A 57671-nucleotide genomic window follows, 5' to 3' on the forward strand; every position below is an offset into this window, starting at 1 on the left:
CCGTCCAGGTCGAGGAAGAGCACCGCTACGCCCTCGGCGGCGGGCATCCGGTTCAGCGCCGTCCTGCCGCGGTTCAGGAACAGCGCCCGGTTGGGCAGGTCGGTGAGCGCGTCGTGGAACGCGTTGTGCTCCAACTGCGCCTGCAGGCGCACCCGTTCGGAGACGTCCCGGCAGTTGAAGATCAGGCCGTCGCGGTAGCGGTTCACCGTGGACTCGACGTCCAGCCACTCCCCCGCGCCGGAGCGCACCCGGCACTCGATCCTGGCGGTCGGCTCCTGGGCGGGACTCTGCGCCAGGTAGCGCTGCACCTCCCAGAGGACGTGCCCGAGGTCGTCCGGGTGGACCATCTCCGGCAGCCGGGTGCCCACCAGTTCCTCGGCCGGGCGGCCGTAGACGCCGGTGGCGGCGGGGCTGACGTAGCGCAGCACGCCGTCCGGGTCGGCGATCATGATGACGTCGCTGGAGCCCTGGACCAGCGAGCGGAAGTGGTTCTCCTGGTGCGACAGCTTCTGCGCCAGCGACAGGTTGTCCAGCAGCATGATGCCCTGGCGCAGGATCAGCGCGAACACCACGGTGCAGGCGACGATCAGTACGAAGCGGTCCAACTGGCGCTGTGCGAAGGCGTTGTAGATCAGGCCGGCGGTGCAGACCGCGGCGGCGGCGTAGGGGGTCAGCGCACTGAAGGTGGAGGCGACCCTGGTCCGCCCGCCGCCGGGGGCGGCGGCCCCGCCGTTGCCGCTGGGCCTGGCCCAGGGGGCCCAGGCGAGCAGCATGCTGCCGGTGAACCAGCCGGCGTCCAGCAACTGGCCGGAGTGGTAGGCGTCCCGGAGCGCCTGGCTGGTGAACAGGGCGTCGCAGAGCACGGTGAGCGCCAGCGCCACCATCGCCGTGTGCACGGCCGCCCGGTTGCTGTCGCGGCTCCGGAAGCGCAGCCCCAGCACCATGCTGACCAGCAGGATGTCCAGCACCGGGTAGGCCAGCGCCATCGACAGCCGCAGCGGGCTGCCGGAGTCGCCGTGGGCGGTGCGCGCCAGCGCGAGGCTCCAGCTCAGCGTGAGCAGGGAGCCGGCGATCAGCCAGCCGTCCAGGGCGAGACAGAGCCAACCGGCCGCGTTGCGCGGGCGTTTGGCCAGCAGCAGCAGGCCGAGGATGGCCGGCGGGGCGAACATCAGGAAGGCGTAGTCGGCGATGGAGGGGGTCGGGATCGGCACCCGGAGCACCACCTCGTACCAGCCCCAGACGCCGTTGCCGACGGCGACCATCAGTGAGGACAGGCCGAAGCAGAGCCAGGCCGGACGGTGCCGGCCGGCGGCGGTGCAGCTGTAGCCCAGACAGGACAGGGACGCGGTGAGCGCGGCACCGGAGAGGCCGAAGTCCCCCATGAAGTCGGCCAGGCCCGGGGAGCCCCAGCCGGAGGCCGAACCGATCAGATAGCCGAGGCACAGCAGCAGGATGAGCAGCCTGGGCAGCCGGGAGGCCGGACCCGGCTGCGGCGCCTCCTCGCGCGGCTCCTCCGCCTCGTACGCGGAGAGGCTGCCCGACAGCAGCCCCGGCGGGTCGAGGTCGGAGACGGACGCGACGGGGTCCTGCACGCTGAATCTCGGCACGGAATGCTCCTCGGCCCAGGGTGGGCCGGGCAGCACGGTCTTGGTACTCATACCGGTAACTCCCCCTCCGGCCCCGGTCGCGGGCGGAGCAGCGATGCGGATCGCTCCGTACCGGCTCTCCCGGTCGGGACCTTACACCACTCTCGTCACTCTACGACATCCATACTCAACTCAGAGTAACGGAACGCGCTGGGAAGGCTCTGCGGGATCGGTGGGGACGGCCCGGAACCAGCCGAATGGCCAGGCGCGTGGGGGTGTTGGGGGCGCAAGGGGGGCGCGGAGCGAGGCATGTGCCGCGACGCCTGCCACCGTAGCTGGTTCTCGCGCGCGCCTTTCGTCAAGCAGAGCCTCGCGCCCCCGAAGGCCTAACGGCCGAAGGCGGCGAGTTGGGCGTTCAGGAGGCGGAGGGCGCGGGGGAGGAAGGCGGTGCTGGGGCCGCCGACGTGAGGGGTGATCAGGGTGTTGGGGGCGTGCCGGAGCGGGTGGTCGGCGGGCAGCGGCTCGGGGTCGGTGACGTCCAGGGCTGCGCCGATCCGGCCGGTGTCCAGCTCGGCGAGCAGGGCCTTGGTGTCGACGACGGCGCCGCGCGCGACATTGACCAGCAGCGCGCCGTCCTTCATCCGGGCCAGGAACGCGGCGTCGGCGAGGTGCCGGGTCTGCTCGGTCAGCGGCACCAGCAGCACCACCACGTCCGCCGTCGGCAGCAGCGCCGGAAGCCCGTCCAGGGCGTGCACCGGGCCGAGCGGCTCGGAACGCGCACTGCGCGCCACCCGGACGATGTCGCACTCAAACGGCAGCAGCCGTGCCTCCAGGGCCGCGCCGATGGAGCCGTAGCCGACGATCAGGACCGTGCGGTCGGCCAGCGCGGGGCGGAAGTGCTGGTTCCAGACCCCGTCGGCCTGGTCCCTGACGAACTGCGGGATGCCGCGCAGCGAGGCCAGGATCAGCGTGACCGCGAGTTCGGCGGTGCTGGCGTCGTGCAGGCCGCGGGCGTTCTGCAGGGTCACCCCGGCCGGCAGCCGCGGCAGCACGTCGTCGACGCCGGCGGTGAGCGTCTGCACGGTGCGCAGTGCGGGCAGCCGCGGGAACAGGGCGGTGGCGGCCGCATGGTGCATGTAGGGGAGGCAGTAGAACTCGACGCCGTCGAGCACCCGCTGCTCCGGTGGCGGTCCCGCTCCGTCCCAGACGGCGATCTCGTCGGCGCGGACCCCGGCGGGCAGCGTGCCGAGCTGCTCGGGCGGATAGGGCAGGAGGTAGCGGGCCATGACCGCGAGGCTATCGCGGGCCGACCAGTCGGAGCCGGTGGGCCAGGGCGGCGGCCTCGCCGCGCCCGGTCACCTCCAGCTTGGCCAGGATGTTGGAGACGTGAACGCTCGCCGTCTTCGGCGAGATGTACAGCTCCTCGGCGATCTGACGGTTGCTCCGCCCCAGCGCAACCAGCCGCAGCACGCCCAGCTCACGCGGCGTCAGATGGAAGGCGGCGGGACCCGGCTCGGGCTGCTCCGGCTCCGCGGCGGCCCGCTCGGTGCGCAGCCCGGCCCGTTCCAGCAGCAGCCGTACGGACTGCTGCAGCCCGTGCTCCCCCTGGCGCTCGGCCAGCTCCAGCGCCTCGTCGGCGGCCGCGGCCGCCGGGCCGCGCTGCCCCTCGACGGCCAGCCGTTCCGCCGCCCGGTACAGCGCCATGGCGCGCGCTCCCCGGGATTCCAGCCCGGCCACCGCTTCCGCCGCGGCCAGCCACATCGTCGCGGTGTCGCTCCGTTCGGCGCGGGCCAGTTCGGCCGCCAGCATCGATCCCCAGGGGGCCGCGAGCGGATGCTGCCTGCTCAGCCCGGCGGCCGCGGCCCGGATCCGCTGCAGCGTCTCGGGCCGGCCCTGGGCCGACCCCGGCAGTTCGTAGCCGTCGGCCTCGGCCGCCGCGGCGTGGAACAGCAACGGATAGGCGTGCCGCTCGTAGCCCCGGTCCAGGCCCTTGTCCAGCACCGCGGACAGCTCGGACCTGGCATCGCCGAAGCGGCCCTGCCGGCAGGCGATCCGCACCGCCAGCAGCGCCGTCGGCAGGTACTTCTGCGGCTGCCAGTCGGCCTCCAGGGCGCGGGCGGCCTCCAACTGCTCGGCGGCGTGCGCGGTGTCCCCGCGCATCAGCGCCAGATCGCCGCGCAACCGTTCCAGGAAGTCGCGGTGCGCCTCCCGCCCGGAGCCGAACGGCTCCTCGGCGAGCAGCCTCCCGGCCTCGTCCAGCCGCCCCAGCGACAGCAGTGCCTCGGCCAGGTTGCCCAGCATGATGGTGCCGCTGTAGGCCGCCATCCCGTTCAACCTGATCAGTTCCAGACCGGCGCGGGCGGCCTCGGCCGCCCGGGCGGACCGGCCCTCGGCCTCGTAGTGGTGCGAGAGGTTGATGTACACCCGGGACTGGAGCTCCATGTCACCGGTGGCGGCGGCGTCCTCGATCAGGTCGGCGAAGGCGGCGTCGGCCTGCTCGTGGTCGTCGAAGATCCGGTGCAGGCTGCCCAGGGTGAGCCGGGCGTGCAGTTCGGTGGTGCGGGCGCCGACCGCGCGGGCCACCTCGACGGCCCGTCGGGCCGTCTCCAGGTCCTCCCTGCGGGCGTCGTCCAGGGTGCCCTCGACGGCCAGCCGGTTGAGCAGGTCGGCGAGGACGGCGGTGGGCGGTCCTTCGCCGACCAGTGCCAGGGCGCGGTCGATGTCCTCCCGGGCGGTCCCGCCGGAGCGGTAGCGGACGGCACGGCCGCGCTGCATCAGGAACCAGGCGGCCCGCTGCGGGTCCTCGGTCTCGTCCACGATCCGCAGCGCCTTCTTGATGAAGCGCAGGCCCCGGTCGTGCTCGCCGCTGTACATGGCCGCGACGGCGGCCTGGGCCAGCAGGTCGGTCGTCCGCAGCCGGCCGCACGCGTGCCCGGCGCCGGGCGGGCAGGTGCAGCGGGGGTAGGTCGAGTCGGTCGACTCGACACCGGTCAGACCCGCGAGGACCTGCTCCGGCACGTCGTCCCACAGGTCCAGGGCCCGCACCAGCATGCGCAGCTGCTCGGCGAAGGCGTTGCGGCGGCGCGCGTGCAGACCCGCCTCCAGGGCGGCCGGCAGCGCCAGCGCCGCGTCGCGGGCGTGGTACCAGTAGTCGGCGAGCCGGGCGGCCCGCTGGTCGGCGGCGACCAGCTCCGGGCGCTCGGCCAGCACGCCGGCGTAGCGGCGGTTGATCCGGCTGCGCTCCCCCGGCATCAGGTCGTCCGAGACCGCCTCGCGCACCAGGGCGTGGCGGTAGCAGTAGCCGTCCAGGTCGGCGCTGGGCTGGATGATGTTGGCGCCCACGGCGGTGCGCAGGATCTCGGTGAGTTCGTCCTCGGGATGTCCGGCGACCGCGGCCAGCAGCCGGTGCTCGACCGCCGAACCGCCCTCGGCCAGGATCCGCAGGATGCCCTGGGTCTCCTCCGGCATCGCCTCGACCCGTACCAGCAGCAGGTCGCGCAGCGAGTCGGTGAGGCAGCGGCCGGCGCCCTGCTGCTCGGAGGCGGCGAGCTCCTCGACGAAGAAGGGGTTGCCCTCGGAGCGGTCGTAGACCCACTGGACCAGGTCCTCGCCGGGCACCCGGGGGTGCAGGATGCCGGCCAGCTGGCGGGCCACCTCGGCCCGGCCCAGCCTGGGCAGTTCGAACCGCTGGACGGTGCGGAGCCGCTCCAGCTCGGCCAGGTAGGGCCGGACCGGGTGGCGCCGGTGCAGGTCGTCGCTGCGGTAGGTGGCCAGGACCACCACCCTGGCCCCCTGCAGGGTGCGGACCAGGTAGGCGAGCAGTTCCCGGGTGGAGCGGTCGGACCAGTGCAGGTCCTCGACGGCCAGCACCAGGGTGCGGTCCACCGTCAGCCGTTCGAAGAGCCGCGCGGTGTGCTCGAACAGCCGGGCCCGGGCGAAGGCGTCGTGCGCCTCGGGCGGGGCCTCGCCGAAGTCCGGCAGCAGCCGGGCCAGGCTGCTCTCGTAGCCCTCGGCGGCCCGGTCCAGCTCGACGCCGAGCTCCCGGTGCAGGCGGCGCAGGATGCTGGCGAACGGCGCGTAGGGCAGGCCCTCGGCGCCGACCTCCAGGCAGCCGCCGACCGAGACCAGGGCGCCGCCGGACAGCGCCGCCCGCTGGAACTCCTCCAGCAGCCGGGTCTTGCCGACCCCGGCCTCGCCGCCGATCAGCACGGCCTGCGGCAGCCCCGCCCCGGCCCGGCGCAGCGTGTCGTCCAGCGCCGCGAGTTCGGAACTGCGGCCGACGAACCGGGGGCTTACCGATATCCGCTCCACGGCCCCGAGCATCGCACATGCCTCCGACAGCGCCGCCTGATTTTCCCCGTGCACCCGGTACCGATGGGCCGATCAGGCGCCGACCGGCACCAGGCGCAGCCGGTGCGCCAGGGCGGCGGCCTCGCCGCGCCCGGTCACCTCCAGCTTGGCCAGGATGTTGGACACATGGACGCTCGCCGTCTTCGGCGAGATGTACAGCTCCTCGGCGATCTGACGGTTGCTCCGCCCCAGCGCCACCAGCCGCAGCACCGCCAGCTCACGCGGCGTCAGATGGAAGGCGGCCGGCTCCACCGACGGCTCCGGCTCCGCGGCCTCCGCCGCCCGCAGTCCGGCACGGTCGGCGAGCTGCCGCGCCGCCGCCTGCATCCGTACGTCGCCGTGCCGGGCCGCCTGCGCCTCGGCCCGCCGCAGCAGCGCCGCCGCCTCGGACCGCCGCCCCTGCAGCGCCTCGGCCTCGGCGGCCCGCAGCAGCGCCAGGTCCAGCGGGTACGGGAGTCCGAGCGGCTCCAGCACGGCCGCCGCGCGGAGATACGGCTCGGCCTGGAAATCGCCCTCGGCGCGGGCGAGTTCGGCGTCCAGCAGCAGGGCGAACCCGTCCGCCAGCGGCCAGCCGCGGAGCAGCTGCGAGGCGGCCGCGCGCACCTGCTCCAGCACCGCGGGCCGGTCGGCGTCCAGGGCCGGCAGCCCGCGCGAGTCGGCTTCGGCGGCGGTGGCGTGCAGCAGCAGCGGCCAGACGTAGCGAGACTTCCCGGAGGGGAAGCCCTCGCCGACGGCGGCCAGCAGCTCGGACCTGACCCCGTCGAAACGGCCCTCGGCGGCGGCCAGCCGGATCGCCAGCTCGGACACCGGCAGCCAGCTCTGCGCACGGCCGCCGACCAGCTCGGCCCTGGCGTTCAGCAGCTGCGCGGTCGCGGCCGGAAGGTCGTCGCGCAGCAGCGCGATCAGACCGCGGAGCCGGTTCAGGAAGCCGCTCTCGGTCGGGGTGCCCAGTTCGTGCGAGACGGCGTCGAGCAGCCGCTGGGCCTCGTCCAGCCGCCCGAGGGAGATCAGCGGCTCGACCCAGTTGCCCTGCAGGATCGAACCCGAGGCCCCGAGCAGGCCGTTGGCCCTGGCCATCTCGCAGCCCTCGCGGGCCGTCGCCTCGGCCTGCTCCGAGCGGCCGAGGCCCTCGTAGACGTCCGAGAGGTTGACGTAGGCACGGGACATCAGGTCCGGTTCGTGCAGCTCGACCGCGCGGCTCAGCACGTGCTGCAGCTCGGCCAGGCCCTCGGCCTCGCGTCCCAGGATGACCTGGAGCGTGCCCAGGGTGACCCGGGCGTGCAGTTCCACCGGCTCGTCGCTGATCTGGCGGGCGATCCCGATGGCCCGCTCGGCCAGGGCGATGTCCTCCGGTTCGGGCCAGTCGACCATGTCGCAGGCGGCGTACCGGGCGAAGACCTCCGCCTGCACCGCGTTCGGCGGACCGTTCTCGACCAGCGCGCGGGCCTTGGCCAGATCGGCGCGGCCGTTGTCGCCGGCGTCGAAGAGGAACTGGACCCGGGAGCGCTGGCCCCAGAACCAGGCGGCCCGGGACGGGTCGGTGGTCTCATCGATATGACGCAGCGCCAGCTTGCAGAGGTTGAGGCAGCGTTCGCGCTCCCCGCAGAGCCGGGCGGCGACGGCGGCCTCGGCGATGACGTCGACGTAGCGCAGCCGCTCGCAGCACTCCCCGTTCGGGTCCTCGTCGCAGCTGCAGGCCGGGTAGGACTCGGCGTAGTCGGCCGGGCGCAGATCGGCCAGCACCTCCTCCGGGACCCGGTCCCACAGCTCCAGCGCGCGCTCCAGCATCTGCAGCTGCTCGGCGAAGGCGTTGCGCCGCCGGGCCTCGCGGCTCGCGTCCAGGGCGGCCGGCAGGGCGCGGGCCGGATCGCCGGCGCTGTACCAGTAGTTGGCCAGCCGGGTGGTCCGCTCCACGGCGGGCACCAGCTGCGGCTGCTCGCTGAGGACCGTCGCGTAGCGCCGGGTGATCCGGCCGCCCTCGCCGGGCAGCAGGTCGTCGGCGACGGCCTCGCGGACCAGGGCGTGCCGGAAGCGGTAGCCGTCGCCGTCCGGGGTGGGGCGCAGGATGTTGGCGTCCACCGCCGCGCGCAGGGCGCCGATCAGCTCGTCCTCGGGCAGCGGCAGCACCGCCCGGAGCAGCCCGTACTCCACCGCCGAGCCGCCGAGCGCGAGAGCCCGCAGCACGGACTGCACCGCCTCGGGCAGCGCTTCGACCCGGACCAGCAGCAGATCGCGCAGCGACTCGGTGAGCCCGGTGGAGCAGCCGCCCTGGTAGCTGGCGGCCAGCTCCTCCACGAAGAAGGGGATCCCCTCGGAGCGGAGGAAGATCCTGGACACCAGCGCCGGGTCGGGGGTGTCCGCCAGGATGCCCAGCAACTGGTCGGCGACCTCGGCGCGGCCCAGCCGCGGCAGGTCCAGCCGCTGCACCGTGCGCAGCCGCTCCAGCTCGGCCAGGAAGGGCCGCAGCGGGTGACGGCGGTGCAGGTCGTCGCTGCGGTAGGTGGCGACGATGACCAGCCGCGAGCCGCGCAGCGAGCGCAGCAGGTAGACCAGCAGTTCCCGGGTGGACCGGTCGGACCAGTGCAGGTCCTCCAGGGCCAGCACCACGGTGCGGTCCGCGGTGAGCCGCTCGAAGAGCTGGGCGGTGTGCTCGAACAGCCGGGCCCGGCCGAACTCGTCGTGGGCCTCCGGCACCGCGTGGCCCAGCTCCGGCAGCAGTTGCGCCAGCCGGCCCTCGCTGCCCGCCGCCGCCTGCTCCATCTCGACGCCCAGCTCGTGGTGGAGCGCGCGCAGCGCGGCGGCGATCGGCGCGTACGGCAGGCCGTCCGCACCGATCTCCACGCAACCGCCGACGGCGGCTACGGCCCCCCGCGCCGTAGCCGCACAGACGAACTCCTCCAGCAGCCGGGTCTTGCCGACCCCGGCGTCCCCCGCGATGAGCAGCGCCTGTGGCTGCCCCTCCCCCGCCCGCTGCAGCGCCGTCGAGAGCTCCGCCATTTCGGCGGAGCGGCCGACGAACACGGGACTCACCGATATGCGCTCCACATCACTGAGCATCGCACACGCCTCCGACAGTCCGGGGGCGTCGGTCAGCAGGCACTGGGCGCGGAGGCCCGCCGCGAGCGGCGGGCGCCCCGGAAGTGGAACTGCGATCCCCCTCCCTTCCGGTCCTGGGCCCCGTCACTCTCCGCCGCCGCCCGGGCGTGCTGCTCGGCCTCGACCACCATGCGGTGCTGCTCGGCCGCGCGACGCAGCTCGGACTCGCGGATCTTGAAGGACTGGAAGTAGAACTCGCTGCTGGACATCTGCTGCTCCCCTGTGAAGGTCTTTCGCTCTTCCCTGCTGACCTCAAGATTCCTCTCCCAGGGGGGTGCCGGGCATCGGGAGCCTGCCCGATCTTCCAGCTCAGAGGGGCCTTAGACAGCACTGAGGCCGTCCTACCCGGAGGGGTGGGACGGCCTCAGTGGAGTGTCCTACGGCCTTAGGCGCCTTAGGACCTTAGAACCTCAGGCGAGCCGTTCGAGGATGAGCTCCTTGACCCTGGCCGCGTCGGCCTGGCCGCGGGTGGCCTTCATGACCGCGCCGACCAGTGCCCCGGCCGCGGCGACCTTGCCGTCGCGGATCTTGGCGGCGACATCGGGGTTGGCCGCGATGGCCTCGTCCACGGCCGCGCCCAGCGCCGAGTCGTCGGAGACCACGGCCAGGCCGCGCTTAGCGACGACCTCGTCCGGGCCGCCCTCGCCGGCCAGCACCGCCTCGATCACCTGGCGGGCCAGCTTGTCGTTCAGCGAACCGGCCGCCACCAGCTCGGACACCCTGGCGACCTGCGCCGGGGTGATCGGCAGCGCGCCGAGCTCGGCGCCCGACTCGTTGGCGTGCCGGGCCAGCTCGCCCATCCACCACTTGCGGGCCTGGTCCGCGGGCGCGCCCGCGGCGATGGTCTCCAGGATCGGCTCGATCGCACCGGCGTTGAGCACCGACTGCATCTCCAGGTCGGAGATGCCCCACTCGCCCTGCAGCCGCTCCCGACGCACCCGGGGCATCTCGGGCAGCGCGGCACGCAGTTCCTCGACCCACTCGCGGGGCGGGGCGACCGGCACCAGGTCGGGCTCGGGGAAGTAGCGGTAGTCCTCGGCATTGTCCTTGATCCGCCCGGCGGTGGTGCTGCCGTCCTCCTCGTGGAAGTGGCGGGTCTCCTGGACGATGCTGCCGCCCTCGTTGAGCACGGCGGCGTGCCGCTGGATCTCGAACCGGGCGGCCCGCTCCACGCTGCGCAGCGAGTTGACGTTCTTGGTCTCCGAGCGGGTGCCGAACTCCTCGCGCCCGTGCGGCCGCAGCGACAGGTTGACGTCGCAGCGCATCTGGCCCTTGTCCATCCGGGCCTCGGACACGCCCAGCGCCTTGATGACCTCGCGCAGCTCGGCCACGTACGCCTTGGCGACCTCGGGTGCGCGGCTGCCGGCGCCCTCGATCGGCTTGGTGACGATCTCGATCAGCGGGATGCCGGCCCGGTTGTAGTCCAGCAGCGAGTGCGAGGCGCCGTGGATGCGGCCGGTGGCACCGCCGATGTGGGAGGACTTGCCGGTGTCCTCCTCCATGTGGGCGCGCTCGATCTGCACCCGGAAGACCTCGCCGTCCTCCAGCGTGACGTCCAGGTAGCCGTTGAAGGCGATCGGCTCGTCGTACTGCGAGGTCTGGAAGTTCTTCGGCATGTCCGGGTAGAAGTAGTTCTTCCGGGCGAAACGGCACCACTCGGCGATCTCGCAGTTCAGCGCGAGGCCGATCTTGACGGCCGACTCCACGCCGATCTCGTTCACCACCGGCAGCGCGCCGGGCAGACCCAGGCAGGTGGGGCAGGTCTGCGAGTTGGGCTCGGCGCCCAGCTCGGTGGAGCAGCCGCAGAACATCTTGGTGGCGGTGCCCAGCTCGACGTGGACCTCAAGGCCCATCACCGGGTCGTACGCCGCCAGCGCCTCGTCGTAGGGCACCAGGTCGATGACGCTCACTGATGCGTCCCCTCTTCGTCACATGTGTTCATGGATGCTCAGCCGAGCAGGATGTCGTCGTCGCCGAGCCTGCGCAGCTCGCGGACCAGCAGCGCGGTGCTGGTGACCAGGGCCAGGGCGGCGACGGCGGCGTTGACCAGCTTGAGGGTGTCGCCCTCCTCGCGGGCCTTGCGGACGTCCTTGACGATGCCGAAGGCGCCGAAGGCGCTGCCGCCGATGCCGAACAGGATGCCGGGCTTGGAGTGCTTGAAGCCCTTCAGCTGCTTGGCCTTGCTGCCGGTGCCGATGGTGGTGGCGGTGTCGATCTTCGCGACGGTCTTGTTGCTCACAGCGCCGGTGCCTCCTCGAGCAGGGGGTGTCCCCACTGGTTGTTGAGTGCCGCCTCGACCGCCGCACCAACCCGGTACAGCCGGTCGTCGGCCATGGCGGGGGCGATGATCTGCAGGCCGACCGGGAGATTGTCCTCCGGGGCGAGCCCGCAGGGCACCGACATGGCCGAGTTGCCGGCCAGGTTCGACGGAATGGTGCACAGGTCCGCCAGGTACATCGCCATCGGGTCGTCGGCGCGCTCGCCGATCGGGAAGGCGGTGGTCGGCGTGGTCGGCGAGACCAGCACGTCCACGTCGGCGAAGGAGCGGGCGAAGTCCTGGGTGATCAGGGTCCGCACCTTCTGCGCCGAGCCGTAGTAGGCGTCGTAGTAGCCGGAGGAGAGGGCGTAGGTGCCCAGGATGATCCGGCGCTTGACCTCGGGGCCGAAGCCGGCCTCGCGGGTCAGCGCGGTGACGTCCTCGGCCGAACGGGTGCCGTCGTCGCCGACCCGCAGGCCGTAGCGCATGGCGTCGAAGCGGGCCAGGTTGGAGCTGGCCTCGGACGGCGCGATCAGGTAGTACGCGGGCAGCGCGTAGCTGAAGGACGGGCAGGACAGCTCGACCACGGTGGCGCCGAGACCGCGCAGGATCTCCACCGACTCGTTGAAGCGCTGCATCACGCCGGCCTGGTAGCCCTCGCCGGCGAACTCCTTGACCACGCCGACCCGGACGCCGGTGAGGTCGCCGCCGGCACCCTGGCGCGCGGCCGCCACCAGCGGCAGCACCGGGGCGTCGATCGAGGTGGAGTCCAGCGGGTCGTGCCCGGCGATGGCCTCGTGCAGCAGGGCCGCGTCCAGCACGGTACGGGCGCAGGGACCGCCCTGGTCCAGCGAGGAGGAGAAGGCGATCAGGCCGTAGCGGGAGACCGTGCCGTAGGTCGGCTTGACGCCGACGGTGCCGGTGACCGCGCCGGGCTGGCGGATCGAGCCGCCGGTGTCGGTGCCGATGGCCAGCGGGGCCTCGTAGGCGGCCAGCGCGGCGGCGGAACCGCCGCCGGAGCCGCCGGGGATCCGGGAGAGGTCCCAGGGGTTGCCGGTGGGGCCGTAGGCGCTGTTCTCGGTGGAGGACCCCATGGCGAACTCGTCCATGTTGGTCTTGCCGAGGATCACCACACCGGCGTCCTTGAGCCGGCGGGTCAGCGTCGCGTCGTACGGCGGCACCCAGCCCTCGAGGATCTTCGACCCGGCGGTGGTGGGGACGCCCTTGGTGGTGAACACGTCCTTGAGCGCCAGCGGGACGCCGGCCAGCGGGCCCAGCTCCTCGCCTGCGGCGCGCTTGGCGTCCACGGCGCGGGCGGCGCTGAGCGCGCCCTCGGTGTCGACGTGCAGGAAGGCGTGCACCTTCTCGTCGACGGCGCCGATGCGGTCCAGGTGCGCCTGGGCCACCTCGACGGCGGAGACCTCGCCTGCGGCGATGGCCGCGGCGGTCTCGGCTGCGGTGTTGCGGATCAGGTCGGTCATGGGTTGGTCAGTCCTCCCCGAGGATCTGCGGCACGCGGAAGCGCTGCTCCTCCGCGGCGGGCGCACCGGCGAGGGCCTCGGCGGGCGTGAGGGACGGGCGGACCACATCCGGGCGCATGACATTGGTCAGCGGCAGCGGGTGCGAGGTCGGCGGTACGTCTTCGGCGGCGATCTCGCTGACGCGGGCGACCGCGTCGACGATGTCGTTGAGCTGCTCGGCGAAGTGGTCCAGCTCTTCGGCCTTGAGCTCCAGCCGCGACAGCCGGGCGAGGTGGGCGACCTCCTCGCGCGTAATGCCAGGCATGCAGCAGTCCCCTTCGGGGTGGGATCAGGTTTTCCGGGCCCCAGTCTATTGACACCGGGGAGGACCCCATCCTACGGACGCCCGGGGCATCCATGCGCTGACGTTTTTGTCTCTAGGGGCGCGGGGAACTGCGCTGCCAACCATCTACGGAGGTGCATGGCTGGCAGCGCAGTTCCCCGCGCCCCTCAAGACGTCGGTTCGACGGGCTGCGGCGAAGCCGCGTTGCGGATCCGGAGCCACGCCGTCGCCTGGTCGGCGGGGAGCGCTGCGGAGACCAGCCAGCCCTGGACCGCGTCGCAGCCCATGGCGTGCAGCCGCTCCCAGGTCTCGTCGTCCTCGACGCCCTCCGCGACCACGGTCAGCCCCAGCGAGTGGGCGAGCTGCACCGAGCAGCGGACCACGGCCGCGTCGTGGTGGTCCGCCACCATCCTGCTGACGAAGGAGCGGTCGATCTTCAGCTCGCCCACCGGCAGCTTCCGCAGCCGCACCAGCGAGGAGTACCCGGTGCCGAAGTCGTCGAGGGACATGCCGACCCCGTGGCCGCGCAGCTCCTCCAAGGTGTCGGCGGCCAGCTGCCCGTCCTCCAGCAGCAGCCGTTCGGTGATCTCCAGCTGCAGCGCCCCGGCCGGCACCCCGTGCCGGGCCAGCCGGTCCGCGATGGACTGGGCGAACCCGGGCCGCAGCACGTCGCGGGGCGAGACGTTGACCGCGACCTGGACGGTCATCCCCTCGGCGCGCCAGGCGGCCAGCTGGGTGACCGCCGCCTCCAGCACGTAGTCGGTGAGCTTGGGCATCAGCCCGCTGGACTCGGCGAGGCCGACGAACTCGTCCGGGCTGACCGGGCCGTGCCCGGCCCGGTCCCAGCGGACCAGCGCCTCCAGGCCGACCACATGGCCGTCGAAGGCGACCTTGGGCTGGTAGTGGATCTGCACGTCCCTGGTGTCCAGCGCCCGGCGCAGGTCGCCGAGCAGGCCGAGCCGCTGGGGCGTGTCGGCGTCCTGCTCCGGGTGGTAGCGCTCGACGCCGCTGCGGCTGCGCTGGGCGTGGGCCATCGCCACATCGGCCCGTCGAAGCAGGGATTCGGCGTCGTCGGCGTCGTCGGGCGTGACGGCCACACCCGCGCTGGACTCCAGCACCAGCTGCAGGCCGTCCAGGTGCACCGGCACCGCGAGGGCCGCGACCAGTTCGCGGGCGGAACGCAGCGGGTCGTCGCCGACGTCCGGCAGCAGCACCGCGAACTCGTCCCCGCTGAGCCTGGCGACCAGGCCGGCGTCGGGGACGGAGCGTCGCAGCCGGTGGCCGACCTGGGCCAGCAGCCGGTCGCCGGCGGAGTGGCCCAGGGTGTCGTTGAGGGACCGGAACCGGTCCAGGTCGAGCAGCACCAGCGCGAGCTTCCGGTCCCCGTCGGCGCGGGCGATGGCCTCGCGGGCGGCGCGCAGCAGGGCGTCGCGGTTGGCCAGGCCGGTGAGCGGGTCGGTGGCCTGGTCGTGCAGCCGCTCGCCGGCGATCCGCCAGGCCACGTAGAGCACGGCCAGCGGGACCGCGAACAGCGGGAGCAGTTGCGGTGCGTGGTGGGAGGTGATCAGCGCCAAGGGCAGCAGCGGTGCCGCACCCACCGCCAGCGTTCCGACAAAAACCGCAAGTCTGACCGGAAGCCCGGCGCGGCCGAGCCTCGACGTGCGCTCCATAGATGTTCCTCTGGATTCCCCGTTCGCCCGCTGAGGGAGCGGGTTGTGTTCAAGGGTAAAGCCGGGACTCATGGAGGGGCAGGGAATTGGACAGGCCGTGACCGACTGGTGTCGTTACCAGCCGGTCGGCTCTACGATATGCGCCGCCTGACCGAAATGCCTTTGCGTTAAGTTACTTGACGAGGCATTAGTCCGCATCCGAGGGTGCGTCAACCGCTACGGGGAGTGCACGCTCGCGCGCCGCGTCCGGCCCCTCGGCGAGCAGCACCGCGAAGCCGTCGTCGTCCAGGACGGCCAGCTTCAGCTGCATCGCCTTGTCGAACTTGGAGCCGGGGTTGTCGCCGACCACCACGAAGTCGGTCTTCTTGGAGACCGATCCGGTGACCTTCGCCCCGAGCCGTTGCAGCGCGTCCTTGGCGCCGTCCCGGGTGTGCGAGGCAAGCGTTCCGGTGACCACCACGGTCAAACCCTCCAGCGGACGCGGCCCCTCGTCCTCCCCGCCGCCCTCCTCCACGAACCGGACACCGGCGGCCCGCCACTTCTCGATGATCTCGCGGTGCCAGTCCTCGGCGAACCACTGGGTGATCGCGGCGGCGATGGTCGGACCGACGCCCTCGGTGGCCGCCAGCTCCTCCTCGCTCGCGGCGGCGATCCGGTCCAGGTCGCGGAACTCCCGGGCCAGCGCCTGGGCGGCGACCGGGCCGACATGACGGATCGACAGGCCCGCCAGGATCCTGGCCAGCGGCTGCTGCTTGGCCGCTTCCAGGTTCTCCAGCAGCGCGGTCGCGGTCTTCTTGGGCTCGCCCTTCAGATTGGCGAAAAAGGTGACGACCTTCTCCTCGCCGGTCTTGGCGTCCCGTTTGGGCAGTCCGGTGTCCTGGTCGCGGACGACGACCTTGATGGGCAGCAACTGTTCGATCGTCAGATCGAAGAGGTCGCCCTCGTTGAGCAGCGGCGGCTCGGACGGCTCCAGCGGCTGGGTGAGCGCGGTGGCGGCGACGTAGCCCAGCGCCTCGACGTCCAGGCACTTGCGCCCGGCCAGGTAGAAGAGGCGCTCGCGCAGTTGGGCCGGGCAGGTGCGGGCGTTGGGGCAGCGCAGGTCGATGTCGCCCTCGGCCATCGGCCGCAGTTCGGTGCCGCAGTCGGGGCAGTTGGTCGGCATGACGAACTCGCGCTCGCTGCCGTCCCTCAGCTCCACCACCGGGCCCAGCACCTCGGGGATGATCTCACCGGCCTTGCGCAGCACCACGGTGTCGCCGATGAGCACGCCCTTGGCCTTGACCACGTCCTGGTTGTGCAGGGTGGCGTACTCGACCACCGAGCCGGCGACCTGCACCGGCTCCATCACCGCGTAGGGGGTGCAGCGACCGGTGCGGCCGACGTTCACCCGGATGTCCAGGAGCTTGGTGTTGACCTCCTCCGGCGGGTACTTCCAGGCGATGGCCCAGCGGGGCGCACGCGAGGTCGCGCCGAGGCGGCCCTGCAGCGGGATCTCGTCCACCTTGACCACGACGCCGTCGATCTCGTGCTCGACCGAGTGCCGCTGGTCGCCGTAGCGGGCGATGAACTCCTTGACCTCCGCGAGCGAACCGACCACCGCGTTGTGCTTGGCGGTCGGCAGCCCCCAGGCCCGCAGCAGGTCGTAGGCGTGCGACTGGCAGTCGATGTCGAAGCCGCGGCGCGCCCCGATGCCGTGCACGATCATGTGCAGCGGCCGGGAGGCGGTGATCCTGGGGTCCTTCTGGCGCAGCGACCCGGAGGCGGAGTTGCGGGGGTTGGCGTACGGGGCCTCGCCGGCCGCCACCCGGGCGGCGTTGAGCTCGGCGAACGCCTCGATCGGGAAGTAGATCTCACCGCGGATCTCCACCAGTTCGGGCACCTGGTGCTCGCCGTCGTCCCGCAGCTGGTGCGGGATCTCGGCGATGGTGCGGACGTTGGCGGTGATGTCCTCACCGGTGCGGCCGTCGCCCCGGGTCGCGGCCCGGACCAGCCGGCCGTTCTCGTAGGTGAGGTTGACGGCCAGGCCGTCGATCTTCAGCTCGCAGAGGAAGTGGTAGCTCTGCCCGGCCAGCTCCTTCTCGACCCGGTCGCCCCAGGAGTCCAGCTCTTCCTCGGTGAAGGCGTTGTCCAGGCTGAGCAGGCGTTCGAGGTGCTCCACCGAGGCGAAGTCGTTGGAGTAGGCGCCGCCGACTTTCTGGGTCGGCGAGTCCGGGGTGCGCAGCTCCGGGTGGCGCTCCTCCAGCGCCTCCAACTCCCGCATCAGCACGTCGAACTCGGCGTCGCTGACGGTGGGGGCGTCCTGCAGGTAGTAGCGGAAGCGGTGCTCCTCGATCTCCTGCGAGAGCTCCGCGTGCCGCGACCGCTCCTCGGCCGAAGCCTCTTCTGCCGGCACCGTCTGCTCCTCCATCGACGTCCCCCTTCAAGCACCTACTCCGGATTGTCGGCCAGGCTCTGCGCGGCGATCACGCTGTGTGACAGCGCGCGTCGTGCATAGGCCGGGGAGGCCCCCGCCAGGCCGCAGCTGGGGGTCACCACGACGCGTTGGGCCAGCAGCGCCGGGTCGAGACCCAGGCGTCGCCACAACGTCCTGACACCGCTCACACTATCGGCAGGGTCTGACAATCCCGGCTCTACGCTGGGCACGACACCGGCGAAGAGCAGGGTGCCGCCCTCCACCGCCTCGCCGATCCCGTCGTCGTCACGCTCCGTCAGCAGCGCCATGTCCAGGGAGACCGCCGCGGCGCCCGCCCGGCGCAGCAGGGCCAGCGATACGCCGGGTGCGCAGCAGTGCACCACCACCGGCAGGTCCACCGCGCGGACCAGCGTGCGCAGCGTCTCCTCGGCGATCTGCCGGTCCACCGCGCGCAGCCGCTGCCAGCCGCTGGCGGTCGGCACCTGCCCGGCCAGCACCGCCGGCAGCGAGGGCTCGTCCAGTTGCAGTACCAACTGCGCGCCGGGGACGCGCCTGCGGACCTCCTCCAGGTGCAGCCGCAGCCCCTCCGCCAGCGAGCCCGCGATGTCCCGCACCGCGCCCGGATCGGCCAGCGCCTTCTCGCCGCGGTGCAGTTCGACGCCGGCGGCCAGCGTCCAGGGGCCGACGGCCTGGAGCTTGAGCGGTCCGGTCCAGCCCTGGGTGTACTCCTCCAGGGCGTCCAGGTCCTCGCCCAGCCAGGAGCGGGCCCGGCGGCTGTCCCGTCCCGGACGGTCGCCGAAGCGCCAGCCGCTGGGTTCGACCCGGGCGAACAGCTCGACCAGCAGCCCCAGGCTGCGGCCGAGCATGTCGGCGCCGGGGCCGCGGGCCGGCAGCTCGGGGAGGTGCGGCAGGGCCTCCAGCGATCCGGTGACGGTCTTCGCGGCCTCCCGCGCGTCCGTCCCCGGCATCGAGCCGACACCCGTCGCGCCAGGACCGGTCAACTGCGGAAACGTACTCTCAGCGCTCACTCGGGCAGCGTACGGGAGTCCGGGCCGGCCGAGGCCCCCGCGTCGGCGGCGATGCGCTCGACCAGCTGCCGCAGATCGGCCTGGTCGGCCTCGAACTCGGCGTCGAGGTCACTGGGCAGGTCCAGCCAGCGCGCGACCGCGGCGTGCCCGGGCAGCGCCCCCTCGGGCAGCTGTCCGCGCCGTCCGCGCGGGTCCAGCGTCCCCGGGGCGAAGCGGCCGTTGGCCTCGGAGGCCAGGAAGCCCAGCACGAAGGTGCTGACCAGCCGCTCCAGCCGGGGCACCAGCCGGGCCGGGACGCCGGCCTCCAGCAGCGCGGTGTAGATGGCGTCGACGAAGCGGACCGCGTCGGGGGTGACCGCGGGCCGGGTCAGCAGCAGGTTGACGCTCCAGGGGTGACGCTTCGCCAGCTCGCGCGCCTGCCGCCCGTAGGCGGACAGCCGCACGGTCCAGTCCCCCTCGGTGCCGGCCAGTTCGGCGGCCATCCCGCCGAGCAGCCGCCCCACCATCCCGTCCAGCAGCGCGGCCTTGCTGCCGACGTGCGGGTACAGCGCCATCGGGGTGACCCCGACCCGGTCCGCGACCGCCCGCATCGACACCGCCGCCAGCCCGCGCTCGTCGGCCAGGTCCAGCGCCGCGTCCAGGATCTCTTCCCGTCGTCCGCTCATGGCTCTACACTGTAGATCTATACGGCGTAGATCGTTTACGGGGAGGTCCCATGCTCTCGGCCCACGCGCTGGTCAAGCGCTACGGCGGCACCACCGCGCTGGACGGCTTCAGCCTCGAGGTCGCGCCCGGCGAGATCGCCGGGCTGATCGGCCACAACGGCGCAGGCAAGTCCACCTTCGTCGAGGCCGTCACCGGTCTGACCCGGGTGGACTCGGGGCGGATCGCCATCGGCGGCCGGGACCTGCGGCACTCGCCGCGCCGGGCCCGGGCCCTGCTCGGCGTCGCCCCGCAGGAGATCGCGCTGTACCCGTCGGCGACCGTCCGCGACAACCTGCGGCTGTTCGGGGCGCTGGCCGGGATGGGCGGCCGCGCCGTCCGGGCCGGCACCGCCAAGGTGGCCGCCGAACTCCTGCTGGAGGACGTCCTGGACCGCTCCGTCGGGCTGCTCTCCGGCGGGCAGCGCCGCCGGGTGCAGGCCGCCACCGCGCTGATCGGCGACCCGCCGCTGCTGCTCCTGGACGAGCCCACGGCCGGCGCCGACCCGGAGACCAGGGCCGCCCTGCTGGACGCGGTACGGGCCCGCGCGGCGAACGGCTGCGCCGTCGTCTACACCACCCACTACCTGCCCGAACTCACCGATCTGGGCGCCACCCTGGCCGTCGCCAGGGCGGGCCGCATCATCGCCAGGGGCACCCAGCGGGAGCTCACCCGGGACCTGCCGGGCGAGCTGCGGCTGCGCCTCGCCGACGGCGGCGCCGCGCTGCCGGAGCCGTTCCTGCGGCGCAGCAGCACCGTCGACGGCGAGACCCGGATCAGCACCACCGGCGGACCGGCCGACCTGGCCGCACTGCTCGCCGCGGGCTGCGTGCCGACCTCCGTCGACATCCGCCGTCCCGATCTGGACGACCTGTACCGCTCCCTCGCCGGGACCCCCGCCGCGGAGGCCGACCGTGCTGCCTGACACCGCCCTGCGCATCCCGGCCGGGTCCGGTCTCCCGCTGCCGGCGCCGGTGCGCCGCACCCTCGCGCTGACCCGGCACAACACCACCCTGCTGCTGCGCGACGCCGGTCCGCTGGCCAGCCGGATGATCCTGCCGCTGGTCTTCGTGACCCTGCTGCGCCCGCTCTACACCGCCGCCCAGGGCACCGGGGACGGCACCGTCCAGGCGGTGACCGGAACCCTGGTCACCTTCTCGCTGCTGGCCCTCAGCATCGTCGGCGGCTCCATCCTCAGCGAACGGCTCCAGCACACCTGGGAGCGGCTGCGCAGCACCACCGCCCACCCGCTGGAGATCCTCGGCGGCAAGGCCCTGCCGATCCTGGCCGCACTGCTCGCCCAGCAGGCCATGGTGCTGGGCTTCGGCGCCGCCTTCCTGGGCCTGCGGATCGACCACCCCGCGCTGCTCGCCGCCGCGCTGCTGTGCTGGACCACCACCCTGCTCGGCCTGGGGTCAGCGCTGGGCGTGGCCGCCCGCAGCTACGGCGGGCTCTCCGCCGCGTACGACATCGGCGGCATGCTGCTCAGCAGTCTCGGCGGCGCACTGGTCCCACTGGCCGCGCTCCCGCACTGGGTCCGCGCCGTGGCCCCGGCCTCCCCCGGCTACTGGGCCTCGGCGGCCCTGCGCGCCGCACTGTCCGGCGAGGGCGCCAGGACGGCGCAGTGCTGCGCGGTCCTGCTGGCGTTCGCGCTCGGCTTCGGCGCGCTGGCCGGATGGAAGCTGCACCGGACGTCGGTGCGCTCGGCGCGGATGTGAACAACGCCCCTGCCGCCGCCCGCTACCGCCCCGGACGTACCGTCAGATCGCTGATCTCCGCGTCCCGCGGCAGGTCGACGGCGGTGAGGACGGCGGTCGCGACCGACTCCGGGGCGATCCAGGAGTCGGCGTCGTACGGCTTGCCCTCCTGGGCGTGGACCCGTTCCTGCATCGGCGTGGCGGTGCGGCCCGGGTAGACGGTGGTGACCCGGACGCCGTTGCCGTGCTCCTCGGCGCGCAGCGAGTCGGCGACCGCCCTGAGCCCGAACTTGGAGGCGGCGTACACCCCCCACTCGGCACTGGCCCGGAGCCCCGCACCGGAGTTGACGAAGACCACGTGCCCCCGCGAGACCCGCAGGGTCGGCAGGAACAGCCGGGTCAGCTCCGCCGGAGCGACCAGGTTGACGGCCAGGGTCCGATTCCAGACCTTGGTGCCCAGGTCACCGATGGTGCCGAGGTCGACCACGCCGGCGATGTGCAGCAGCGAGTCCAGCCGTACCGGCTGCTCCTGCTGGCCCAGCGCCCAGGACAGCCGGTCCGGGGTGGCGAGGTCACCGATCAGGGTGCGGCTGCCGGGGAACTGCTTCCGCAGCACCGCCGCGCGGTTGGCGTCGCGGGCCAGCAGCCACAGCTCGTCGCCGCGCTCCGCCAGCCGTTCGGCGACGGCGGCGCCGATGCCGGAACCGGCGCCGGTGATCAAATGGATAGCCATGTGTTCATTGGTATCACGCCCGGCGGCACCGGCGATCCGTCACTATGTGTGTGCAGAGGATCGACAGGGGGGCGTGGCGGTACGTGAGTGACGAGACGACAACAACGGCCGGATCCACCCCCGGGCACATGATCGTCTGCGGCGGCGACGCGCTGACGCACCGTCTGGCGCTGGACCTGATCCACCTCTACCGCGAGCGGGTCACCCTGATCATCCCCGGCCTGGACGTCGGGCACGGACCCCAGCTGGCCGCGCTGGCCACCGAGGACGGCACGGTCACCGTGATCAGCGGGCGCGGTCCGGACGAGACCACGCTGCGCGCCGCCGGGATCACCGAGGCCACCGCCCTGGCCCTGACCATGGAGGACGATCCGGCCGTCACCGAGGCGGCGCTGCTGGCCCGCGGCCTCAACCCGCGGCTGCGGCTGGTGATCCGGATCTTCAGCAATCCGCTCGGCCAGCGGCTGGAGCACCTGCTGGACCGGGCCGCCGAGCACTCCGGCGGCTCCACCGCGGTGCTGTCCGCCTCGGAGACGGCCACGCCGGCCCTGGTCTCCGCCGCCGTCACCGACCGCAACCAGGTCATCCCGATCAACGGCGGCACCTTCTCCGTGGTCGAGCAGGCCCTGGACGAGGAGGCCGACGGCACCACCGTCCCGCTCGCGCTGCTCGCCCCGCGCACCGACGACGGGGTCGGCTCCGGCGACTCCCCGCTGCACGTCCTGCTGCCCTCCCCGGAACAGACCGCGGCGGCCACCCCGGGCACCGTCCGCGCCGTCGTCCGGCTGCGGCACGACCCCAACCCGCCCGACGAACCGGGGCGGGGCGGTCTGCCGCGCTTCCCGCTGGGGGCGCTGATCTCGCGGCGGCTGCGCCGGGCCGCGCTGGGGCTGGGCGCCTTCGTGGCGGTGCTGACCGTGGTGACCTGGCTGACCACGCCGCGGTCGATCGGGCTCTCGCTCTACGACGTGCTGATGGACGTCGCCGCCGCCGGCAACCCGGCCGACAACGAGTCGGTGATCCGGAAGGTGCTGCAACTGCTGTCGATGTTCACCGGGATGCTGATCATGCCGCTGGTGCTGGCCGTGATCCTGGAGAACCTCGGGGCGCTGCGCAACGTCAGCGGACTGGACCGGCCCAAGCGCAGCATGGCCGACCACATCGTGGTCATCGGTCTGGGCAAGGTCGGCAGCCGGGTGGTGGAGCGGCTGGCGGCGATGCGGGTGCCGGTGGTGGCCGTGGAGCGGAACCCGGAGGCCTCAGGGGTGGCCAGGGCCAGGAAGCTCGGGGTGCCGGTGGTGATCGGTGACATCTCCGAGCCGGAGATCTACCACGACGCCCGGGTCAGCCGCAGCCAGACCCTGATGGCGCTGACCAGCAATGACAGCGTCAACCTGGAGGCGGTGCTGTACGCCCGCGAACAGCAGCCCGATCTGCGGGTGGTGCTGCGGCTGTTCGACGACGCCTTCGCCGGCACCGTCTACCGCACCCTGCGGGCCTCCTACCCGCAGGCCCGCACCCGCAGCCGCAGCGTCTCCTACCTGGCGGCGCCGGCCTTCGCCGCGGCCATGATGGGGCGTCAGGTACTGGCCTCCATCCCGGTGGAGCGGCAGATGCTGCTGGTCGCCACGGTGGGGGTGCGCGGGCGGGAGGCGCTGTCCGGACGGACCGTCGCCGAGGCCTTCCGTCCGGGCGGCTGGCGGGTGGTCGGACTCCAACGGGCCGGCCGGGACCTGCGCTGGAATCCGGCGCCGGAGCGGCCGCTCGCCGATGACGACCGGGTGGTGGTGGTCGCCACCCGGGAGGGGCTGGGCCTGCTGCTGCGGCGCACGGCCGCAGCGGCGGCGGTCGAGGAGGACGAGGCGGCTCCGGCCGCGGCGGCCCACCCCCACCTGCCCGGCCCGCGCTTCCACCGCCGCCCGGACGACACCGGCCCGCTGCCCCGCCTCCCTCGGGCCCAGCCGGACGCGCCGTACCCCGGGCAGGACGAGCAGTGATGGTCGGGTGCGGGTCGTAGGTGGTTGATCGCGCACGCTGTTAAATCAGCAGAGCCCCGCGCCCCTGAGGAAGTGCAACTTGCTGACAGTGGGTCAGTTGCAGCCCCCTAGGGGCGCGGGGAACTGCGCGACCAACCCGGCACACGCCGCAGCCGAAGAACCGACCTACGCCTCCGCGAGGGCCAGCGCCCCGGCCCCGTCGGAGGCGAAGCCGACCAACTCGTTCAGCGGCCGCGGCAGGAACCCCTCCGCCTCCATCCGGGCCAGCTGGATCCGCAGCCCCTCGTAGAAGCCCTCGGTGTCCAGCAGCACCACCGGCTTGTCGTGCAGCCCGTGCTTCTTGAGCTCCACCACCTCGGTGACCTCGTCCAGCGTCCCCAGCCCGCCCACCAGGACCACGATCGCGTCGGCCCGCGCCAGCAGCACCGCCTTGCGCTCGGCCAGGTCCGCGGTCATCACCATCTCGTCGGCGCCCTGGTAGGTCTTGTGGGACAGCAGGCCGACGTTGACGCCGACCAGCCGGCCGCCGGCCGCCTTCACCTCGTCGGCGACGACCCCCATCAGCCCGGCGTTGGAACCGCCCCAGACCAGGGTGTGCCCGTGCTCGCCGAGCAGCCGGGCGAACTCCCTGACCGGCTTGGTGTAGCGCTCGTCCAGCGCGAAGGCGGAGCAGAAGACGGTGATGTTCATGGAGATCCCCCCAGGTCGGTACGGAGATGAAAGATGGAGGTCAGCCCGCTAGCGCGGGCCGCTCGGTGCCGGCGATGGTCGCCGACCCCACCACCCGGGTGCCGTCGTAGAGCACCACGGCCTGGCCCGGGGCGATCCCGCGCTGCGGCTCGGCCAGGGCGACCCGGAGCTCGGCGCCGTCCGGGCCCAGCTCGGCGGTGGCGGCCACCGGCTCGCCGTGGGCCCGCAGCTGGACGGTGTACGCGCCGGGGGCGAACGGCGTGGTGCCGCACCAGCGCGGCTTGATGCCGGTGAGCGCGGCCACGTCCAGGGCCTCCGCCGGTCCCACCGTCACCCGGTTGTCGACCGGGGAGATGTCCAGGACGTAGCGGGGCTTGCCGTCGGCGGCCGGGTGTCCGATCTTCAGGCCCTTGCGCTGGCCGATGGTGAAGCCGTAGGCGCCGCTGTGCTCGCCGAGGCGGGTGCCGTCGACGTCGACGATCTCGCCGGGGGCGGTGCCGAGCCGCTGCTCCAGGAAGCCCTGGGTGTCGCCGTCGGCGATGAAGCAGATGTCGTGACTGTCCGGCTTCCTGGCCACCGCCAGGCCGCGGCGCTCGGCCTCGGCCCGGACCAGCTCCTTGGGGGTGTCCCCGAGCGGGAACATCGCGTGCGCCAGCTGCTCGGCGTCGAGCACTCCGAGGACGTAGGACTGGTCCTTGCCCGGGTCGACCGCGCGGTGCAGCTCGCGGACGCCGTCCGGGCCGGTGAGGATCTGCGCGTAGTGGCCGGTGACCACCGCGTCGAAGCCCAGGGCCACGGCCTTGTCCAGCAGCGCCGCGAACTTGATCTTCTCGTTGCAGCGCAGGCAGGGGTTGGGGGTGCGTCCGGCGGCGTACTCGGCGACGAAGTCGTCGATGACGTCCTCGCGGAAGCGCTCGGCCAGGTCCCACACGTAGAAGGGGATGCCGATCACGTCGGCGGCCCGACGGGCGTCCCGGGAGTCCTCCAGGGTGCAGCAGCCGCGGGCGCCGGTACGGAAGGACTGCGGGTTGCTGGAGAGCGCCAGGTGCACCCCGGTCACCTCGTGCCCGGCCTCGGCCGCCCGCGCGGCAGCGACGGCGGAGTCCACGCCGCCGGACATCGCGGCCAGGACGCGGAGCCTGCCGGGGGCTGAGGGGGAACCGTCTGGGGCACCGGGGAAGTCACTCATGATGCAACCAGGGTACGTGGCGGTTCCAGCGGTTTGTCGCGACCCGGGTACCGGCTCAGCGCCGGGCCGCCGCCCCGGCCATCCTGGCCCGCTCCACGACCGGGCCGATGGCCTCGGCGAGGGCGGTCACGTCGGCCCTGGTCGAGGTGGAGCCCAGGGAGAACCGCAGCGAGGCACGGGCCAGCGCCGGCTCGACGCCCATGGCCAGCAGCACGTGGCTGGGCTGGGGGACGCCGGCCGAGCAGGCCGATCCGGTGGAGCACTCGATGCCCCGGGCGTCCAGCAGCATCAGCAGGGCGTCGCCCTCGCAGCCGGGGAAGGAGAAGTGCGCGCTGGCCGAGAGCCGCCCGGTCACGTCGACGGCACCGTCGCCGGCGCCCTGCCCGGGATCGCCGTTGAGGACGGCGTCCGGGACCGCCCCGCGCACGGCCAGCACCAGTTCGTCGCGCAGCAGCGCCAGCTCGCTCGCGTGCTGCGGCTGCCGCTCGGCGGCGATGGCCGCCGCCGCCGCGAAGCCGGCCGCGGCCGGGACGTCCAGGGTGCCGGAGCGGACGTCCCGCTCCTGGCCGCCGCCGTGCAGCAGCGGGACCGGGGCGGCCGATCGGGACAGCAGCAGGGCGCCGACCCCGTACGGACCGCCGATCTTGTGGCCGGTGACGGTGAGCGCGTCCAGCCCGGAGTCGGCGAACGACAGCGGCACCTGGCCGAAGGCCTGCACCGCGTCGGCATGCATCGGGATGCCGAACTCGCGCGCGATGGAGGCGAGTTCGGCGATCGGCTGGATGGTGCCGACCTCGTTGTTGGCCCACATCACGGTGATCACCGCGACATCGGCCGGGTTGCGCTCGACGGCCTCCCGCAGCGCCTCCGGGTGGACCCGGCCGAGCCGGTCCACCGGCAGCCAGTCGACCCGGGCGCCCTCGTGCCGCTCCAGCCACTCCACCGCGTCCAGCACCGCATGGTGCTCGACCGGGCTGCAGAGGATGCGGACGCGGGCCGGGTCGGCGTCGCGGCGGGCCCAGTAGAGGCCCTTCACCGCGAGGTTGTCGGACTCGGTGCCGCCGCCGGTGAGGACGACCTCGCTGGGACGGGCGCCGAGGGCCTGGGCGAGGGTCTCGCGGGACTCCTCGACGACGCGTCGGGCGCGGCGGCCGGCGGCGTGCAGGGAGGAGGCGTTGCCGGTGCTGCCCAGCTGTGCGGTCATGGCGCTGACCGCTTCGGGGAGCATCGGGGTGGTCGCGGCATGGTCGAGATAGGGCATGGCGGGACCAAGTGTAGAGGGTGGGGGCCGTCCTCAGCGCCGCCCCTTCTGCATGGGAGCGTTCACACCCCATAACCGCACACAGACCTGCCGTTTCAAGAAGCGATGCGGGAACTTGTCCGGGATAGTGCCCGGGTTTCCAACAGATTCAAACAACTTTCCCCTTGCCAGCACCGGGAGGCCATCCACTACGGTGTGCACGTTCCCACCCCAGTGCCACCCCCACCCCATCCCATCGTCAGAGAGGACGATGTCGATGCCACACCTGTTCCCGCGACTCACCAGGGCGCTCGCGGTGACCGCCCTGCTCGCGGTCACCCTGCTGGTCGGAGCCCCCGCCACCATCGCCCGGGCGGCGAGCACCGTCACCAACGGCGGCTTCGAGGCCGACGCCAAGGGCACGGCCACCCCCACCGGTTGGACCACCTACTCGGCCAACGGCACCGCGGCCGCCGCGTACACCGAGGCCGGCGGCCACAGCGGCAGCTACCGGCTGACCCACTACTCCGCCAGCGCCTACTCGGTGAACACCTATCAGTACCTGAGCGGGCTGACCAACGGGAACTACACGCTCACCGCCTGGGTGCGCTCCGGCGGCGGCCAGAACTCGGTGTACGTCGGGCTGACCAACTGCGGCGGCACCGACAAGAAGACCTACGTCCCCACCATGGCCGACGGCAACTGGGTCCGGATCGTGGTCTCCACCACGGTCAGCAACAACCAGTGCACCATCAACCTGGTCTCCGACGCCAAGGCCGGGAACTGGGCCAACTTCGACGACATCAGCTTCACCTCCGGCTACGCCTCGCTGGCGGTCCGCGGCGGTGACGTCTCCAGTCTGCAGCGCGGCGAGAACCTCGGCGGCGTCTACTACAACAGCTCGGGGACCCAGCAGGACCCGCTCACCATCCTGGGCAGCGCCGGGATGAACTACGCCCGGCTGCGGGTCTGGGTGAACCCGGCCGACGGCTTCGACAACGAGGCCCAACTGCTCGCCATGGCCAAGCAGGTCAAGGCCAAGGGCATGGGGCTGCTGCTGGACCTGCACTACTCCGACACCTGGGCCGACCCGGGCAAGCAGGCCATCCCGGCGGCCTGGGCCGGCTACACCCTGGCCCAGCTGGAGACCGCGGTCTACAACTACTCCAAGCAGATCACCGCCGACCTGGTGGCCCAGGGCACCGCCCCGGACATGGTGCAGACCGGCAACGAGATCAACGCCGGGATGCTCTGGACCTACGGCTCCACCTCCAACTGGAGCCAGTTCGCCGCCCTGCTCAAGTCCGGCATCAGCGGCGTCAAGGCCGCGGACTCCTCGGCGAAGATCATGCTGCACATCGCCAACGGCGCGGCCGACGCCACCGACAAGGCCTGGTACCAGAACGCGGTGAACTACGGCGTCCCGTTCGACGTCATCGGGCTCTCGTACTACGACTACTGGCACGGCCCGCTGGACCAGTTGCAGACCACCCTGGACGACCTCGCCGCCACCTTCGGCAAGCCGGTCGTGGTGGCCGAGACCGCCTACCCCTGGACCACGGCCAACGGCGACTCCGAGACCAACTCGGTGACCGCGACCAACACCACCCTGGACGCCGGGTACCCGGCGACCCCGGCCGGACAGGCGGCCAACTTCCGGGACGTGCTGTCCGTGGTCCAGGCCGTCCCCAACGGTCTCGGCTGGGGCGCCTTCTACTGGGAGCCGACCTGGACCGTGGTCTCCGGCAACGGCTGGGACCCCACCAACGCCAGCTCCGGTGACGGCTGGGAGAACCAGGCCATGTTCGACTTCTCCGACAAGGCCATGTCCGTGGTCAGCGACTACGCCGCGCGCTGACCCTCCTACCCCCTTCCTCACCTCCCGCCCGTCCGGCAGCGGCCGTATCCCGGCCGCTGCCGGACACGTTGCGCCCAGTGCAACGGCTGCCTAGGATCCCTGCACACGCCCACGACGGGGCCGCGGGGGACATACGGGCGGGGCTTATGACACAGACGGTGGACCGGGCACTGGTGATCCTCGCCTCGCTGGCCGAGGGGCCCGCCTCGCTGGAGCAGGCGGCGAACCGGATCGGGGTGCACAAGTCCACCGCGATGCGGCTGCTGCGCACCCTGGAGGAGCACGGCTTCGTGCACCGCCAGCCGGACTACCGCTACCGCCTCGGCGGCCGGCTGTTCTCGCTGGCCCAGCTGGCCCTGGAGAGCATCGACGTCCGGGTCGTCGCCGCACCCCACCTGGCGGCCCTCAACGAGCGCTGCGGGCACACCGTGCACCTGGCCGTCTACGAGGACGGCGAGGTCACCTACGTGGACAAGCTGGAGAGCCGCTACCCGGTGCGGATGTACTCGCGGATCGGCAAGCGGGCCGCGCTGACCGCCTCGGCGGTGGCCAAGGTGCTGCTGGCCGACCTGCCCGAGGCCCGGCGCCGCGAGGTCGCCGAGGCACTGGAGTTCCCCGCCTACACGGTCCGCTCGATCCGTACGCCCGAGGCCCTGCTGGAGGAGCTCGCCCAGGTGCGGGACCAGGGCTGGGCGGTGGACCGCAGCGAGTACGAGGAGACCGTCAACTGCGTGGCGGTGCCCATCCGCGGCATCGACGGCCGGGTGATCGCGGCCTGCTCGATATCCACCCCGACCGTGGTGGCCCCGATCGGCACCCTGCGCCGGCTGGTGCCGCAACTGCTGGACACGGCCGAGGCGGTCTCCCTGGAGTACGGCGGACGCACCCGCAGCTAGCAGGACCGCCCCGGGCTCAGGCCGGGTCGTCCGCCGCACTGCTGCCGCTCCCCCGGTGCCAGGCTCTCGGCGCCCGCCAGTCGTAGCGCAGCGCCAGCAGCCGCAGCACGAAGGCGGTCAGCGCGGCCAGGGTGCCGGTGACGCCGTCCAGCCGGTCCAGTGCGATCAGCACCGCGACGACGCTCGAACCGACCAGCGCGGGTACCGCGTACAGGGCCCGGTCCCAGCGCAGCAGCGAGGGCAGCTCATGGGCGAGCAGGTCCCTGGCGACGCCGCCGCCGACCGCGGTGGCCATGCCCAGCGCGATGTCGGCGACCGATCCCAGGCCGAAGTCATGGGCCTTGGCGGTCCCGGTCACGCAGAACAGCCCGAGGCCGGCCGCGTCCAGCACCTGGATGGTGCGGTTGATCCGCTGCACCTCCGGGTGCAGGAAGAAGACCACCAGCGAGGCCACCAGCGGGGTGAAGAAGTAGCCCCTGTTCTCGAAGGCGGCCGGCGGCACCGCGCCGATGATCAGGTCGCGGAACACCCCGCCGCCCAGCGCGGTGACCTCGGCCAGCACCGCGATGCCGAAGATGTCGAGGTTCTTGCGGACCGCCAGAAGGCCACCGGACAGGGCGAAGACGAAGATTCCGACCGTGTCGAGCACCTGCTGCACGCCCGGAGCGAAGATTTGCGAGGTCACAGCCCTAGTTGTACCGGCTCGCCGCGGGTGCGCCGCCGAGCGCCACTCCCGCTTTGAATGGATCAATTCATTTCAGCCCACGCGTATCAGTTCACACGGCCGAAACTTCTGTCCATCTCACATGGCAGACAGCGGGGCAAAGAAAAAGCAAAATGCACCACTGGACGGGGTGTCTACCTAAATGCCGAGAAAAGGGACATAGGGCCACGCTCACCGGCCGGTCACAGAACCCCAACCGCCTGCTATTCATGGATATTTCGGACATTCGATCATTACGACAGGATCTCGCATGATCTCATTCTGGTCTCAGGGCGGTTCCCGCCCTTGAGGAGCTAAAAACTACTTGCGTAGAGTCCCCTCACCGCGCAGCGATGAGAAAAACTCTGACCCGAAAACTGGGGATGTCCGCACCATGACCATGCCACCCCATCCGACCGATGCCACTGGCGAGGCAGCCGCTCTCGTCGAGGACCGGTCGGAAGCAGCCGCCGACGGCAGTGCCATGGCCGCCGCAACCGCCATCGCCGGGCGGTCCCCGGCCCGAGCCGCCTGGATGCGCCTGAGGCGCGACAAGGTGAGCCTGGTCGCGCTGACCGTATCGGTGCTCTTCATCCTCGTCGCCGTCGGCGCGCCGCTGCTCAGCTCGCTGGGCGGCTGGGGACCGATCACCCCGGACAACAACGCGATCAACCCGGACACCGGCAACTACCCGATCGGGTCCTTCGGCGGGATCAGCCTCAACCACCTGCTGGGCGTCGAGCCGGGCACCGGCTACGACCTGTTCGCCCGGATCATCTACGGGATGCGCACGTCGCTGCTGGTCGGCTTCCTCTCGGCGGTGCTCTCCACCGTCGTCGGCGTGGTGGTGGGTCTGACGGCCGGTTACTTCGGCGGCTGGATCGACACCCTGCTGTCCCGGATCATGGACGTGATGCTGGCGTTCCCGCAGCTGCTGTTCATCATCGCGCTGACCCCGGTGATCCAGAACTCGCTGCAGACCAACGAACACGGCGGCACCAACGAGAACCTGCGCCTGCTGGTGCTGGTCCTCAACATCTCGGTCTTCGCCTGGGCCTACACCGCCCGACTGGTACGCGGGCAGGTCCTGTCCCTGCGCGAGCGCGAGTTCGTCGACGCCGCCCGGATCATGGGCGCGGGCTGGCAGCACATCCTCTTCCGCCAGCTGCTGCCGAACATCTGGGCGCCGATCCTGATCTCCTTCGCCCTGGCGGTGCCGGCCAACATCAGCACCGAGGCCGCCCTCTCCTACCTGGGCGTCGGTGTGGTTCCGCCGGCCCCGGACCTCGGGTCGCTGCTCTCCGACTCGGCCCAGTGGTTCCTGCAGGACCCGACCTACCTGTTCATCCCCGGCATCCTGCTGCTGATTCTCGTCCTCGCCCTCAACCTGCTCGGTGACGGCGTCCGGGACGCTCTCGACCCGCGCGCCAACCGCAGCTGACGCGGCACCCATGCTTCGGGCCCGCCTCGCCCCCAGGGGCACGGCCGGGAACGGATCTACTAAACAAGGAGCATTTCTGATGATGCGTAGGACGCGCTCAGTCGCCCTTCTGGCGTCTGCCACGGCCCTGGTCCTCGGTGTTACCGCCTGTGGCGGTTCCAGCAAGAGCACCAGCTCCTCCGGCTCAGGCGGAGTCACCAAGGGCGGCACCCTGACTGTCCTGAACAAGGCGGACTTCGACCACATCGACCCGCAGCGGACCTACACCACCGAGGGTTCCAGCACGGACCTGGAGATCATCCGGTCGCTGACCGGTTGGGACGAGTCCTCCGGCACCCCGAAGCTGGTCGGCGACCTCGCCACCGACACCGGCACGCCCAGCAACGACGCCAAGACCTGGACCTTCCACCTGCGTACCGGCATCAAGTACCAGGACGGCACCGCGGTCACCGCGCAGGACGTCAAGTACGGCGTGGAGCGTGCCTTCTCGGCCGACATATCCGGCGGTCCGTCCTACGCGCAGAGCCTGCTCGTGGGCGGCGCGGACTACAAGGGCCCGTACACCGGCAAGTCGCTGGACTCGATCCAGACCCCGGACGACCACACCATCGTCTTCAACCTGGTGCAGTCCTCCGCTGACTTCAACGAGACCACCGCGATGCCGGGCTGGTCCGCCGTGCCGAAGGCGCACGACACCGGCTCCACGTACGACACCCACGTGTGGTCGGACGGTCCCTACCAGATCCAGTCCTACACCAAGAACAAGGAACTTGTTCTGGTCAAGAACAAGTACTGGGACCAGTCCACGGACGTGATCCGCCAGCAGAACGTCGACGAGATCGACTTCAAGTTCGGCCAGGACGAGGCCGCGATCGACCAGCAGCTGGTCGCCAACACCGGCAGCGCGCAGACCTCGATCCAGCAGTGGCCGATCGCCGGTGCCGACCTCGCCAGCATCGCCAACAACAAGTCGGTGCAGGACCGGTACTACAAGATCGCCGCCCCCGGCATCAACTACCTGGCGCTGAACACCACCCGGATCACCAACATCAAGGTCCGCCAGGCGATCGAGTACGCCATCGACAAGACCACCGTCCGCGGTGCCTTCGGCGGCTCGGCCTACGGCGACTACGCCACCACCATGCTGAACCCGGGCATGGGCGGCTACACCCAGTTCAACCTGTACGCCACCGACCCGAGCGGTGACCTCACCAAGGCCAAGGCGCTGATGGCGGAGGCCGGCAACCCGACCCCGACGCTGTCCCTGGCGGTCGAGGGCGGCGTGACCACGCAGACCCACTTCGCCGACGCCGTGAAGGCCTCGCTGGCGAAGATCGGGATCACCGTCAACATCACCCCGATCGACGCGGCGAACTACTTCTCCACCACGTCGAACACCAAGAACCAGTACGACATGACCTGGCAGGACTGGATCGCGGACTGGCCGAACGCCTCGACCGTGCTGCCGACCCTGTTCAACGGCAAGCAGATCACCGCTTCGCCGCAGTCCAACTGGGACGCCTCGTACCTGAACGTCCCGTCGATCAACGCGGCGCTCCAGGCCGCCACCACGATGACCGACCCGACGGCGCGCAACGCCGCCTGGGGCGCCATCGACAAGTCGGTCCTGGCGCAGGCGGCCGTCGTGCCGCTGATGTACATGAACTTCACCGAGCTCTCGGGCTCCAAGGTCGGCGGCATCATCAAGGACACCGTTCTGGCTGAGCCCAGCCTGGTGCGCGCCTACATCAAGAAGTAGTCCCACCCCGTTCCAACGCCCGGTCGGCGGCCCGCGCCGCCGACCGGGCACTCCCCGCCGGCCCCAAGCACAAGGGAGGCGGCCCCGGTCCATGCCGGAGCCCAGCACCGCATGCTTCGTTACCTGATTCGGCGCCTGCTCGCGGCAGCCGTCATCCTGCTGGTGATCAGCATGATCACCTTCTTCATCTTCTTCGCGCTCCCTTCCAACCCTGCTCTGCTGGCCTGCGGCAAGACCTGCTCACCCTCGCGTCTGCTCGAGATCAAGCACTCACTCGGTCTGGACCAGAGCATCACCACCCAGTACTGGGAGTTCTTCAAGGGCCTGTTCGTCGGCCGCGACTACGGCGACGCCAGCCTGATCGTCCACTGCCACGCCCCCTGCCTGGGCATCTCGTTCCAGACCGACACCCCGGTGCTGGACACCCTGCTGCAGGACTTCCCGGTGGACCTCTCGCTGGCCCTCGGTGCGGCCGTGGTCTTCCTGATCCTCGGCGTCGGCCTCGGCGTCCTCGCGGCCGTACGCAAGGGCAGGGCCGCCGACAAGATCGCCGTCGGTGCGGCACTGGTCGGCGTCTCACTGCAGATCTACTTCGTCGGTCTGCTGCTGATGTACGTCTTCGTCGACAAGTTCTCCATCCTGCCGACCCCCAACTACACGCCGATCACCCAGGATCCGGTCGCCTGGTTCCAGGGGCTGATCCTGCCCTGGGCCACCCTGGTCATCCTGTTCCTCGCGCTGTACACCCGGCTCAGCCGCTCCTCGATGCTCGAGGTGCTGGGTGAGGACTACATCCGGACCGCGCGGGCCAAGGGGCTGCCGGCCCGGACCGTGATCATCAAGCACGGTCTGCGCGCCGCGATCACCCCGATCGTCACCATCTTCGGCATGGACCTCGGCTCGCTGATCGGCGGTTCCGCGGTCATCACCGAGTCGGTGTTCGGCATCAACGGCATCGGCAAGCTCGCCGTCGACTCCGTCACCAACTCCGACCTGCCGGTGATCCTGGGCACCACGCTCTTCGCCGCGACCTTCATCGTCCTCGCCAACGTGGTGGTCGACATGGTGTACGGCATCATCGACCCCCGCGTACGCCTCGCCTGACCCGCCCAAGGAAGCTCCCCGTGGCCATCGAAATCTCGCCGCAGTCCGTGGACGTGGCACCTCCTTCCTCCTTCCTCGAGGTCCGGGACCTGCGCGTGCACTTCCCGACCGACGACGGAATCGTCAAGTCCGTCGACGGGGTGTCGTTCGCGCTCCAGAAGGGTCAGACCCTCGGCATCGTCGGCGAGTCCGGCTCCGGAAAGTCCGTCACCTCCGCCGCCCTGCTCGGCCTGCACAAGGGCAGCCGCGCCCGGGTCTCCGGCGAGGTGTGGCTGGACGGCGACGAGCTGGTCAGCATGTCGGAGCAGGACATGCGGTCGCTGCGCGGCAACAAGGTGTCCATGATCTTCCAGGACCCGCTGTCCGCGCTGCACCCCTTCTTCACCATCGGCGCCCAGATCGCCGAGGCCTACCGGGTGCACCACAAGGTCTCCAAGGCCGAGGCCAGGGACCGTGCCGTGGAGATGCTCAAGCGCGTCGGCATCCCCCAGCCGGAGCGCCGGGTCAAGGACTACCCGCACCAGTTCTCCGGCGGTATGCGCCAGCGCGCCATGATCGCGATGTCGCTGGTCTGCAACCCCGAGCTGCTGATCGCCGACGAGCCGACCACCGCCCTGGACGTGACCGTCCAGGCCCAGATCCTGGACCTGATCCGGGACCTGCAGGAGGAGTTCGGCTCCGCGGTCATCATCATCACCCACGACCTGGGCGTGGTCGCCGAGATAGCCGACGACATCCTGGTGATGTACGGCGGCCGGCGCATCGAGTACGGCAGCGTCCGCGACGTGCTGAAGACGCCGGAACACCCCTACGCCTGGGGCCTGCTGCAGTCCATGCCGCATCTGGGCGGGGACGTCACCGAGCGGCTCAACCCGATCCAGGGATCGCCGCCCAGCCTGATCAACCTGCCGACCGGCTGCGCCTTCCACCCGCGCTGCGCGTTCAAGGACCAGGTGCCGGACGACCGCTGCTCCACCGAGCGGCCCGAGCTCCTCCCGGTTCCCGGAACCGACAAGCACATCGCGGCCTGCCATCTGACCGCTGAGAACAAGATCGAGATCCGCAGCGCAGCCGATCGGCTCGCGAAGTGACGGCGGCGGACGAACAGGAGTTTGGCGTGAGCACCACCAAGACCGTACCCGCTCCTCGTGACGGATCCGCGGTGCCGACGAGCGGCGGTGACGAGCTGCTGCGGGTCGAGGGCCTGCGGATGCACTTCCCGATCCGGCAGGGCATCGTGTTCCAGCGCCAGGTCGGCGCGGTCCGCGCGGTCGACGGCATCGACCTCTCGGTGAAGGCCGGCGAGTCGCTGGGCCTGGTCGGCGAGTCCGGCTGCGGCAAGTCGACCACCGGCCGCCTGGTCACCCGGCTGCTGGAGCCGACTGCGGGCAGCATCGTCTTCGACGGCGAGGACATCACCCACAAGCGGGTCTCCACCATGCGTGAGGCCCGGCAGAACCTGCAGATGATCTTCCAGGACCCGTACTCCTCGCTGAACCCGAGGCACACGGTCGGGACGATCATCGAGACCCCGATGAAGCTCAACGGCATCAACCCGCCGCAGGGGCACAAGAAGCGGGCCCAGGAGCTGCTGGAGATCGTCGGCCTGAACCCGGAGCACTACAACCGGTACCCCAACGAGTTCTCCGGCGGCCAGCGGCAGCGCATCGGCATCGCCCGGGCGCTCGCCCTGCGGCCCAAGCTGATCGTCGCCGACGAGCCGGTCTCCGCGCTGGACGTGTCGATCCAGGCGCAGGTGGTGAACCTGCTGCAGGACCTGCAGCGGGAGTTCAACCTCTCCTTCCTGTTCATCGCCCACGACCTCGCGGTGGTCCGCCACTTCTCCGAGCGGGTCGCGGTGATGTACCTGGGGAAGATCGTCGAGATCGCCGACCGGGAGACGCTCTACCTGCGTCCGCAGCACCCGTACACGCACGCGCTGCTGTCCGCCGTCCCCGAGGCGGACCCGGACAGCGAGCAGCGCCGCGAGCGGATCCGGCTGACCGGCGACGTGCCCAGCCCGATCAACCCGCCCTCCGGCTGCCGCTTCCGCACCCGTTGCTGGAAGGCCCAGGACATCTGCGCCAGCCAGGAGCCGCCGCTGGTGCAGCTGATCGGATCGGCCGAGGGCCACCAGGCCGCCTGCCACTTCCCCGAGGTCAAGCAGGTCGTCGCTCCGGAGTGACCCCGGCCGCCGGCCCGCAGCACGAAGGGGGTGCATCCCTCAGACGATGCGCCCCCTTTGTGCTGCCCGCGCCTACCGCTGGTAGTACGGGTATCCGTATCCGCCGCCGCTCGCCGTGCGGTCGAAGAACGGCAGCGCGCGTGCCTGCAGCCACATCGCCACCGGGTCGTACGGGTCGGACATCGCGACCGTGGACACCGCGACCCCGGCCGGGGCTCCGGGCAGGGCGTGCTGCATCATCAGCCGCACCGACTCGACCGCCTGCGGGCCGGAGTCGAAGAGGTCCAGGCCGATCACCAGATAGGGGTCGCCCCAGGCCGGACGGACCCAGGCGCGGCGCAGCGAGCGCACCGCCGGGGTGCCCTGGGCGGCCTGGTTGAGCAGGGCGTAGAACCGGTCGGCCGCCAGCTGCGGATTGGCCAGCTGCGGATCGTCGATCACCAGCGGTCCGGCCGGCAGCCGGTCCAGGCCCCCGGCGATCCGGCGCAGGTCGGCCCAGGGCAGCCCGACCCCGCCACCGGGCTGGTGCGGGTTCAGCCACAGCCCCCAGCGCTCGCGGTAGAGCGCGGCCGCGATGTCCCGGCCGGCGCTGACCTGCCAGGCGCGGCTCCAGCCGCTGGCGGCGAGCTGCTCGGGCGAGGTCACGCAGGGGGCGTAGCCGAAGCCGCCGACCTCCATGTTGCCGTACTGGGCGTCGGGCCGGCCGGGCTCGCCGTGCCACAGCAGCATCCACACCTGGCTCGTGGCCACCGCGCCCAGCAGCGCCTCGTAGGTGTCGTAGCGCCCCGGGGACACCTCCCGCAGCGCCTGTTCGACGGCGCTCCCGCCCCCTGGCTCCACCACGACGTCCTCTCCCATACTCTGCGCTGCTCTGTTCTGCGCTGCTCGGCCCGTGCTGCCGGGCACCCCGGCCCGAACGGTCAGCGGCCCGAACGATCAGCCTAGTGCTCCGAGGGGTGCCGTTCGAAGAACGGTGCGACAGATGTGAGCATCCAGTCGCCGACCGGGTCCTGCGCCAGGTCCAGCAGCACCACCCCGAGCTCCCAGGGCAGCGGGGCGCGGCCCAGGGCCAGGCCCAGCCCCTGGGTCACCGCCGCCTGGTCCTCCGGCTGCCAGCGGTCCAGCTCCACCCCGACGAACAGCTTCTCCTGGTCGGCCTCGACCCGGGCCAGCACCCGACGGGCCGTCAGCACGACCGGTACCCGGGCGAGTTCGTCCACCACGGCGGCCAGGAACTCCACCGGCTCCTCGTACGGCTCCGGGACCCGCAGCCCGACCCGCGCGCCGCGCTCCTCGGCCGAGCCCTCCCCGGAGGGGCCGTCGGCCGCCCGTCCGCACAGCTCGGCGACCCCGGCCGCCGGGACCGGCATGCCGACCGCGCCCTCAGGGTTGACCACGATGCCGACGCCCAGCGGCATCCCCTGGGCCAGCTCGCGCACCGGCGCGACGGTGAAGGACATCGGCCCGGCGACCCGGCGCAGCTGCTCCTCCGAGCTGAACACCGGGACGAAGGGCTGCCCGGCCAGCTCGGTGGTCGGCAGCTCCAGGGTCCCCGCGTCGTAGCCGCCGCCACCCGGCAGCGGCACCCAGACGACGGAGCGGCGCAGCACCTCGACCACCCTCGGGGTGGCGCCGGGGTCGCCCACGGCGGCGGCCAGCACCCGCTCCAGGTCGTTCGCCGGCCAGCCCGGCTGCGGGCCGTCCGGCTGCGGGGGGATGGCCGGGTGCATCTGCGGGTACCGCCGTTCTCCGTCACACTGTCGTCTGGCCGACACAGTAGCGGGCCGGGACGTGCCATGATGAGCGCGACCAACAACTCCACACCGGCCGTTCGAACCCGCGCGGGAGAGCCAGGCCGTACCCCAGGGTGCGCAGCCGGCGCCGAAGGAGCAAGCCCTCCCCGGAATCTCTCAGGCACCCATACCGCACGGGCTAGGCACATCTGGAAAGCGGTCCGCCACTGGCGGACCCACCAACGGTGCAAGCCGCTGTCCCCTCCTCCTATCGGTGGGCGACACGGTGAAGCTCTCAGGTCGCAGCGACAGAGGGGGAGCCCCTGCCGCAGCATGTCCTTGAGAGCTATCAGGAGAGTGTCCATGACCCTGCGATACACCGCGCTGGACCAGGTCCACCGCGCCCTCGGCGCCACCATGACCGACTTCGCCGGCTGGGACATGCCGCTGCGCTACGGCAGCGAGCGCGAGGAGCACAACGCCGTCCGCACCCGGGCCGGCCTGTTCGACCTCTCCCACATGGGGGAGATCGCCGTGACCGGCCCGCAGGCCGGGGAACTGCTGGACCACGCGCTGGTCGGCTTCGTCTCGGCACTGGCCGTGAACAAGGCCCGCTACACCATGATCTGCGCGGCCGACGGCGGCATCCTGGACGACCTGATCGTCTACCGCACCGGCGAGGCGGAGTTCCTGGTCGTCGCCAACGCCTCCAACGCCCAGCTGGTGCTGGACGAGCTGACGGCGCGCGCCGAGGGCTTCGACGCCGAGGTGCGCGACGACCGCGACGCCTACGCGCTGATCGCGATCCAGGGCCCGGAGGCGACCGCGATCCTGGCCCCGCTGACCGACGCCGACCTGCCGGCGCTGAAGTACTACACCTCGCTGCCCGCCACCGTGGCCGGCCGCCCGGCGCTGCTGGCCCGCACCGGCTACACCGGCGAGGACGGCTTCGAGCTGTTCGTGGCCCCCGGCGACGCCGAGCCGCTGTGGAACGCACTGTCCGAGGCGGGCGCGGCCAAGGGCCTGGTGCCCTGCGGGCTGTCCTGCCGGGACACCCTGCGGCTGGAGGCCGGGATGCCGCTGTACGGGCACGAGCTCAGCACCGAGCTGACCCCGTTCGACGCCGGCCTGGGCCGGGTGGTCCGCTTCGACAAGACCACCAACGGCGGCGCCTTCGTCGGCCGCGAGGCCCTGGAGAAGGCGGCCGAGCTGGCCGCCACCCACCCGCCGCGGGTCCGGGTCGGCCTGGTCTCCCCCGGCCGCCGGGTGCCCCGGGCCGGGATGCCGGTGGTGTCGGGCGACGGCACGGTCATCGGCAGCATCACCTCCGGCGCCCCCTCCCCCACCCTGGGGAAGCCGATCGCGATGGCGTACGTGGACGCCGCGCACGCCGCCCCCGGGACCGCGGTGGCCGTGGACGTCCGCGGCACGCACGAGCCGGTCGAGGTCGTCGAGCTGCCGTTCTACACGCGCGCCCGATAGCCGCCGCCGTCTTCCTGTACGGACCCGTTTCGCCCTCCCCTTCCTCATCCTGGAGAATCGCAGCCATGAGCAACCCCCAGCACCTCACCTACAGCAAGGAACACGAGTGGCTGACGGCCGTCGAGGACGGCGTGGCCACCGTGGGAATCACCGCGTTCGCCGCCGACGCGCTCGGTGACGTCGTCTACGTGCAGCTCCCCGAGGTCGGCCAGACCGTCTCCGCCGGCGAGACCTGCGGCGAGCTGGAGTCGACCAAGTCGGTCAGCGACCTCTACTCCCCCGCCACCGGCGAGGTGGTCGAGGCCAACCAGGCCGTGGTGGACGACCCCGCCCTGGTCAACTCCGCCCCCTTCGCCGAGGGCTGGCTGTTCAAGATCCGGCTCGACGGCACCCCCGAGGGCCTGCTGACCGCCGACGAGTACTCCGCCCACACCGGCGCCTAGTCCTTTAGGGAACGAAAGACATGACGGTTCTGAACCAGTCCCTGCACTCCCTCGACCCCGAGGTCGCTGCGGCGGTGGACGCCGAGCTGCACCGCCAGCAGTCCACCCTGGAGATGATCGCCTCCGAGAACTTCGCCCCGGTGGCGGTGCTGGAGGCACAGGGCTCGGTCCTCACCAACAAGTACGCCGAGGGCTACCCGGGCCGCCGCTACTACGGCGGCTGCGAGCACGTCGACGTGGTCGAGCAGCTGGCGATCGACCGGGTCAAGGAGCTGTTCGGCGCGGAGCACGCCAACGTCCAGCCGCACTCGGGCGCCTCGGCCAACGCCGCGGCGATGTTCGCGCTGCTCAAGCCGGGCGACACCATCCTGGGCCTGGACCTGGCCCATGGCGGGCACCTGACCCACGGCATGAAGATCAACTTCTCCGGCAAGCTCTACAACGTGGCCGCGTACCACGTGGACGCCGAGACCAACCTGGTCGACATGGACGAGGTCGAGCGCCTCGCCAAGGAGCACCAGCCGCAGCTGATCATCGCGGGCTGGTCCGCCTACCCGCGGCAGCTGGACTTCGCCGCGTTCCGGCGGATCGCCGACTCGGTGGGCGCGCTGCTGATGGTGGACATGGCGCACTTCGCCGGCCTGGTGGCGGCGGGGCTGCACCCCTCGCCGGTCCCCTACGCCGACGTGGTCACCACCACCACCCACAAGACCCTCGGCGGCCCGCGCGGCGGCGTGATCCTCTCCAAGGCCGAGTACGCCAAGAAGATCAACTCCGCGGTCTTCCCGGGCCAGCAGGGCGGTCCGCTGGAGCATGTGATCGCGGCCAAGGCGGTCTCCTTCAAGGTCGCGGCGACGGACGAGTTCAAGGACCGGCAGCGGCGTACCCTCGAAGGCGCGAAGATCCTCGCCGAGCGGCTCACCCGCCCGGACGCCACCGAGGCCGGCGTGTCGGTGCTCTCCGGCGGCACCGACGTCCACCTGGTCCTGGTGGACCTGCGGAAGTCCGAGCTGGACGGCCAGCAGGCGGAGGACCGGCTGCACGCGGTCGGCATCACCGTCAACCGCAACGCGGTTCCCTTCGACCCGCGTCCGCCGATGGTCACCTCGGGCCTGCGGATCGGCGCTCCGGCGCTGGCCACCCGTGGGTTCGGCGCGGAGGACTTCGCGGAGGTGGCCGATGTCATCGCGGAGGCGCTGAAGCCGTCGTTCGACGAGAAGCGTGAAGCGTTGGCGCAGCGGGTTGCTGCGTTGGCGGCTAAGTACCCGCTCTACCCGGAGCTGTAGTCCGGGACCGGGGGCGCGGGGTTGCTGTCGGAAGCGGTCCACTGCGTAGGTGGTGGGTTGCTCGCGCAGTTCCCCGCGCCCCTGGGGGGTTGCAACTTTCTCTCTCTGTAAAGGTTCACCGTGGCCATCAGCGTCTTCGACCTCTTCTCCATCGGGATCGGGCCCTCCAGCTCGCACACCGTCGGACCGATGCGCGCGGCCCGGATGTTCGCCCGGCGGCTGAAGTCCGAGGGCGTGCTGGCACAGACCGTTTCGGTGCGGGCCGAGCTCTTCGGCTCGCTCGGCGCGACCGGGCACGGGCACGGCACCCCCAAGGCGGTCCTGCTGGGGCTGGAGGGGAACTCTCCGCGCACCGTGGACATCCTCCAGGCGGACCTGGACGTGGAGCGGATCAAGGCGGAGCGGCGGCTGCGGCTGCTGGGCCTGCACGAGATCGCCTTCGACGCCGACACCCAGTTGGTGCTGCACCGCCGCAGGTCACTGCCGTACCACGCGAACGGGATGACCCTCTGCGCCTACGACGCGGCCGGGGTTCCGCTGCTGGAGAAGACCTACTACTCGGTCGGCGGCGGCTTCGTGGTGGACGAGGACGCCATCGGCGCGGACCGGGTCAAGCCCGACGACACCGTGCTGCGGTACCCCTTCCGCACCGGCGCCGACCTGCTGCGCTGGACCAACGAGACCGGGCTCTCGGTCTCCGCGCTGATGATGGAGAACGAGAAGGCCTGGCGGTCGGAGCCGGAGATCCGGGCGGGTCTGCTGGAGATCTGGCGGGTCATGCAGGAGTGCGTCCGCAACGGCATGAACCACGAGGGCATCCTGCCCGGCGGCCTCAAGGTCCGGCGCCGGGCCGCACCGGCGGCGCGGGCGCTGCGGGTCGAGGGCATCGGCCCGGCCAACGCGATGGAGTGGGTCACCCTCTACGCGATGGCCGTCAACGAGGAGAACGCCTCCGGCGGCCGGGTGGTCACCGCCCCGACCAACGGCGCGGCCGGCATCATCCCGGCGGTGCTGCACTACTACCTGAACTTCATCCCGGGCGCCGACGACGAAGGCATCGTCCGCTTCATGCTGACGGCCGGCGCCATCGGGATGCTCTTCAAGGAGAACGCCTCCATCTCCGGCGCCGAGGTCGGCTGCCAGGGAGAGGTCGGCTCGGCCTGCTCGATGGCTGCGGGCGGCCTCGCCGAGGTGCTGGGCGGCACCCCCGAGCAGGTCGAGAACGCCGCCGAGATCGGCATCGAGCACAACCTCGGCCTCACCTGCGACCCGGTCGGCGGACTGGTGCAGATCCCCTGCATCGAACGCAACGGGATGGCCTCGGTCAAGGCGGTCACCGCCGCCCGGATGGCCCTGCGCGGCGACGGCCGCCACCACGTCTCCCTGGACAAGGCCATCAAGACCATGAAGGAGACCGGCGCCGACATGAAGGTCAAGTACAAGGAGACCAGCCGCGGCGGCCTCGCCGTCAACGTCATCGAGTGCTAGGACGGCTCCGCACGAGCGCTGGCCGAGCACTGGTCAAAAGTCAGAGGCCCCAGAGCCCCTTGGCGAGGGTGGTGATCCCGCCGGCCAGGGAGAGCAGCAGTACCGTCTGCCGGGCCCGGTGCTCCGGCACCCGTTGGGCCAGGGCCTTCCCGATCACGGAGCCCGCCGCGATCCCGGCTCCGACCAGCAGCCAGGGTACCGGCGTGAGGTGCGGGACGCCCTTGGCCGCGATCGAGAGCGCGTTCACCACGACCCCGTAGAACTGGGCGTTCGGGACGAACTCCTGTGCCGTCCAGTCCGCGTTGACCGCGTACAGGGACAGCGCCGGACCGCCGACTCCGGCCGAGGAGTTCATGAAGCCGCTGGCCGCGCCCGCGGCCACGGCTCCCCGGACGCCGCGCAGGGCGGGCACCCGGGTGCCGCCCATCACCAGCAGCACGCTCGCGGCGACCAAGGCCCCCATGCCGGTGAGCAGCACCGGTTCGGGCAGCCGGGTGACCACCCAACTGCCGACCGGCACGGTGCACGCGGCCGCGGCGACCAGGGGCAGCATCGCGGTCGGGCGAACCCGCCGCCAACCCTCGGTGAGACCGATCGCGCTGATGACCCCCGCCGCGCAGTTGGACAGCAGAACACCCTGGGCCGGACCGAGGAGCAGCACCAGCACCGGCGCGGCGACCAGGGCGAACCCGATCCCCGACATCCGCTGCACGGACGCGCCCAGCAGGATCGTGCAGCCCAGCAGCAGGTCGGCGGTCTCGCTCATGCGATCATCCCATCGCCTGTCGGCATGGGGGCGAAGTGATTTAGCGTGCAGCTTCATGGTCCGATTCCGGCTCGGCCTCGCCGACCTCGCCTCCACCGCCTTCGCCTGCTCCGCCCTGCAGGAGGCGGTGCTGAGTATCCGCATGTGGACCCATCCCGGCTACTACGCCGAGCAGATCCCCTGGTTCCGGCGCCTGCGGGACGACTTCGAACTCCTCGGCCCCGCCGACACCGGGCTGCTGCTCTCCCTGGTGGCGTCCAACCGGTGGATCCCCGACTTCCTGACGCCCAGACCCGGCAGCCCCTCGCCCAGCTTCCCCGACGAACTGGCGGTCCTGCGGGCCACCCCGCCGGAGCTGATCCGCGCCGACCTGGGCCGCACCTACCTGCCGCACGACCGCGTCCTGCCGGCGCCGCTGCGCGAGGGCCTGGACGACCCGGCCCGTCTGCTCGCCCGCATCGCCGACGCGATCGAGGCCTACTGGGAGCGCTGCCTCGCCCCCGCCTGGTGGCCACGCGCCCGCTCGGTGCTCGACGCGGACATCGTGTACCGCGCCCGCAGGCTCGCCCAGGGCGGGGCCGACGCGCTCTTCGCCGACATCGACCCACGACTGCGCTGGCAGCAGGGCACACTGACGATCGCCTGGGACCACTGGCCCGACCTGCCGTCCGGCGAGGTGCCGGTCGACGGCAAGGGTCTCGTGCTCGTGCCGACCCTCTTCGCCCAGGGCGCCATCACCGCGATCGAGCCCGGTGCCGCCCCGCTGATCATCTATCCGGCCCGCGGTCGGGCCACCATGGCGGAGACGGTCTCGCCCCCGCCCACCGACGCGGCACTGGAACGCCTGCTCGGTCGGGCCCGGGCCCGACTGCTGGTCCTGCTCGGCGAGCCCGCGTCCACCACCGAGCTGGCCCGCCGGCTCGGCGTCACCCCGGCGGCGGTGAGCCAGCACCTCGGCGTGCTGCTGCAGGCACGGCTGCTGCACCGGGCCCGCCACGGCCGGAGCGTGCTCTACGCCCGCACCGCTCTCGGCGACGACCTCTGCCGCGGAAACGGCTGACCGGCACGGGCGGCTACTGGTCCCGGGCCGCCGCGTCGGGGACGGTGCCGCGGATGCGTTCCAGGACGCGGGTGCGCAGTCGGGTGAACTCCGGGTCCGCGCGGGTGGTCAGCTGGTCGCGGCGGGCCGGCAGGCCGACCTCGATCTGCTCCAGCACCACGGTCGGCGACCGGCTCAGCACCAGGACACGTTCGCCCAGGTAGACCGCCTCGTCGATGTCGTGGGTGACGAACAGGACGGTCATCCCGCGCTCGGTCCAGAGCCGGCGCACCAGGTCCTCCAGGTCGGCCCGGGTCTGCGCGTCGACGGCCGCGAACGGCTCGTCCATCAGCAGCACCTCGGGGCGGTACGCCAGCGCCCTGGCGATGGCCACCCGTTGCTGCATGCCGCCGGAGAGCTCCCACGGGTAGGCGCGGCCGGCCTCGGCCAGGCCGACCGCCGCCAGCGCCTCGGCCGCCCGGGTGCGGCGCTCGGTCCGCGACAGGCCCTTGCGGTGACGCAGCGGCAGTTCGACGTTGTCGCCGACCCGCAGCCACGGGTAGAGGCTGCGGCCGTACTCCTGGAAGACGATGGCGAGTCCCGACCGGGGCCCGGTCACCGGGGAGCCGTCCAGCAGGACCGAACCCGCGCTCGGCCGCAGCAGCCCAGCGACGCACTTCAGCAGCGTGGTCTTGCCGCAGCCGGACGGACCGACCAGGCACACCAACTCGCCCTGCGCCAGGGTGAAGTCGATGTCGCGGATCGCCTCGACCGAGCGTCCGGTGCCCTCGTAGACCTTCCGGAGGTGCCTGATCTCAAGCATGTCCGCCCCCTCCCTCCCGCCGCGCCCCGCGCAGCCCGTGGTACCAGCCGAGCACCCGCTGCTCGACCAGCCGGAACAGCAGCGACAGGACCACTCCCAGCAGGCCGAGGACCAGGATCCCGGTCCACATCTCCGGGATGGCGAAGCTGCGTTGGAACTCGACGACGGTGAAGCCGATGCCGCTGCCGGCGGCGAACATCTCACTGATGACCATCAGGATGATCCCGATGGAGAGCGCCTGCCGCAGCCCGGCCATGATCTGCGGGCCGGCCGAGGGCAGCACCAGGCGCAGCAGCCGACGGCCGCCCCGGACGCCGTAGCAACGGGCGGTCTCGTCGGCCACCTGGTCCACCGCCCGGACCCCCTCGACGGTGTTGAGCAGCACCGGCCAGAAGCAGCCGAAGGCGATGACCACGACCTTCATGGTGTCGCCGATACCGGCGAAGAGCATGATGACCGGCACCAGCACCGGGGGCGGAACCGCACGGAACAGTTCCAGCACCGGCTCGGCCACCGCCCGCGCGGTGCGGTAGGAGCCGAGCAGCACGCCGCAGCCGACGCCGGCCACCCCGGCCAGCGCATAGCCGCCGAGCAGGCGGAGCACGCTCGGCAGCACATCGGCGCGGAGCCGCTCCGGGGTCCACACCCTGCCGAAGGTCCACACGATCCGGTGCAGCGGCGGCTCGTAGAAGCTGGTGCTGCCGGCCGAGGCGAACCACCACACCGTCACCAGCACCGCGGGCAGCCCGACCACCAGCAGCAGCGCGCCGCCCATGCGGAGTGCGGCTCTCACACCGGCACCGCTCACACCGGCACCTCCCCGCGTACCGACTGGTGCCAGGCCAGGGCGCGGCGCTCCACCGCGCGGGCGCCGACGTTGACCGCCACCCCCAGCAGCCCGGTGACCAGGATCAGTGCGTACATCTCCGGCACCGCCTGGGAGTCCTGGGCGACCGCGATCAGGTTGCCCAACCCCGGTGCGCCGATCACCAGTTCGGCGGTGATCGCGAGGATCAGCGCGACCGCGGCGGCCAGCCGCACGCCGGTCATGAGGTACGGCAGGGCGGTCGGCCACAGCACGTGCCGCAGCCGGGCCCAGGGGCCCAGGCCGTAGGCCCTGGCCGTCTCCTCCGCCACCGGGTCGACGTCCTGGGCCCCGTAGAGGACCTGGACCAGCACCTGCCAGAACGAGGCGTAGACCACCAGCACCAGCACCGAGGCGATCTCGGTGCCGTAGACCAGCACCACCAGCGGGATCAGCGCCACCGAGGGGATCGGCCGCAGGAACTCGATGGTCGACGCGGTGGCCCGGCGCAGGTACGGGACGACGGCGATCACGAACCCCGCGGCGATCCCGGCGGCGGTGGCGATGGTCAGGCCCAGCGCCCAACCGGTCAGCGTGTCGCCGAGCGCCGACCAGAAGGCGCCGTCCCCGAGCTCCCGGCCCAGGGCCGCGACGGTGCGGCTGAACGGCGGCAGGAACCGGCCGTCGACCAGCCCGGTCCGGGTCACCGCCTCCCACAGCGCTGCGAAGGCCACCAGCCCGGCCGTGCCGAGGGCCGCTCCGCGCGGCCCCGGGGGTGCGGTCCGGCTCACGGAAGCAGCGTGTCGAGGTCGGGGGTCTTGGTCAACAGACCGTAGCCGACCGCCAGTTGACCCAGCGTCTGGAGCGAGGCGCGGTTGACGTCGGCGGGCCAGCTCGGCAGCGTGATCTGCTTGAGGGTGTCGGCCGGGATCTTGGTGTAGCTGCCGAGCACCGCGCGCACGTCGTCGGGGTGGCCGTCGGCGTAGGCCAGCGACTGGGCCAGCGCCGTCTGGAACTCCTTCACCACGTCGGCGTGCTGCTGGGCGTAGCTGGTCGAGGTGAAGTACATCGCCACGGTCAGCTCGGGAGCGACATCCACGTACGGCGAGGCGATCACCGTGGCGCCCTGCGCCTTGACGGTGGCCAGCGCCGGCTCCACCACCAGGGCGGCGTCGATCTGGCCCTTGGCGAGAGCGGCCGGCATCGCGTCGAAGCCGAGCTCGACGAAGCCCACCTTGCTCGGGTCGCCGCCCGCCTTCTGCACCGAGTCGCGCACGGCGACCTCGTTGATGTTCTTCAGGGTGTTGATGGCGACCTTCTTGCCCACCAGGTCCTTGGCCGAGGTGATCGCACTGCCCTTCTTCACCACCAGGGCGCCGAAGTCCTTGCCGGCCACCCCGGTGGAGGCCACGCCGTTGGAGATGGCCTTGATGGGCACGCCGTTCTGTTCGGCCAGCATCAGCGAGAGCACATTGGAGAAGCCGAACTGGAACTGTCCGCTGACGACGCCGGGCACGATCGCGGCGCCACCCTGGGCGGTGGTCAGCGAGAGCTTGAGGCCCTGGTCGGCGAAGAAGCCCTGCTTCACACCGAGGTAGATCGGCGCGACGTCCACGATGGGGATCACCCCCACCTTGACGTCCACGAGGGCGGCGGCGGCGGTACCGGTGGAACTCCCGGGCGCCGCCGGGCCGGCACCGGAACTCCCGGTTCCGCTGCTGCATCCCGCGAGGACGACGGCGAGGACCGCCGTGACGGTGCAGACGATGGACTGACGACGCATCGGACCCCCTGAGGTTGTGCGGTGGTGCACGCCTGGAAAGTGATGCCGTGCCGGGACCGTAAGGGCGCCGCACCGGCCGGGTCAATGCCGATGCAATACCAAATTGTTGACAGGATTGCCGACGCCATCATCCACAGGAAGTCCGCGACATCCCGACGCAGTTGGCGCAGCTTTCCCCCAGACGTCTCGCAAACGCCTCCACTTGTTCGAACAAGTGTGGTGAGAATGTCCGACTGCCCAGTCCCGCCCCACCCCGCCCACCCGTCTCGGACAGATCGGGAGACCTCTCCTCCATGAGCGCCCTCAACCGTCGCCGCTTCATCCAACTGGCCGGCGGAACCGCCGCCGCCACCGCGATGTCCAGCAGCATCGCCCGTGCCGCCTCGATCCCCGCCGCCCGGCGCACCGGGACGCTGAAGGACGTCGACCACATCGTCGTCCTGATGCAGGAGAACCGCTCCTTCGACCACTACTTCGGCACCCTGCGCGGGGTCCGCGGCTTCGGCGACCCCCGTCCGGTGACGCTGCCCAGCGGCAAGTCGGTCTGGTACCAGTCGGACGGCAAGAAGGAGATCCTGCCGTTCCACCCGGACGCCAAGAACCTGGGTCTGGCCTTCCTGGAGGACCTCCCGCACGACTGGAACACCACCCACTGGGCCTGGAACAACGGCGCCTACGACCAGTGGATCCCGGCCAAGGGCTCGACCACGATGGCCCATCTGACCCGGGACGACATCCCCTTCCACTACGCGCTGGCCGACACCTTCACCGTCTGCGACGCCTACCACTGCTCGCTGATGACCAGCACCGACCCCAACCGCTACTACCTGTGGACCGGCTACACCGGCAACGACGGCAAGGGCAAGGGACCGGTCCTGGACAACGCCGAGGCCGGCTACTCCTGGACCACCTACCCGGAGCGGCTGGAGCAGGCCGGGGTCTCCTGGAAGATCTACCAGGACGTCGGCACCGGGCTGGACGCCAACGGCTACTGGGGCTGGACCAGCGACGCCTACATCGGCAACTACGGCGACAACTCGCTGCTCTACTTCGACCAGTACCGCAACGCCGAGCCCGGCGACCCGCTCTACGACAAGGCCCGCACCGGCACCGACGCCAGCAAGGGCGACGGCTTCTTCGACGTGCTGAAGGCCGACGTCAAGGCAGGCAAGCTGCCCCAGGTGTCCTGGGTGGTCGCCCCCGAGGCCTTCACCGAGCACCCCAACTGGCCCGCCAACTACGGCGCCTGGTACATCTCCCAGGTGCTGGACGCGCTCACCGCCGACCCGGACGTCTGGGCCAGGACCGCGCTGTTCGTCACCTTCGACGAGAACGACGGCTTCTTCGACCACGTGGTCCCGCCGGTGCCGCCGTTCAGCGCCGCGCAGGGCGCGTCCACCGTGGACGTCTCGGCCGAGCTGTACACCGACGGCGTCTCCGCCGCGAGCCTGTTCGCCGGCGGCAGCGGCTACCTCTCGGCCCAGTACGGTCTGGGCCCGCGGGTGCCGATGCTGGTGGTGTCGCCCTGGAGCAAGGGCGGCTACGTCAACTCGCAGGTGTTCGACCACACCTCGGTGATCCGGTTCATGGAGGAGCGCTTCGGCGTCGAGGAGCCGAACATCTCGGCCTGGCGCCGCGCCGTCTGCGGTGACCTGACCTCGGCCTTCGACTTCTCACACAGCGACGCCAAGGTGCCCGCACTGCCGGCCACCACCGGCTACCAGCCGCCGGACCAGGACCGGCACCCCGACTACGTGCCCACCCCGCCCGCCGCCCCGGCGCTGCCCAAGCAGGAGCACGGCACCCGCCCGGCCCGCCCGCTGCCCTACGACCTGTCCGCCGACGCCCGGGTCGACGCCGGCAAGGGCACGCTGTCCGTCGAGTTCGCCAACCACGGTCGGGCCGGCGCCAACTGGCAGGTCCGCTCCGGCACCGACACCAGCGGCCCGTGGACCTACACCGTCGAGGCCCACAAGTCGCTGACCGGCAGCTGGACCGTGGCCCCGGCCGCCGGCGGCGACTACGAGTTCTCCGCCCACGGCCCCAACGGATTCCTGCGGGAGTTCAAGGGACGCCTGGCCACCGCCGGACCCGAGCTGACCGTCCGGCACGACGGCAACGGCGGCCAGGTCCGGTTGGAGCTCAGCAACCACGGATCCGGCACGGTCCGACTGACCGTCAAGGACGGCTACGGCTGCGCCCGGACCGCCAGCTACCAGCTGCGCCCGGGCGCGAGCCGGGTGCACACGGTCGCCCTGAACGCCACCCACGGCTGGTACGACCTGGTCGTCACCTCCGCCGAGGACCCGGCGTTCCTGCGCCGCGCGGCCGGCCACGTCGAGAACGGGCGGGTCAGCAGCAGCGACCCGGCCATTGGCACGGTCTGACGCTCCGCCCGGCGCGGAGGTGCGCAGCCGAGGGTCGTGGCCGGCGTTTGACGTCGGCCGCGGCCCTCGGCCAGCCTGGCCGTCTGCCCCCTACGCACAGGAGCGCCCGTGGACGACACCGCCTGGGACACCATCGACAGCCTGGTCCGCTGGCTCGACCAGGGCAGCGAGGTCCCCGACGACACCAGGGTGCTGCTCCAGCTCCTCAAGATCACCGAGGAGGCCGGCGAGGTCGCCGAGGCGGTGATCGGCGCCACCGGGACCAACCCGCGCAAGGGCTTCTCGCACACCTGGGACGACGTCAGGAACGAGCTGTGCGACGTCATCGTGACGGCGATGGTCGCCCTGGCCCGGCTGACCCCGGACGCCCGTGAGGTCTTCGCGGCGAACCTGCGCCGCATCGCCGAGCGGTCGGATCAGAGCTGAGGGTCCGCCGGCCCGCCGTGCTCCCAGATCTGCAGCGCGATCCGGGTGCCGTCCGGATCCTCGACGACCTCCAGCGGCCGGTCGGCGACGGTGAATCCGGCCCTGCGGGCGACGTTGGAGCTGGCGTCGTTGTCGGGTTCGATCCGCAGCAGCACCCGGCGGGCGCCGAGGACGGCGTAGGCGAAACCGGTGAGCAGCCGCACCGAGCGGACCGCGAGGCCCCGGCCGCGGTGCTCGGCGCCGATCGCGTAGCCGAGCTCGACGTCCCGGCCCTCCTCGCCCCTGAGCATGGCCAGCGCCTCACCGCGCGGCGCGCCGCCGCCCTCGGCTGCGGCGCCGTCAGGGCCGGCGACCTCGGTGACGGCGAACTGGATCCTGGTGCCGGCCTCCCTGGCGGCGCGGGCCCGACCCAGGTAGCGCTCGGCCGCCTCGGTGTCGAACGGCGAGCTCAGCGGGGTCCACCGGGCCACCTCGGGCTCGTCGAACAGCTGCACCATGACCGGGATGTCCTGCTGCGTCCACTCGCGCAGGAACAGTCCGTCACCGGCGAGCGTGAAGGGCGGTTCGGGCAGGACGGTGGCATCAGGAGTGGTCATGATCGGTATCCTCCCCGCTGCGGCAGCCGAAGGCCAGCACGTTAAGGATTCGTCGATCAGAGGGAGATCAGCTGAACATTCCCTTTAATCAAGGTTATGAAGGTGAATTTCCTTGTGATCCACGGCTCACTTGGGGCATTTGCCCGATTTTTCCATCTATGTGGCTTGCCCGCATCCTGGACACCGTGCCATAGTCGGTGCGGTCGGGGAGCCTCAGCCCCCCGACTCGACCGGAACGTCGCCGACCCGAGCGCGTACCGCGAAGCAGCCCGGCACACCCCCTACGGCCGGGCAGCACATCTGCCGAGGACCCCGGAACGCCTGACGCGCCCGGGGTCCTCGGCTTTTCAGCCCGCGCGCCGTCCCGCACCTCAGCCCGCTGCCGTCTCCCGCGCCCGGAGTTCGAACCACACCGACTTGCCGCGGGAGAGCAGGTCAGCGCCCCAGCGGTCGGACATCAGATCGACCAGCTGCAGCCCCCGCCCGGCGTCGTCCTCGGGCTCGCCGATGATCAGACAGGGCAGCGCCCTGGACGGATCGCGCACCTCGAAGCGGACACTGCCGCTCCGCCGGACCAGGCGCAGCCCGAAGGAGCGCCCGCCGGTGTGCCGGACCACATTGGCCACCAGCTCCCCCACCAACTGCTCCGCCACCTCGCCCAGGCCGCCCAGGCCCCAGGTGTCCAGGGCGGACCGGACGAGGCGGCGGGCCCTCGCCGAGGAGGCCGGGCCCGAGGGTAACCGCACCTCCTCGGTCAGCGGGTCGGTGAGCTGACCGAAGAGGGCGAGTTCCAGCTCCTCCGGGGTGACGGCGTCCGGGCAGCCGGCCGAGCCACCGAGCGATTCCGGCCACAGCGCGGCCGTCCAGTCGTCGAGCCAGACCGTGTCCGGTGCGGTCTCCAGGACGCTTTCCAGCGCCGCGACCGCACCACCTCCGGTCCCGTCCGTCACTCGTTGCTCAGCCTTGCCCCGTGGCGCCATGCCCCTATCATCGCGACTCTGCGCTGACTTGGGGAGCACAATGCGTAAAGAATCATCAGTGCTTCCGGCATATGCCTGGGATTAGCGGAACACCGCCTTGCCGGGGCCGTCCTCAACGAAGCTGCGCATTCCGGTCTCCCGGTCCTCGGTGGCGAACAGACCTGCGAAGAGACTGCGCTCCAGTGCGAGCCCGGTGTCCAGGTCGGTCTCCAGCCCGCGGTCCACCGCCTCCTTGGCCGCGCGCAGTGCCAGCGCCGGCCCCGCCGCCAGCCGCGAGGCCCAGGCCAGCGCGGTCGGGTAGACCTCCTCGGCCGGGACCACCTGGTCCGCGAGGCCGATCCGCAGCGCCTCCTCCGCGCGCACCTGGCGCCCGGTGAAGATCAGCTCCTTGGCCCGGGACGGACCGACCAGACGGGAGAGCCGCTGGGTGCCGCCGGCCCCGGGGATCAGCCCCAGCAGGATCTCCGGCTGGCCGAACTTGGCGTTCTCGGCCGCGATCCTGATGTCCGCGCACAGCGCCAACTCGCAGCCGCCGCCCAGCGCGTAGCCGGTCACCGCGGCCACCACCGGCTTGGGGATGCGGGCCACCGCGTCGAAGGCGCCCTGCAGCGCCGGCCCGCGCTCCACCATGTCGGTGTACGACATCCGCTGCATCTCCTTGATGTCGGCGCCGGCCGCGAAGACCTTCTCGCCGCCCCAGAGCACCACGGCCCGCACGTCGGCGCGGGCGGCGGCCTCCTCGGCGGCCTGCCTGAGCTGGTCCTGCATCGCCGCGTCCAGGGCGTTCATCGGCGGGCGGGCCAGCCGGATCGTCCCGACGGCGTCCTGCACATCGAGGCTGACGAGGGTGGTCATGGTTTCCTCCTGGGTGCCCGGGGTGGGTTAACGCATGCTAACCGGCGGTGCCGGCAACGACGACGGCCCGGCCCCCGTGGTGGGGGCCGGGCCGTCGTAACTCCGGGCGACAGTCGCTCAGAGCGGCGGGCTCAGTTGGAGGTCCAGGCGGACCAGCTCATGTTCCAGCCGTTCAGACCGTTGTCGGGGGCGACCACCTTGTCGGGCGAGTTCACCACCTGGACCACGTCGCCGATGATCGAGTTGTTGTAGAACCAGGCCGCCGGGGTGGAGGGGTCGCCGCCGCCCTGGACGTCGTGCAGGCCGACGCAGCCGTGGCTGGTGTTCTCGCTGCCGAAGGTCGAGACCGGCCGCCAGTAGTTGCCGTGCACGAAGGTGCCCGAGGTGGTCAACCGCATGGCGTGCGGCACGTCCTTGATGTTGTACGCGTCGCCCAGGCCGACGGTCTGCGAGTCCATGTCGATCACCGAGTACTTCTCGGTGATCACCATCTTCCCGTTGTAGGTGGTGTGCTGGGCGTCGCCGAGGCTGGCCGGGAGCGTCTTGTAGAGCACGCCGTTGCGGTAGACCTTCAGCGTGTGCGCGGTGTTGTCGGCGACGCTGGTCTGGCTGCGGCCGATGGTGAAGGCCACGTCCTTGTACTGCTTGCCGTAGACCCCGGTGGAGGTCTCCACCCCGTCGAGGTCCATGTGCAGGGTGACCTTGGTGCCCGGCTTCCAGTAGCTCTGCGGGCGCAGGTCGAGCCGGGAGCTGCCGAACCAGTGGCCCTCGACGTCCACCGCCGGGGAGGCGGTGACCGAGATCGCCTTCGCCACGGCGGCCTGGTACTTGCTGCTCACCGGGTGGGTGAAGGTGATCGACACCTCCATGCCGACACCGTAGGTGGCCCCCGGGTCGACGTTGAAGTTGCCGATGTTGGTGTTGCTCGGCGTCATGGTGGTGAAGCTGGACTGCTCGGTGACGCTCAGTCCGCTGCTGTCCACCGCGGTCGCGGCGACGCTGTACTTGGTGCCGGAGCGCAGCGCACTGGCCGGCGTCCAACTGCTGCCGTCGGTGGCGATGGTGCCGCTGATGTCCGAGCCGTCGGCGGAGGAGACCTTGACCGTGGTCAGCTTGCCGGTGGCCACCGAGACCTTGAGCGCGCCGTTGGTGTTCACGCCGGTCGCGTCGTTCTTCGGCGAGATGGTCACCACGGCCGCGGAGTTGGCCGAGGCGGACGGCGAGGCTGCGGACCCGTCCGAGGCTCCGGCCGACGCGCTGGCGGAACCGCCGCCCGCCGCGGCACCGACCGTGCCGGTGCCGCCGTTGCTGCTGCACGCCGTGGCGACCAGCAGCAGGGAGCCCGCCGCCAGGGCCACCCAGGCACGCCGGGTGCTCCTGCGGCGTCCGCGCTGTTCTTTGTCACTGCTGGCGTCAACCGCCCGTGCCGAGCTCAACCGTCTCTCCCCTCCCGGATGTTCAACCTCTATGAACGCCCAGGCACCCCGCTCAGTTGCATCCGAGGGCGGAGTAATCCCGCACGTGCCGGGCGGACCGTCGCACTCTAACCGGCGCAGCTGGGAGAACTCTGTTGGAAGGGGCGGTTGACGCCCGTTCGTGCGGTTCCGGTACCAATTCGTTGCCTGAGGTTTCGCCCCCCCCGGGCGCTCAGCGCAGCGCGCTGCCCGCGGTCCACCGGGCCCAGCTGAGGTTCCAGCCGCTGAGGCCGTTGTCCGGGGCGACCGCGTCGCCGTTGGAGCCGGTCACCTGCACCACGTCGCCGATCATCGAGTGGTCGTAGAGCCAGCCGGCCGGGGTGGTGTCGCTCGTCCCGCCCTTGACGTCGTGCAGGCCGATGCAGCCGTGCGAGGTGTTCTGGCTGCCGAAGACCGAGGCCGGACGCCAGTAGACGCCGTGCACGAAGGTGCCGGAGTCGGTGAGCCGCATCGCGTGCGGGACGGCGGGGATGTCGTACTCACTGCCCAGGCCCACGCTCTGCGAGTTCATCCGGGTCACCTGGTACATCTCGGAGATCACCATGATCCCGTTGTAGCTGGAGTGCCCGGGGCCGCCGGCCGAGATCGGCAGGGTGCGCAGCAGCTGTCCGCCGCGGCGGACCGTGAGCGTGTCGGAGACCGTGTCGGCGGTGCTGATCTGGGCCCGGCCGATGGTGAAGGCGACCTTCTTCGCCTGCGTCCCGTACACCCCGGGAGCGCCCTCGACGCCCTTGAGGTTCAGCGCCAGGACCACCTTGGTGCCCGGCTGCCAGTAGTGCTCCGGGCGGAAGTCCAGCCGCCGGTCGCCGAACCAGTGGCCCACCACCGGGACGGACGGGGCGGCGGTCACCGTGACGGCCCGCTGCACCGCGGCCCGGTCGGTGATCGACCGGTTGAACCGCAGCGACACCTCCATGCCGACGCCGACGGTGCTGCCGTCCTCGGGCGTGTAGAAGCCGATGAAGGTGTTGGTCGGGACGAAGGTGGTGAAGACGGCGTGCTTGGCCGCCTGCAGACCGTTGCCGTCGGTGGCGATGGCGTCCAGGGTGTAGCGGGTCTCCGGCATCAGCTTGGCCGTCGGCTTCCACGACGCGGCGCCGGCGCCGAAGGCACCGGGGACCTCGTCGCCGCGGTCGTCCCGCAGCCGGACCTGGGTGAGCTTCCCGGCGGCGACGGCGACGCCGACCCCGCCCTGGGCCGGGACCTGTGCGGCGCCGTCGCCGGGGGTGAGCGTGACCACGGCCGCCGACACCGCCGGGGCCGCGTCCGAGGAGGGCGCCCGCTCCGGCCCTCCCCCGCAGGCCGTGAGCAGTGTCAGCGCCCCCGCTGACAGGACGAGGGCCGTGCGCCGGAGTCCCGCCCCCCGAAGTCCCGACCGCCGCACCCAGCTGCTCAGACCCACCGTCACCGCTCCTTCGTCTCGTCAGTCCGCCCCCGGGGATCAACGAGGCTTGATCGACGGGGACACGTCCTCCGCATGGATCCATGGCCGCTTGCACGTGACATCCGTGGGCAGGGTGGGAACGTACATTCCAGCCGGGGAACGGGACTCCCCGCAGCGGGGAGGTACGTGTCATGACGGCTTGGCAGGGGGCGGGTGACCGGGATGGCAGCGATCCGGACGGCGGGCGGGCGCGGCTGCGGCTGGTAGCGGCGGAGCAGCAGGCGCCGCCGGTGCAGCGGCCGGCCGCCGGGGGGCCGCTGCGGACCGCGCCCGCCACGGAGCCGCAGCCCGGCGGGGCACAGCCCACCCGGAGCGGGACGGTCGAGGTGTGGCCGGGGAGCTGGCAGCCGCTGGGGGCCCGCTTCCACATCGGCCCGGACGGACGTCCCGGCACCAACTTCGCCCTCTGGGCGGCCGGGGCCGAGGCGGTCGAGCTCTGCCTCTTCGACGAGGAGGACCAGGAGACCCGCCATCCGCTGCACGAGCAGAACTTCCAGACCTGGCACGGCCACCTGCCCGGAGTGCTGCCGGGGCAGCGCTACGGCTTCCGGGTGCACGGCCGCTGGGACCCCTGGACCGGGGCCCGCTGGAATCCGGCCAAACTGCTGCTCGACCCCTACGCGCGGGCGGTCGACGGGACCTTCCGGCTGCACGACTCCATGTACGGGCACGTCCACGGCTGGCCGGAGCGCGAGGTCGCGGACACGGTCAGGGACAACCGCGACTCGGCCCCGCACATGCCCAAGGCCGTGGTGGTCCACGACGACGACGACTGGTCCGACGACCGGCGGCCGAAGACCGCCTGGGCCGACACCGTCCTCTACGAACTGCACGTCAAGGGCTTCACCCAGCGGCACCCCGGCATCCCCGAGCAGCTCCGCGGCACCTACGCGGGCCTGGCCCACCCGGCCGCGATCGAGCACCTGACCCGGCTCGGGGTGACCGCCGTGGAACTGCTGCCGGTGCACCAGTTCGCCGACGAGGAGCACCTGCAGCGGCGCGGCTCGGGCAACTACTGGGGCTACAACTCCATCGGCTACTTCGCCCCGCACGCCGGCTACTCCGCGTCCGGCACCAGGGGCCAGCAGGTCACCGAGTTCAAGCGGATGGTGCGGGCGCTGCACGCCGCCGGGATCGAGGTGATCCTCGACGTCGTCTACAACCACACCGCCGAGGGCGGCGAGGGCGGTCCCACCCTGTCGCTGCGCGGTATCGACAACGCCGGCTACTACCGGCTGCAGCCGCACAACCGCCGCGCCTACGCCGACTTCACCGGCTGCGGCAACACCCTGGACAGCAACCAGCCGCAGGTGCTGCGGCTGATCACCGACTCGCTGCGGTACTGGGTCGCCGAGATGGGGGTGGACGGCTTCCGCTTCGACCTGGCGGCCGCGCTGGCCCGGTCGCCGTTCGAGGTGTCGATGCTGGCGCCGTTCCTGTCGGCGGTCTCCCAGGACCCGCTG

47 protein-coding genes, 1 pseudogene and 1 riboswitch (2 of these 49 cut by a window edge) are annotated in these 57671 nt (G+C 71.8%); of the genes and pseudogenes, 18 read left to right on the forward strand and 30 right to left on the reverse strand.

From position 1 onward, the window contains the following. From ABUW04_RS22800 to ABUW04_RS22860, 13 genes and pseudogenes are all read right to left on the reverse strand, one after another. On the reverse strand, positions 1-1658 hold the 5' portion of the coding sequence (locus tag ABUW04_RS22800) for a putative bifunctional diguanylate cyclase/phosphodiesterase (protein WP_051726298.1). It extends 1357 nt beyond the left edge of the window; only the first 1658 of its 3015 coding nucleotides appear in the window; its start codon is at positions 1656-1658; its stop codon lies off the left edge, out of view. A gap of 314 nt (positions 1659-1972) precedes the next feature. Beyond that, on the reverse strand, positions 1973-2872 hold the full coding sequence (locus tag ABUW04_RS22805) for a 2-hydroxyacid dehydrogenase (RefSeq protein WP_380566417.1): 900 nt from the start codon (positions 2870-2872) through the stop codon (positions 1973-1975). Between the two features lie 10 nt (positions 2873-2882). Then, the gene (locus ABUW04_RS22810) at positions 2883-5897 is read right to left on the reverse strand and encodes a helix-turn-helix transcriptional regulator (protein WP_380566418.1); all 3015 of its coding nucleotides are present in this window, start codon (positions 5895-5897) and stop codon (positions 2883-2885) included. A gap of 72 nt (positions 5898-5969) precedes the next feature. Beyond that, complete coding sequence (locus ABUW04_RS22815; RefSeq protein WP_380566419.1) at positions 5970-8993, reverse strand: helix-turn-helix transcriptional regulator; 3024 nt, start codon at positions 8991-8993, stop codon at positions 5970-5972. 32 nt (positions 8994-9025) lie between these two features. Further along, the gene (locus ABUW04_RS22820) at positions 9026-9241 is read right to left on the reverse strand and encodes a hypothetical protein (protein WP_030262319.1); all 216 of its coding nucleotides are present in this window, start codon (positions 9239-9241) and stop codon (positions 9026-9028) included. A 201-nt stretch (positions 9242-9442) separates the two neighbouring features. After that, complete coding sequence (gene gatB / locus ABUW04_RS22825) at positions 9443-10942, reverse strand: Asp-tRNA(Asn)/Glu-tRNA(Gln) amidotransferase subunit GatB (protein ID WP_380566421.1); 1500 nt, start codon at positions 10940-10942, stop codon at positions 9443-9445. Positions 10943-10980: 38 nt separating this feature from the next. Next, a complete protein-coding gene (locus ABUW04_RS22830) occupies positions 10981-11229 on the reverse strand; it encodes a hypothetical protein (protein WP_030262325.1) in 249 nt (82 codons plus the stop codon). Between the two features lie 38 nt (positions 11230-11267). Continuing rightward, on the reverse strand, positions 11268-12770 hold the full coding sequence (gene gatA / locus ABUW04_RS22835) for an Asp-tRNA(Asn)/Glu-tRNA(Gln) amidotransferase subunit GatA (protein WP_030262328.1): 1503 nt from the start codon (positions 12768-12770) through the stop codon (positions 11268-11270). A 7-nt stretch (positions 12771-12777) separates the two neighbouring features. Next, entirely contained in the window at positions 12778-13074 is a 297-nt protein-coding gene (gene gatC, locus ABUW04_RS22840) for an Asp-tRNA(Asn)/Glu-tRNA(Gln) amidotransferase subunit GatC (RefSeq protein ID WP_030262330.1), read from the reverse strand. A gap of 185 nt (positions 13075-13259) precedes the next feature. Beyond that, a pseudogene (locus ABUW04_RS22845) lies at positions 13260-14735 on the reverse strand (putative bifunctional diguanylate cyclase/phosphodiesterase); the annotation flags it as partial. A 214-nt stretch (positions 14736-14949) separates the two neighbouring features. Beyond that, positions 14950-17169 carry an NAD-dependent DNA ligase LigA gene (gene ligA / locus ABUW04_RS22850; RefSeq protein ID WP_380566422.1) on the reverse strand — a complete coding sequence of 740 codons (2220 nt, stop codon included), beginning with the start codon at positions 17167-17169 and terminating at the stop codon, positions 14950-14952. A gap of 20 nt (positions 17170-17189) precedes the next feature. Further along, positions 17190-18203: a methionine synthase gene (locus ABUW04_RS22855; RefSeq protein ID WP_380566423.1), complete on the reverse strand. Its 1014-nt coding sequence runs from the start codon at positions 18201-18203 to the stop codon at positions 17190-17192. Then, a complete protein-coding gene (locus ABUW04_RS22860) occupies positions 18200-18868 on the reverse strand; it encodes a TetR/AcrR family transcriptional regulator (protein WP_051726301.1) in 669 nt (222 codons plus the stop codon). The genes ABUW04_RS22855 and ABUW04_RS22860 overlap by 4 nt, the downstream gene beginning before the upstream one ends. Positions 18869-18918: 50 nt before the next feature. Here ABUW04_RS22860 and ABUW04_RS22865 point away from each other — a divergent pair, with 50 nt between their 5' ends. Both ABUW04_RS22865 and ABUW04_RS22870 read left to right on the forward strand, forming a co-directional pair. Further along, positions 18919-19830 (forward strand): ABC transporter ATP-binding protein, encoded by a 912-nt coding sequence (locus ABUW04_RS22865; RefSeq protein WP_380566424.1) that lies wholly within the window; start codon positions 18919-18921, stop codon positions 19828-19830. Continuing rightward, positions 19820-20623 carry an ABC transporter permease gene (locus ABUW04_RS22870; RefSeq protein WP_380566425.1) on the forward strand — a complete coding sequence of 268 codons (804 nt, stop codon included), beginning with the start codon at positions 19820-19822 and terminating at the stop codon, positions 20621-20623. Before ABUW04_RS22865 ends, ABUW04_RS22870 begins: the two co-directional genes overlap by 11 nt. Before the next feature lie 22 nt (positions 20624-20645). Here the strand turns inward: ABUW04_RS22870 and ABUW04_RS22875 are convergent, their stop codons facing one another. Continuing rightward, positions 20646-21335 carry an SDR family oxidoreductase gene (locus ABUW04_RS22875; RefSeq protein ID WP_030262354.1) on the reverse strand — a complete coding sequence of 230 codons (690 nt, stop codon included), beginning with the start codon at positions 21333-21335 and terminating at the stop codon, positions 20646-20648. A gap of 83 nt (positions 21336-21418) precedes the next feature. Between ABUW04_RS22875 and ABUW04_RS22880 the strand changes: the two genes are divergently transcribed. After that, positions 21419-23332, forward strand: a complete 1914-nt coding sequence (locus tag ABUW04_RS22880) for an NAD-binding protein (protein ID WP_380566426.1) — start codon at positions 21419-21421, stop codon at positions 23330-23332. 165 nt (positions 23333-23497) lie between these two features. Here ABUW04_RS22880 and ABUW04_RS22885 read toward each other — a convergent pair whose 3' ends face one another. Genes ABUW04_RS22885 through ABUW04_RS22895 form a run of 3 tightly spaced genes read right to left on the reverse strand, consistent with a single transcriptional unit; the run spans position 23498 to position 26472 of the window. Further along, positions 23498-24022, reverse strand: a complete 525-nt coding sequence (locus ABUW04_RS22885) for an LOG family protein (protein ID WP_380566427.1) — start codon at positions 24020-24022, stop codon at positions 23498-23500. 40 nt (positions 24023-24062) lie between these two features. Next, the gene (mnmA, locus tag ABUW04_RS22890) at positions 24063-25211 is read right to left on the reverse strand and encodes a tRNA 2-thiouridine(34) synthase MnmA (RefSeq protein ID WP_380566428.1); all 1149 of its coding nucleotides are present in this window, start codon (positions 25209-25211) and stop codon (positions 24063-24065) included. 55 nt (positions 25212-25266) lie between these two features. Next, a complete protein-coding gene (locus ABUW04_RS22895) occupies positions 25267-26472 on the reverse strand; it encodes a cysteine desulfurase family protein (protein WP_380566429.1) in 1206 nt (401 codons plus the stop codon). Positions 26473-26728: 256 nt separating this feature from the next. Here ABUW04_RS22895 and ABUW04_RS22900 point away from each other — a divergent pair, with 256 nt between their 5' ends. Both ABUW04_RS22900 and ABUW04_RS22905 read left to right on the forward strand, forming a co-directional pair. Next, a complete protein-coding gene (locus ABUW04_RS22900) occupies positions 26729-28309 on the forward strand; it encodes a glycosyl hydrolase 53 family protein (RefSeq protein WP_380566430.1) in 1581 nt (526 codons plus the stop codon). A 146-nt stretch (positions 28310-28455) separates the two neighbouring features. Beyond that, on the forward strand, positions 28456-29205 hold the full coding sequence (locus tag ABUW04_RS22905) for an IclR family transcriptional regulator (protein WP_030262371.1): 750 nt from the start codon (positions 28456-28458) through the stop codon (positions 29203-29205). Between the two features lie 16 nt (positions 29206-29221). Here the strand turns inward: ABUW04_RS22905 and ABUW04_RS22910 are convergent, their stop codons facing one another. Beyond that, positions 29222-29890: a trimeric intracellular cation channel family protein gene (locus tag ABUW04_RS22910; RefSeq protein ID WP_030262375.1), complete on the reverse strand. Its 669-nt coding sequence runs from the start codon at positions 29888-29890 to the stop codon at positions 29222-29224. A 412-nt stretch (positions 29891-30302) separates the two neighbouring features. Between ABUW04_RS22910 and ABUW04_RS22915 the strand changes: the two genes are divergently transcribed. From ABUW04_RS22915 to ABUW04_RS22935, 5 genes are all read left to right on the forward strand, one after another. Beyond that, positions 30303-31349, forward strand: a complete 1047-nt coding sequence (locus ABUW04_RS22915; protein WP_030262378.1) for an ABC transporter permease — start codon at positions 30303-30305, stop codon at positions 31347-31349. Between the two features lie 79 nt (positions 31350-31428). After that, positions 31429-33108, forward strand: a complete 1680-nt coding sequence (locus tag ABUW04_RS22920; protein WP_030262381.1) for an ABC transporter substrate-binding protein — start codon at positions 31429-31431, stop codon at positions 33106-33108. A 111-nt stretch (positions 33109-33219) separates the two neighbouring features. Continuing rightward, the gene (locus tag ABUW04_RS22925) at positions 33220-34212 is read left to right on the forward strand and encodes an ABC transporter permease (protein WP_030262384.1); all 993 of its coding nucleotides are present in this window, start codon (positions 33220-33222) and stop codon (positions 34210-34212) included. 20 nt (positions 34213-34232) lie between these two features. Further along, the gene (locus tag ABUW04_RS22930) at positions 34233-35303 is read left to right on the forward strand and encodes an ABC transporter ATP-binding protein (protein WP_030262388.1); all 1071 of its coding nucleotides are present in this window, start codon (positions 34233-34235) and stop codon (positions 35301-35303) included. Between the two features lie 26 nt (positions 35304-35329). After that, positions 35330-36397, forward strand: a complete 1068-nt coding sequence (locus ABUW04_RS22935; protein ID WP_380566431.1) for an ABC transporter ATP-binding protein — start codon at positions 35330-35332, stop codon at positions 36395-36397. A 72-nt stretch (positions 36398-36469) separates the two neighbouring features. Here ABUW04_RS22935 and ABUW04_RS22940 read toward each other — a convergent pair whose 3' ends face one another. Continuing rightward, positions 36470-37255, reverse strand: a complete 786-nt coding sequence (locus tag ABUW04_RS22940) for an enhanced serine sensitivity protein SseB C-terminal domain-containing protein (protein ID WP_030262393.1) — start codon at positions 37253-37255, stop codon at positions 36470-36472. 83 nt (positions 37256-37338) lie between these two features. After that, the gene (locus tag ABUW04_RS22945; protein WP_380566432.1) at positions 37339-38127 is read right to left on the reverse strand and encodes an enhanced serine sensitivity protein SseB; all 789 of its coding nucleotides are present in this window, start codon (positions 38125-38127) and stop codon (positions 37339-37341) included. Between the two features lie 102 nt (positions 38128-38229). Next, positions 38230-38333: riboswitch (glycine riboswitch) on the forward strand. A gap of 160 nt (positions 38334-38493) precedes the next feature. Between ABUW04_RS22945 and gcvT the strand changes: the two genes are divergently transcribed. The 4 genes from gcvT to ABUW04_RS22965 all read left to right on the forward strand — a co-directional run bounded on the left by gcvT (position 38494) and on the right by ABUW04_RS22965 (position 42829). Beyond that, a complete protein-coding gene (gene gcvT, locus ABUW04_RS22950; protein WP_380566433.1) occupies positions 38494-39612 on the forward strand; it encodes a glycine cleavage system aminomethyltransferase GcvT in 1119 nt (372 codons plus the stop codon). A 65-nt stretch (positions 39613-39677) separates the two neighbouring features. Continuing rightward, complete coding sequence (gene gcvH, locus ABUW04_RS22955; RefSeq protein ID WP_030262401.1) at positions 39678-40055, forward strand: glycine cleavage system protein GcvH; 378 nt, start codon at positions 39678-39680, stop codon at positions 40053-40055. 20 nt (positions 40056-40075) lie between these two features. Then, positions 40076-41341 carry a serine hydroxymethyltransferase gene (glyA, locus tag ABUW04_RS22960; RefSeq protein WP_030262404.1) on the forward strand — a complete coding sequence of 422 codons (1266 nt, stop codon included), beginning with the start codon at positions 40076-40078 and terminating at the stop codon, positions 41339-41341. A 120-nt stretch (positions 41342-41461) separates the two neighbouring features. Next, positions 41462-42829 (forward strand): L-serine ammonia-lyase, encoded by a 1368-nt coding sequence (locus ABUW04_RS22965; RefSeq protein WP_380566434.1) that lies wholly within the window; start codon positions 41462-41464, stop codon positions 42827-42829. A 40-nt stretch (positions 42830-42869) separates the two neighbouring features. Here ABUW04_RS22965 and ABUW04_RS22970 read toward each other — a convergent pair whose 3' ends face one another. Continuing rightward, entirely contained in the window at positions 42870-43595 is a 726-nt protein-coding gene (locus ABUW04_RS22970) for a sulfite exporter TauE/SafE family protein (protein ID WP_030262409.1), read from the reverse strand. Positions 43596-43650: 55 nt separating this feature from the next. On the opposite strand from ABUW04_RS22970, the gene ABUW04_RS22975 reads away from it, so the two are divergent. Continuing rightward, the gene (locus ABUW04_RS22975) at positions 43651-44655 is read left to right on the forward strand and encodes an ArsR/SmtB family transcription factor (RefSeq protein WP_380566435.1); all 1005 of its coding nucleotides are present in this window, start codon (positions 43651-43653) and stop codon (positions 44653-44655) included. A 13-nt stretch (positions 44656-44668) separates the two neighbouring features. On the opposite strand, the gene ABUW04_RS22980 is transcribed toward ABUW04_RS22975, so the two are convergent. The 4 genes from ABUW04_RS22980 to ABUW04_RS22995 are packed head-to-tail and all read right to left on the reverse strand — an operon-like array spanning position 44669 to position 48045. Beyond that, the gene (locus ABUW04_RS22980) at positions 44669-45457 is read right to left on the reverse strand and encodes an ABC transporter ATP-binding protein (protein ID WP_380566436.1); all 789 of its coding nucleotides are present in this window, start codon (positions 45455-45457) and stop codon (positions 44669-44671) included. Next, positions 45450-46232, reverse strand: a complete 783-nt coding sequence (locus ABUW04_RS22985) for an ABC transporter permease (protein WP_380566554.1) — start codon at positions 46230-46232, stop codon at positions 45450-45452. The genes ABUW04_RS22980 and ABUW04_RS22985 overlap by 8 nt, the downstream gene beginning before the upstream one ends. A 29-nt stretch (positions 46233-46261) precedes the next feature. Further along, positions 46262-47053, reverse strand: coding sequence for an ABC transporter permease (locus ABUW04_RS22990; protein WP_380566437.1), 792 nt, complete (start codon positions 47051-47053; stop codon positions 46262-46264). Further along, positions 47050-48045: an ABC transporter substrate-binding protein gene (locus ABUW04_RS22995; protein ID WP_380566438.1), complete on the reverse strand. Its 996-nt coding sequence runs from the start codon at positions 48043-48045 to the stop codon at positions 47050-47052. Before ABUW04_RS22995 ends, ABUW04_RS22990 begins: the two co-directional genes overlap by 4 nt. 293 nt (positions 48046-48338) lie before the next feature. Between ABUW04_RS22995 and ABUW04_RS23000 the strand changes: the two genes are divergently transcribed. Both ABUW04_RS23000 and ABUW04_RS23005 read left to right on the forward strand, forming a co-directional pair. Further along, positions 48339-50432: a phosphocholine-specific phospholipase C gene (locus ABUW04_RS23000; RefSeq protein WP_030262425.1), complete on the forward strand. Its 2094-nt coding sequence runs from the start codon at positions 48339-48341 to the stop codon at positions 50430-50432. Between the two features lie 108 nt (positions 50433-50540). Next, the gene (locus tag ABUW04_RS23005; RefSeq protein WP_030262428.1) at positions 50541-50858 is read left to right on the forward strand and encodes a MazG-like family protein; all 318 of its coding nucleotides are present in this window, start codon (positions 50541-50543) and stop codon (positions 50856-50858) included. Here ABUW04_RS23005 and ABUW04_RS23010 read toward each other — a convergent pair. The 5 genes from ABUW04_RS23010 to ABUW04_RS23030 all read right to left on the reverse strand — a co-directional run bounded on the left by ABUW04_RS23010 (position 50849) and on the right by ABUW04_RS23030 (position 56166). Further along, a complete protein-coding gene (locus ABUW04_RS23010) occupies positions 50849-51454 on the reverse strand; it encodes a GNAT family N-acetyltransferase (RefSeq protein ID WP_380566439.1) in 606 nt (201 codons plus the stop codon). The two genes, ABUW04_RS23005 and ABUW04_RS23010, sit on opposite strands and share 10 nt — an antisense overlap. A gap of 371 nt (positions 51455-51825) precedes the next feature. Continuing rightward, the gene (locus ABUW04_RS23015) at positions 51826-52356 is read right to left on the reverse strand and encodes an ATP-binding protein (protein ID WP_380566556.1); all 531 of its coding nucleotides are present in this window, start codon (positions 52354-52356) and stop codon (positions 51826-51828) included. Between the two features lie 159 nt (positions 52357-52515). Continuing rightward, positions 52516-53289, reverse strand: coding sequence for an enoyl-CoA hydratase/isomerase family protein (locus tag ABUW04_RS23020; RefSeq protein WP_030262437.1), 774 nt, complete (start codon positions 53287-53289; stop codon positions 52516-52518). A gap of 131 nt (positions 53290-53420) precedes the next feature. Then, positions 53421-54725 (reverse strand): L,D-transpeptidase, encoded by a 1305-nt coding sequence (locus ABUW04_RS23025; RefSeq protein WP_380566440.1) that lies wholly within the window; start codon positions 54723-54725, stop codon positions 53421-53423. Positions 54726-54936: 211 nt separating this feature from the next. Beyond that, positions 54937-56166, reverse strand: coding sequence for a L,D-transpeptidase (locus ABUW04_RS23030; RefSeq protein ID WP_380566441.1), 1230 nt, complete (start codon positions 56164-56166; stop codon positions 54937-54939). Positions 56167-56339: 173 nt separating this feature from the next. On the opposite strand from ABUW04_RS23030, the gene glgX reads away from it, so the two are divergent. After that, positions 56340-57671: the 5' portion of a glycogen debranching protein GlgX gene (glgX, locus tag ABUW04_RS23035; protein ID WP_380566442.1), read on the forward strand. 1056 nt of this gene lie beyond the right edge of the window; 1332 of the gene's 2388 nt are visible here — the first part of the coding sequence; it begins with the start codon at positions 56340-56342; the stop codon falls past the right edge of the window.

It is taken from the genome of Streptacidiphilus jeojiensis, from assembly GCF_042510965.1.
Lineage (GTDB): Bacteria > Actinomycetota > Actinomycetes > Streptomycetales > Streptomycetaceae > Streptacidiphilus > Streptacidiphilus jeojiensis.

What these genes read in the sequence shown, in the direction of transcription:
- ABUW04_RS22980 (WP_380566436.1), bottom strand. Translation starts at nt 45,457, where the DNA reads ATGCTTGAGATCAGGCACCTCCGGAAGGTCTACGAGGGCACCGGACGC.
- gcvH (WP_030262401.1), top strand. Translation starts at nt 39,678, where the DNA reads ATGAGCAACCCCCAGCACCTCACCTACAGCAAGGAACACGAGTGGCTG.
- ABUW04_RS22995 (WP_380566438.1), bottom strand. Translation starts at nt 48,045, where the DNA reads ATGCGTCGTCAGTCCATCGTCTGCACCGTCACGGCGGTCCTCGCCGTC.
- gcvT (WP_380566433.1), top strand. Translation starts at nt 38,494, where the DNA reads ATGACCCTGCGATACACCGCGCTGGACCAGGTCCACCGCGCCCTCGGC.
- ABUW04_RS22820 (WP_030262319.1), bottom strand. Translation starts at nt 9,241, where the DNA reads ATGTCCAGCAGCGAGTTCTACTTCCAGTCCTTCAAGATCCGCGAGTCC.
- ABUW04_RS22900 (WP_380566430.1), top strand. Translation starts at nt 26,729, where the DNA reads ATGCCACACCTGTTCCCGCGACTCACCAGGGCGCTCGCGGTGACCGCC.
- gatA (WP_030262328.1), bottom strand. Translation starts at nt 12,770, where the DNA reads ATGACCGACCTGATCCGCAACACCGCAGCCGAGACCGCCGCGGCCATC.
- ABUW04_RS23010 (WP_380566439.1), bottom strand. Translation starts at nt 51,454, where the DNA reads ATGACCACTCCTGATGCCACCGTCCTGCCCGAACCGCCCTTCACGCTC.
- ABUW04_RS22865 (WP_380566424.1), top strand. Translation starts at nt 18,919, where the DNA reads ATGCTCTCGGCCCACGCGCTGGTCAAGCGCTACGGCGGCACCACCGCG.
- ABUW04_RS22920 (WP_030262381.1), top strand. Translation starts at nt 31,429, where the DNA reads ATGATGCGTAGGACGCGCTCAGTCGCCCTTCTGGCGTCTGCCACGGCC.
- ABUW04_RS22860 (WP_051726301.1), bottom strand. Translation starts at nt 18,868, where the DNA reads ATGAGCGGACGACGGGAAGAGATCCTGGACGCGGCGCTGGACCTGGCC.
- ABUW04_RS22905 (WP_030262371.1), top strand. Translation starts at nt 28,456, where the DNA reads ATGACACAGACGGTGGACCGGGCACTGGTGATCCTCGCCTCGCTGGCC.
- gatC (WP_030262330.1), bottom strand. Translation starts at nt 13,074, where the DNA reads ATGCCTGGCATTACGCGCGAGGAGGTCGCCCACCTCGCCCGGCTGTCG.
- ABUW04_RS22895 (WP_380566429.1), bottom strand. Translation starts at nt 26,472, where the DNA reads ATGCCCTATCTCGACCATGCCGCGACCACCCCGATGCTCCCCGAAGCG.
- ABUW04_RS22940 (WP_030262393.1), bottom strand. Translation starts at nt 37,255, where the DNA reads ATGGGAGAGGACGTCGTGGTGGAGCCAGGGGGCGGGAGCGCCGTCGAA.
- ABUW04_RS22875 (WP_030262354.1), bottom strand. Translation starts at nt 21,335, where the DNA reads ATGGCTATCCATTTGATCACCGGCGCCGGTTCCGGCATCGGCGCCGCC.
- ABUW04_RS22885 (WP_380566427.1), bottom strand. Translation starts at nt 24,022, where the DNA reads ATGAACATCACCGTCTTCTGCTCCGCCTTCGCGCTGGACGAGCGCTAC.
- ABUW04_RS22970 (WP_030262409.1), bottom strand. Translation starts at nt 43,595, where the DNA reads ATGAGCGAGACCGCCGACCTGCTGCTGGGCTGCACGATCCTGCTGGGC.
- mnmA (WP_380566428.1), bottom strand. Translation starts at nt 25,211, where the DNA reads ATGAGTGACTTCCCCGGTGCCCCAGACGGTTCCCCCTCAGCCCCCGGC.
- ABUW04_RS23000 (WP_030262425.1), top strand. Translation starts at nt 48,339, where the DNA reads ATGAGCGCCCTCAACCGTCGCCGCTTCATCCAACTGGCCGGCGGAACC.
- ABUW04_RS22815 (WP_380566419.1), bottom strand. Translation starts at nt 8,993, where the DNA reads ATGCTCAGTGATGTGGAGCGCATATCGGTGAGTCCCGTGTTCGTCGGC.
- ABUW04_RS22805 (WP_380566417.1), bottom strand. Translation starts at nt 2,872, where the DNA reads ATGGCCCGCTACCTCCTGCCCTATCCGCCCGAGCAGCTCGGCACGCTG.
- ABUW04_RS22925 (WP_030262384.1), top strand. Translation starts at nt 33,220, where the DNA reads ATGCTTCGTTACCTGATTCGGCGCCTGCTCGCGGCAGCCGTCATCCTG.
- ABUW04_RS22985 (WP_380566554.1), bottom strand. Translation starts at nt 46,232, where the DNA reads ATGGGCGGCGCGCTGCTGCTGGTGGTCGGGCTGCCCGCGGTGCTGGTG.
- ABUW04_RS23020 (WP_030262437.1), bottom strand. Translation starts at nt 53,289, where the DNA reads ATGACCACCCTCGTCAGCCTCGATGTGCAGGACGCCGTCGGGACGATC.
- ligA (WP_380566422.1), bottom strand. Translation starts at nt 17,169, where the DNA reads ATGGAGGAGCAGACGGTGCCGGCAGAAGAGGCTTCGGCCGAGGAGCGG.
- glyA (WP_030262404.1), top strand. Translation starts at nt 40,076, where the DNA reads ATGACGGTTCTGAACCAGTCCCTGCACTCCCTCGACCCCGAGGTCGCT.
- ABUW04_RS22915 (WP_030262378.1), top strand. Translation starts at nt 30,303, where the DNA reads ATGACCATGCCACCCCATCCGACCGATGCCACTGGCGAGGCAGCCGCT.
- ABUW04_RS22975 (WP_380566435.1), top strand. Translation starts at nt 43,651, where the DNA reads ATGGTCCGATTCCGGCTCGGCCTCGCCGACCTCGCCTCCACCGCCTTC.
- ABUW04_RS22945 (WP_380566432.1), bottom strand. Translation starts at nt 38,127, where the DNA reads ATGCACCCGGCCATCCCCCCGCAGCCGGACGGCCCGCAGCCGGGCTGG.